The organism is Caulobacter sp. Root343 (assembly GCF_001425745.1).
Lineage (GTDB): Bacteria > Pseudomonadota > Alphaproteobacteria > Caulobacterales > Caulobacteraceae > Caulobacter.
On the sequence record NZ_LMDF01000002.1, the window covers coordinates 161,351 to 214,585 of the forward strand.

Annotated in this window: 63 protein-coding genes, 1 other RNA gene and 1 pseudogene (2 of these 65 only partly in view); 37 read left to right on the plus strand and 28 right to left on the minus strand. The window is 68.1% G+C overall.

Going from position 1 to position 53,235, the window contains the following annotated elements:
• On the minus strand, positions 1–134 hold the 5' portion of the coding sequence (locus ASC70_RS03350; RefSeq protein WP_047403605.1) for a YdcH family protein. Its footprint begins 40 nt before the window's first position; 134 of the gene's 174 nt are visible here — the first part of the coding sequence; its start codon is at positions 132–134; its stop codon lies off the left edge, out of view.
• A gap of 129 nt (positions 135–263) precedes the next feature.
• Between ASC70_RS03350 and ASC70_RS03355 the strand changes: the two genes are divergently transcribed.
• The 3 genes from ASC70_RS03355 (at position 264) to ASC70_RS03365 (ending at position 1,649) form a co-directional block, all read left to right on the plus strand.
• Positions 264–893, plus strand: a complete 630-nt coding sequence (locus ASC70_RS03355; RefSeq protein WP_056046466.1) for a UbiX family flavin prenyltransferase — start codon at positions 264–266, stop codon at positions 891–893.
• A 5-nt stretch (positions 894–898) separates the two neighbouring features.
• Complete coding sequence (locus tag ASC70_RS03360) at positions 899–1,360, plus strand: TIGR02444 family protein (RefSeq protein WP_056046471.1); 462 nt, start codon at positions 899–901, stop codon at positions 1,358–1,360.
• Positions 1,361–1,427: 67 nt separating this feature from the next.
• On the plus strand, positions 1,428–1,649 hold the full coding sequence (locus tag ASC70_RS03365) for a YdcH family protein (protein ID WP_056046473.1): 222 nt from the start codon (positions 1,428–1,430) through the stop codon (positions 1,647–1,649).
• Positions 1,650–1,661: 12 nt separating this feature from the next.
• Here ASC70_RS03365 and ASC70_RS03370 read toward each other — a convergent pair whose 3' ends face one another.
• Complete coding sequence (locus ASC70_RS03370; RefSeq protein ID WP_056046475.1) at positions 1,662–2,018, minus strand: response regulator; 357 nt, start codon at positions 2,016–2,018, stop codon at positions 1,662–1,664.
• A 99-nt stretch (positions 2,019–2,117) separates the two neighbouring features.
• Positions 2,118–2,834 carry a GGDEF domain-containing protein gene (locus ASC70_RS03375; protein WP_047403612.1) on the minus strand — a complete coding sequence of 239 codons (717 nt, stop codon included), beginning with the start codon at positions 2,832–2,834 and terminating at the stop codon, positions 2,118–2,120.
• 204 nt (positions 2,835–3,038) lie between these two features.
• Here ASC70_RS03375 and purE point away from each other — a divergent pair, with 204 nt between their 5' ends.
• Together purE and ASC70_RS03385 are read left to right on the plus strand one after the other, a co-directional pair.
• Positions 3,039–3,530 (plus strand): 5-(carboxyamino)imidazole ribonucleotide mutase, encoded by a 492-nt coding sequence (gene purE / locus ASC70_RS03380; protein ID WP_056046477.1) that lies wholly within the window; start codon positions 3,039–3,041, stop codon positions 3,528–3,530.
• Between the two features lie 3 nt (positions 3,531–3,533).
• Positions 3,534–4,619 (plus strand): 5-(carboxyamino)imidazole ribonucleotide synthase, encoded by a 1,086-nt coding sequence (locus ASC70_RS03385; protein ID WP_056046479.1) that lies wholly within the window; start codon positions 3,534–3,536, stop codon positions 4,617–4,619.
• On the opposite strand, the gene ASC70_RS03390 is transcribed toward ASC70_RS03385, so the two are convergent.
• Positions 4,616–4,855 (minus strand): helix-turn-helix transcriptional regulator, encoded by a 240-nt coding sequence (locus tag ASC70_RS03390; RefSeq protein WP_056046481.1) that lies wholly within the window; start codon positions 4,853–4,855, stop codon positions 4,616–4,618. The genes ASC70_RS03385 and ASC70_RS03390 overlap by 4 nt on opposite strands.
• Positions 4,855–5,358, minus strand: a complete 504-nt coding sequence (locus ASC70_RS03395; protein ID WP_369815060.1) for a DUF2975 domain-containing protein — start codon at positions 5,356–5,358, stop codon at positions 4,855–4,857. The genes ASC70_RS03390 and ASC70_RS03395 overlap by 1 nt, the downstream gene beginning before the upstream one ends.
• 92 nt (positions 5,359–5,450) lie before the next feature.
• On the opposite strand from ASC70_RS03395, the gene ASC70_RS03400 reads away from it, so the two are divergent.
• Both ASC70_RS03400 and ASC70_RS03405 read left to right on the plus strand, forming a co-directional pair.
• Positions 5,451–6,398: an ABC transporter ATP-binding protein gene (locus tag ASC70_RS03400; RefSeq protein ID WP_056046483.1), complete on the plus strand. Its 948-nt coding sequence runs from the start codon at positions 5,451–5,453 to the stop codon at positions 6,396–6,398.
• The gene (locus tag ASC70_RS03405) at positions 6,398–7,123 is read left to right on the plus strand and encodes an ABC transporter permease (RefSeq protein WP_056046485.1); all 726 of its coding nucleotides are present in this window, start codon (positions 6,398–6,400) and stop codon (positions 7,121–7,123) included. The genes ASC70_RS03400 and ASC70_RS03405 overlap by 1 nt, the downstream gene beginning before the upstream one ends.
• Here the strand turns inward: ASC70_RS03405 and ASC70_RS03410 are convergent.
• Positions 7,120–7,506 carry a RidA family protein gene (locus tag ASC70_RS03410; protein ID WP_056046487.1) on the minus strand — a complete coding sequence of 129 codons (387 nt, stop codon included), beginning with the start codon at positions 7,504–7,506 and terminating at the stop codon, positions 7,120–7,122. The two genes, ASC70_RS03405 and ASC70_RS03410, sit on opposite strands and share 4 nt — an antisense overlap.
• A gap of 57 nt (positions 7,507–7,563) precedes the next feature.
• Between ASC70_RS03410 and ASC70_RS03415 the strand changes: the two genes are divergently transcribed.
• Together ASC70_RS03415 and ASC70_RS03420 are read left to right on the plus strand one after the other, a co-directional pair.
• Entirely contained in the window at positions 7,564–8,274 is a 711-nt protein-coding gene (locus ASC70_RS03415) for an aspartate/glutamate racemase family protein (protein WP_056046489.1), read from the plus strand.
• A 162-nt stretch (positions 8,275–8,436) separates the two neighbouring features.
• The gene (locus tag ASC70_RS03420; protein ID WP_056046491.1) at positions 8,437–10,782 is read left to right on the plus strand and encodes a GH92 family glycosyl hydrolase; all 2,346 of its coding nucleotides are present in this window, start codon (positions 8,437–8,439) and stop codon (positions 10,780–10,782) included.
• A gap of 141 nt (positions 10,783–10,923) precedes the next feature.
• Here ASC70_RS03420 and ASC70_RS03425 read toward each other — a convergent pair whose 3' ends face one another.
• Positions 10,924–13,176, minus strand: coding sequence for a PBP1A family penicillin-binding protein (locus ASC70_RS03425; RefSeq protein ID WP_056046492.1), 2,253 nt, complete (start codon positions 13,174–13,176; stop codon positions 10,924–10,926).
• Positions 13,177–13,230: 54 nt separating this feature from the next.
• Here ASC70_RS03425 and ASC70_RS03430 point away from each other — a divergent pair, with 54 nt between their 5' ends.
• Complete coding sequence (locus tag ASC70_RS03430) at positions 13,231–13,725, plus strand: YcgN family cysteine cluster protein (protein ID WP_056046494.1); 495 nt, start codon at positions 13,231–13,233, stop codon at positions 13,723–13,725.
• A 67-nt stretch (positions 13,726–13,792) separates the two neighbouring features.
• On the plus strand, positions 13,793–14,206 hold the full coding sequence (locus ASC70_RS03435; RefSeq protein ID WP_056046495.1) for a hypothetical protein: 414 nt from the start codon (positions 13,793–13,795) through the stop codon (positions 14,204–14,206).
• A gap of 79 nt (positions 14,207–14,285) precedes the next feature.
• Here the strand turns inward: ASC70_RS03435 and rpmE are convergent, their stop codons facing one another.
• Complete coding sequence (rpmE, locus tag ASC70_RS03440; protein ID WP_047403625.1) at positions 14,286–14,510, minus strand: 50S ribosomal protein L31; 225 nt, start codon at positions 14,508–14,510, stop codon at positions 14,286–14,288.
• A 125-nt stretch (positions 14,511–14,635) separates the two neighbouring features.
• Between rpmE and ASC70_RS03445 the strand changes: the two genes are divergently transcribed.
• Positions 14,636–16,489 carry an ABC transporter transmembrane domain-containing protein gene (locus tag ASC70_RS03445; RefSeq protein ID WP_162247180.1) on the plus strand — a complete coding sequence of 618 codons (1,854 nt, stop codon included), beginning with the start codon at positions 14,636–14,638 and terminating at the stop codon, positions 16,487–16,489.
• A 42-nt stretch (positions 16,490–16,531) separates the two neighbouring features.
• Here ASC70_RS03445 and ASC70_RS03450 read toward each other — a convergent pair whose 3' ends face one another.
• Entirely contained in the window at positions 16,532–17,287 is a 756-nt protein-coding gene (locus ASC70_RS03450; protein WP_056046499.1) for a YebC/PmpR family DNA-binding transcriptional regulator, read from the minus strand.
• Between the two features lie 153 nt (positions 17,288–17,440).
• Between ASC70_RS03450 and ASC70_RS03455 the strand changes: the two genes are divergently transcribed.
• The gene (locus tag ASC70_RS03455; RefSeq protein ID WP_056046501.1) at positions 17,441–18,091 is read left to right on the plus strand and encodes a glutathione S-transferase family protein; all 651 of its coding nucleotides are present in this window, start codon (positions 17,441–17,443) and stop codon (positions 18,089–18,091) included.
• A 144-nt stretch (positions 18,092–18,235) separates the two neighbouring features.
• Here the strand turns inward: ASC70_RS03455 and ASC70_RS03460 are convergent, their stop codons facing one another.
• The 7 genes from ASC70_RS03460 to ASC70_RS03485 all read right to left on the minus strand — a co-directional run bounded on the left by ASC70_RS03460 (position 18,236) and on the right by ASC70_RS03485 (position 22,347).
• A complete protein-coding gene (locus tag ASC70_RS03460; RefSeq protein WP_047403629.1) occupies positions 18,236–18,649 on the minus strand; it encodes an organic hydroperoxide resistance protein in 414 nt (137 codons plus the stop codon).
• 66 nt (positions 18,650–18,715) lie between these two features.
• Positions 18,716–19,549 carry a TIGR00282 family metallophosphoesterase gene (locus ASC70_RS03465; protein WP_056046646.1) on the minus strand — a complete coding sequence of 278 codons (834 nt, stop codon included), beginning with the start codon at positions 19,547–19,549 and terminating at the stop codon, positions 18,716–18,718.
• Between the two features lie 22 nt (positions 19,550–19,571).
• Positions 19,572–20,180, minus strand: a complete 609-nt coding sequence (locus ASC70_RS03470) for a 5-formyltetrahydrofolate cyclo-ligase (RefSeq protein ID WP_056046503.1) — start codon at positions 20,178–20,180, stop codon at positions 19,572–19,574.
• Positions 20,181–20,202: 22 nt separating this feature from the next.
• A non-coding RNA gene (ssrS, locus tag ASC70_RS24310) (6S RNA) lies at positions 20,203–20,365 on the minus strand.
• A 92-nt stretch (positions 20,366–20,457) separates the two neighbouring features.
• Positions 20,458–21,633: a M23 family metallopeptidase gene (locus ASC70_RS03475; RefSeq protein WP_056046508.1), complete on the minus strand. Its 1,176-nt coding sequence runs from the start codon at positions 21,631–21,633 to the stop codon at positions 20,458–20,460.
• 1 nt (position 21,634) lies between these two features.
• The gene (locus tag ASC70_RS03480) at positions 21,635–21,964 is read right to left on the minus strand and encodes a cell division protein ZapA (RefSeq protein ID WP_056046510.1); all 330 of its coding nucleotides are present in this window, start codon (positions 21,962–21,964) and stop codon (positions 21,635–21,637) included.
• Positions 21,965–21,966: 2 nt separating this feature from the next.
• Positions 21,967–22,347, minus strand: coding sequence for a hypothetical protein (locus tag ASC70_RS03485; RefSeq protein WP_056046512.1), 381 nt, complete (start codon positions 22,345–22,347; stop codon positions 21,967–21,969).
• Between the two features lie 288 nt (positions 22,348–22,635).
• Here ASC70_RS03485 and gap point away from each other — a divergent pair, with 288 nt between their 5' ends.
• The 3 genes from gap (at position 22,636) to fba (ending at position 26,143) form a co-directional block, all read left to right on the plus strand.
• The gene (gene gap / locus ASC70_RS03490; RefSeq protein WP_047403634.1) at positions 22,636–23,643 is read left to right on the plus strand and encodes a type I glyceraldehyde-3-phosphate dehydrogenase; all 1,008 of its coding nucleotides are present in this window, start codon (positions 22,636–22,638) and stop codon (positions 23,641–23,643) included.
• An 80-nt stretch (positions 23,644–23,723) separates the two neighbouring features.
• Entirely contained in the window at positions 23,724–24,914 is a 1,191-nt protein-coding gene (pgk, locus tag ASC70_RS03495; RefSeq protein ID WP_056046514.1) for a phosphoglycerate kinase, read from the plus strand.
• A gap of 137 nt (positions 24,915–25,051) precedes the next feature.
• Positions 25,052–26,143, plus strand: a complete 1,092-nt coding sequence (fba, locus tag ASC70_RS03500; protein WP_047403636.1) for a class II fructose-bisphosphate aldolase — start codon at positions 25,052–25,054, stop codon at positions 26,141–26,143.
• A gap of 57 nt (positions 26,144–26,200) precedes the next feature.
• On the opposite strand, the gene ASC70_RS03505 is transcribed toward fba, so the two are convergent.
• The 3 genes from ASC70_RS03505 to ASC70_RS03515 form a co-directional block, all read right to left on the minus strand.
• Complete coding sequence (locus ASC70_RS03505; protein ID WP_056046516.1) at positions 26,201–26,866, minus strand: NrsF family protein; 666 nt, start codon at positions 26,864–26,866, stop codon at positions 26,201–26,203.
• A 155-nt stretch (positions 26,867–27,021) separates the two neighbouring features.
• Entirely contained in the window at positions 27,022–27,663 is a 642-nt protein-coding gene (nrsF, locus tag ASC70_RS03510; protein WP_056046518.1) for an anti-sigma-F factor NrsF, read from the minus strand.
• A complete protein-coding gene (locus ASC70_RS03515; protein ID WP_047403638.1) occupies positions 27,650–28,189 on the minus strand; it encodes a sigma-70 family RNA polymerase sigma factor in 540 nt (179 codons plus the stop codon). Before ASC70_RS03515 ends, nrsF begins: the two co-directional genes overlap by 14 nt.
• Positions 28,190–28,395: 206 nt before the next feature.
• Between ASC70_RS03515 and ASC70_RS03520 the strand changes: the two genes are divergently transcribed.
• From ASC70_RS03520 to ASC70_RS03540, 5 genes are all read left to right on the plus strand, one after another.
• Positions 28,396–28,674, plus strand: coding sequence for a DUF2282 domain-containing protein (locus ASC70_RS03520; protein WP_056046520.1), 279 nt, complete (start codon positions 28,396–28,398; stop codon positions 28,672–28,674).
• A 144-nt stretch (positions 28,675–28,818) separates the two neighbouring features.
• Positions 28,819–29,646 carry a DUF692 domain-containing protein gene (locus tag ASC70_RS03525; RefSeq protein ID WP_056046522.1) on the plus strand — a complete coding sequence of 276 codons (828 nt, stop codon included), beginning with the start codon at positions 28,819–28,821 and terminating at the stop codon, positions 29,644–29,646.
• Positions 29,639–30,400, plus strand: coding sequence for a DNA-binding domain-containing protein (locus tag ASC70_RS03530; protein WP_056046524.1), 762 nt, complete (start codon positions 29,639–29,641; stop codon positions 30,398–30,400). The genes ASC70_RS03525 and ASC70_RS03530 overlap by 8 nt, the downstream gene beginning before the upstream one ends.
• A complete protein-coding gene (locus ASC70_RS03535; protein WP_056046526.1) occupies positions 30,400–30,867 on the plus strand; it encodes a DoxX family protein in 468 nt (155 codons plus the stop codon). The genes ASC70_RS03530 and ASC70_RS03535 overlap by 1 nt, the downstream gene beginning before the upstream one ends.
• Before the next feature lie 55 nt (positions 30,868–30,922).
• Positions 30,923–31,243 carry a DUF2834 domain-containing protein gene (locus tag ASC70_RS03540; RefSeq protein ID WP_056046528.1) on the plus strand — a complete coding sequence of 107 codons (321 nt, stop codon included), beginning with the start codon at positions 30,923–30,925 and terminating at the stop codon, positions 31,241–31,243.
• Here the strand turns inward: ASC70_RS03540 and ASC70_RS03545 are convergent.
• The gene (locus ASC70_RS03545; RefSeq protein WP_047403643.1) at positions 31,237–31,812 is read right to left on the minus strand and encodes a tryptophan-rich sensory protein; all 576 of its coding nucleotides are present in this window, start codon (positions 31,810–31,812) and stop codon (positions 31,237–31,239) included. The two genes, ASC70_RS03540 and ASC70_RS03545, sit on opposite strands and share 7 nt — an antisense overlap.
• A 396-nt stretch (positions 31,813–32,208) precedes the next feature.
• Between ASC70_RS03545 and ASC70_RS03550 the strand changes: the two genes are divergently transcribed.
• From ASC70_RS03550 to ASC70_RS03560, 3 genes are all read left to right on the plus strand, one after another.
• On the plus strand, positions 32,209–33,621 hold the full coding sequence (locus ASC70_RS03550; protein ID WP_082539558.1) for a methyl-accepting chemotaxis protein: 1,413 nt from the start codon (positions 32,209–32,211) through the stop codon (positions 33,619–33,621).
• A 22-nt stretch (positions 33,622–33,643) separates the two neighbouring features.
• Positions 33,644–34,168, plus strand: a complete 525-nt coding sequence (locus ASC70_RS03555; protein ID WP_235519227.1) for a GNAT family N-acetyltransferase — start codon at positions 33,644–33,646, stop codon at positions 34,166–34,168.
• Positions 34,169–34,330: 162 nt separating this feature from the next.
• Complete coding sequence (locus ASC70_RS03560) at positions 34,331–36,139, plus strand: methyl-accepting chemotaxis protein (RefSeq protein ID WP_156396111.1); 1,809 nt, start codon at positions 34,331–34,333, stop codon at positions 36,137–36,139.
• A gap of 312 nt (positions 36,140–36,451) precedes the next feature.
• On the opposite strand, the gene ASC70_RS25420 is transcribed toward ASC70_RS03560, so the two are convergent.
• Positions 36,452–36,799, minus strand: a complete 348-nt coding sequence (locus tag ASC70_RS25420) for a hypothetical protein (protein WP_235519241.1) — start codon at positions 36,797–36,799, stop codon at positions 36,452–36,454.
• Positions 36,800–36,873: 74 nt separating this feature from the next.
• Here ASC70_RS25420 and ASC70_RS03565 point away from each other — a divergent pair.
• Together ASC70_RS03565 and ASC70_RS25425 are read left to right on the plus strand one after the other, a co-directional pair.
• On the plus strand, positions 36,874–39,129 hold a 2,256-nt coding region (locus tag ASC70_RS03565), incomplete at its 3' end, for a TonB-dependent receptor (protein ID WP_369815458.1).
• Between the two features lies 1 nt (position 39,130).
• Positions 39,131–39,607: pseudogene (locus ASC70_RS25425) on the plus strand (TonB-dependent receptor domain-containing protein); the annotation flags it as partial.
• Positions 39,608–39,928: 321 nt separating this feature from the next.
• On the opposite strand, the gene bfr reads toward ASC70_RS25425, so the two are convergent.
• Both bfr and ASC70_RS03575 read right to left on the minus strand, forming a co-directional pair.
• Positions 39,929–40,408: a bacterioferritin gene (gene bfr, locus ASC70_RS03570; RefSeq protein WP_047403647.1), complete on the minus strand. Its 480-nt coding sequence runs from the start codon at positions 40,406–40,408 to the stop codon at positions 39,929–39,931.
• A 156-nt stretch (positions 40,409–40,564) separates the two neighbouring features.
• Positions 40,565–40,750 carry a bacterioferritin-associated ferredoxin gene (locus ASC70_RS03575; RefSeq protein ID WP_047403649.1) on the minus strand — a complete coding sequence of 62 codons (186 nt, stop codon included), beginning with the start codon at positions 40,748–40,750 and terminating at the stop codon, positions 40,565–40,567.
• Between the two features lie 132 nt (positions 40,751–40,882).
• Between ASC70_RS03575 and thiE the strand changes: the two genes are divergently transcribed.
• On the plus strand, positions 40,883–41,536 hold the full coding sequence (gene thiE, locus ASC70_RS03580) for a thiamine phosphate synthase (protein ID WP_056046533.1): 654 nt from the start codon (positions 40,883–40,885) through the stop codon (positions 41,534–41,536).
• Positions 41,537–41,612: 76 nt separating this feature from the next.
• Complete coding sequence (locus tag ASC70_RS03585) at positions 41,613–42,035, plus strand: hypothetical protein (RefSeq protein WP_056046535.1); 423 nt, start codon at positions 41,613–41,615, stop codon at positions 42,033–42,035.
• A gap of 117 nt (positions 42,036–42,152) precedes the next feature.
• Here ASC70_RS03585 and ASC70_RS03590 read toward each other — a convergent pair whose 3' ends face one another.
• Genes ASC70_RS03590 through ASC70_RS03600 form a run of 3 tightly spaced genes read right to left on the minus strand, consistent with a single transcriptional unit; the run spans position 42,153 to position 43,952 of the window.
• On the minus strand, positions 42,153–43,022 hold the full coding sequence (locus ASC70_RS03590) for a sigma-70 family RNA polymerase sigma factor (RefSeq protein ID WP_056046536.1): 870 nt from the start codon (positions 43,020–43,022) through the stop codon (positions 42,153–42,155).
• On the minus strand, positions 43,019–43,558 hold the full coding sequence (locus ASC70_RS03595) for a hypothetical protein (RefSeq protein ID WP_056046538.1): 540 nt from the start codon (positions 43,556–43,558) through the stop codon (positions 43,019–43,021). Before ASC70_RS03595 ends, ASC70_RS03590 begins: the two co-directional genes overlap by 4 nt.
• Position 43,559: 1 nt before the next feature.
• Complete coding sequence (locus ASC70_RS03600; protein ID WP_056046540.1) at positions 43,560–43,952, minus strand: hypothetical protein; 393 nt, start codon at positions 43,950–43,952, stop codon at positions 43,560–43,562.
• 232 nt (positions 43,953–44,184) lie between these two features.
• Here ASC70_RS03600 and ASC70_RS03605 point away from each other — a divergent pair, with 232 nt between their 5' ends.
• The 6 genes from ASC70_RS03605 to ASC70_RS03630 all read left to right on the plus strand — a co-directional run bounded on the left by ASC70_RS03605 (position 44,185) and on the right by ASC70_RS03630 (position 49,763).
• Complete coding sequence (locus ASC70_RS03605) at positions 44,185–44,982, plus strand: inositol monophosphatase family protein (protein WP_056046542.1); 798 nt, start codon at positions 44,185–44,187, stop codon at positions 44,980–44,982.
• A gap of 158 nt (positions 44,983–45,140) precedes the next feature.
• Complete coding sequence (locus ASC70_RS03610) at positions 45,141–46,217, plus strand: glycerophosphodiester phosphodiesterase (RefSeq protein ID WP_056046544.1); 1,077 nt, start codon at positions 45,141–45,143, stop codon at positions 46,215–46,217.
• 123 nt (positions 46,218–46,340) lie between these two features.
• Complete coding sequence (locus ASC70_RS03615; RefSeq protein ID WP_056046548.1) at positions 46,341–47,642, plus strand: hypothetical protein; 1,302 nt, start codon at positions 46,341–46,343, stop codon at positions 47,640–47,642.
• A gap of 56 nt (positions 47,643–47,698) precedes the next feature.
• Positions 47,699–48,391: an MgtC/SapB family protein gene (locus tag ASC70_RS03620; RefSeq protein ID WP_056046550.1), complete on the plus strand. Its 693-nt coding sequence runs from the start codon at positions 47,699–47,701 to the stop codon at positions 48,389–48,391.
• A 50-nt stretch (positions 48,392–48,441) separates the two neighbouring features.
• Positions 48,442–49,374, plus strand: coding sequence for a nucleoside hydrolase (locus tag ASC70_RS03625; protein ID WP_056046552.1), 933 nt, complete (start codon positions 48,442–48,444; stop codon positions 49,372–49,374).
• An 11-nt stretch (positions 49,375–49,385) separates the two neighbouring features.
• Positions 49,386–49,763 carry a hypothetical protein gene (locus ASC70_RS03630; protein WP_056046554.1) on the plus strand — a complete coding sequence of 126 codons (378 nt, stop codon included), beginning with the start codon at positions 49,386–49,388 and terminating at the stop codon, positions 49,761–49,763.
• Positions 49,764–49,780: 17 nt separating this feature from the next.
• Here the strand turns inward: ASC70_RS03630 and ASC70_RS03635 are convergent, their stop codons facing one another.
• Both ASC70_RS03635 and ASC70_RS03640 read right to left on the minus strand, forming a co-directional pair.
• Positions 49,781–50,062 (minus strand): hypothetical protein, encoded by a 282-nt coding sequence (locus ASC70_RS03635; RefSeq protein ID WP_056046557.1) that lies wholly within the window; start codon positions 50,060–50,062, stop codon positions 49,781–49,783.
• 207 nt (positions 50,063–50,269) lie between these two features.
• Positions 50,270–51,706, minus strand: coding sequence for a M20/M25/M40 family metallo-hydrolase (locus ASC70_RS03640; RefSeq protein ID WP_056046559.1), 1,437 nt, complete (start codon positions 51,704–51,706; stop codon positions 50,270–50,272).
• A 121-nt stretch (positions 51,707–51,827) separates the two neighbouring features.
• Between ASC70_RS03640 and ruvC the strand changes: the two genes are divergently transcribed.
• From ruvC to ruvB, 3 genes are all read left to right on the plus strand, one after another.
• Positions 51,828–52,349, plus strand: a complete 522-nt coding sequence (gene ruvC, locus ASC70_RS03645) for a crossover junction endodeoxyribonuclease RuvC (protein WP_200939201.1) — start codon at positions 51,828–51,830, stop codon at positions 52,347–52,349.
• Entirely contained in the window at positions 52,346–52,963 is a 618-nt protein-coding gene (ruvA, locus tag ASC70_RS03650) for a Holliday junction branch migration protein RuvA (RefSeq protein ID WP_047403672.1), read from the plus strand. Before ruvC ends, ruvA begins: the two co-directional genes overlap by 4 nt.
• Before the next feature lie 109 nt (positions 52,964–53,072).
• Positions 53,073–53,235: the 5' end (the start) of a Holliday junction branch migration DNA helicase RuvB gene (gene ruvB / locus ASC70_RS03655; protein WP_056046564.1), read on the plus strand. Its footprint extends 875 nt past the window's final position; the window shows 163 of its 1,038 coding nt (coding positions 1–163); its start codon is at positions 53,073–53,075; its stop codon lies off the right edge, out of view.

Sequence of the window (53,235 nt, forward strand, 5' to 3'; positions counted from 1 at the left end):
AGCCGTAGCTTTTGCCGCTTGAGCTCCCTGAGCGCCGTTCCGTCACTACCGGGTCGACTGGTCTCCTCCTGGATCTTGCGGTCGAGGACCTCATGACGGGATCCCAGCTCGCGGATACGGGATTCGATGGCCATGGCTGTCGGCTCCTTGCTGTTGGAGAGGAAAGTGAACACCCGCTGCGCGGCGCTGTCAGATCACATATGATTGCAACCGGCGGCGCTTGACGTGGCCGAGTTTGCTCCCAAGACGGACGAAAATTCACCATGACCGAGGCTTCGAAGACCGCCGATCGTCCGCGCGAGCGCGCGCGCCTCGTGGTCGGGATCACCGGCGCCTCGGGCGTGGTCTACGGGCTGCGGACGCTGGACGCGCTGCGCGACCTGGGTGTCGAAAGCCATCTGGTGCTGTCGAAGTCGGCGGCGCTGACACTGACCCAGGAGACCGACCTGTCGGTCGCCGACGTCAACGCCAAGGCCGACGTGGTCCATCGCGCGGCCGATGTCGGGGCCGCGATCGCTTCGGGCTCGTTCCGCACCCTGGGCATGATCGTCGCGCCCTGTTCGGTGCGCACGATGAGCGAAATCGCCACCGGCGTGACCTCCACCCTGCTCAGCCGCGCGGCTGACGTGACCTTGAAGGAGCGCCGGCCGCTGGTGCTGATGGTGCGCGAGACGCCGCTGCATCTGGGCCATCTGCGCACCCTGACCAAGCTGGCCGAGATGGGCGCGGTGATCGCCCCGCCGCTGCCGGCCTTCTATGCCAGGCCCGCCTCGATCGCCGAGATGGTCGATCAGTCGGTGGGCCGGGCCCTGGACCTGTTCGACCTGTCCTGGCGGCCGGTGAAGCGCTGGGGCGAGGATCTCCAGACCCTCGCTGGAAAAGCCGAAGGTTAACGCCGATGCGTATCTGGGACTGGGCCCTGAAGGTCTATGCGCGGCAACCTGTCGCAGAGGCGTGCCTGCACCTGCAGGACGCCCACGGCCAGAACGTGCCCTTCCTGCTGTGGGCCGCTTGGATGGCGCAGGAGGGGCGCGAGGCCAACCTCAAGGACGCCGCCCGGATGATGCGCCAGTGGGACGCCGAGGTCGGCGCGCCGTTGCGCGGCGTGCGGCGGGCGCTGAAGCCGCCGCGTCCGCCGGTCGATGAAACGGCCAAGGAAGCTCTGCGCGACGCCGTCAAGGGCGTGGAACTGCAAGGCGAGCGCGTGCTGATGGAGAGCCTGGAGGCGCTTTCGACGCCGGGAGGAGCTACGATCCCCGTGCTGGACGGTCTGCTCGCCGCCGCCGAGGCCTCGGGTGATCCGCCGCGTCGCGCCGCGCTGGAGAAGCTGGCGACCGCCCTTGAAAAGGATCGCGAGTGAGCGCCTTTACCGGTCGTCAGCCTTTGCTATCTATCTCCCGTAGCCGGGCCCATCCGAGACTTACTCCATGAACGACGATGATCCGTCGGAAGACACCGACATCGCGATCGAACGTCGCCTCGCCGAGTTGCGCGAGGAGCACAAGGATCTCGACGACGCCATCCAGGCGCTGGAACAGCGCTACCAGCCCGACATGCTGCAGATCGCTCGCCTGAAGCGGAAGAAGCTGGCCATGAAGGACGAGATCGGCCGGCTGGAAGATCAGCTGACTCCGGACATCATCGCCTAGAACGTTGGGGGCTCAGACCGCGCGCGCTTCCAAGTCGCGGACGGTCAGCAGCAGGCGGCCGGGAGTGACCGGCTTTTCCAGCCGCGCGTCGGCGTGCTGGTCGTGCTTCAGCAGGCGAGGGTCGCAGGCCGAGGCCATCAGGGTGGCCGCGCCCGGACGCGCCTTGCGCACCGCGCTGACCAGCTCGCCGCCCGTCATGCGCGGCATCGCGTGGTCGGTGATCACCAGATCAGGAGCAAAGCTGTCGAGGGCTTCGAAGGCCTCTTGACCGTCCTGACACAGCAGGACGTCGAAACCCGCCTCGGTCAGAGTAATTTCGTAGATCATCGAGAGGACAGGATCGTCCTCGGCGACCAGAATACGTTGCATCTGCCCCACGTCCAGTCATGCTTAACAGACTATGAAGACGTGTTAACGCGTCGGACCGGTATGAGTCGCCGTGCGATAAGGTCGCATGACTTCGAGTTGTTAAACCGCGGTCTTCCGCTTCCGGAGGAACATGGCCGCGTCGGCCTCGGCCAGGGCGGCCTCGGGATCGGCGCCGGGCTCGATCTCGCGCACGCCGAACGAGATGTGCAGCGGGGCCGACCATTCGCCGAACTCGACCGGCGTCGAGCGCACGGCGTCGGCCAGGCTCTGGGCCTTGACCAGGGCGGTTTCCCGGTCGGCCTGGGCCAGCAGCACGGCGAACTCGTCGCCGCCCATGCGGCCGACCACGTCGCTCTCGCGGACATTGCCCAGCAGGCGCTTGGCCACGGCTTTCAGGGCTTCGTCGCCTGCGGCGTGGCCGAAGCGGTCGTTGACGTTCTTGAAGTTGTCCAGATCGAAGAACACCACGCTGGCCGGCGACCCGTAGCGCTGGGCGAAGGCGGCGACCCGCTTCATCTCGCGCAGGAAGGCCCGGCGGTTCAGCACCGGAGTCAGCACGTCCATGTCGGCCAGACCCTGGGCCTCGTTCAGGCGCAGCTTCAGGACCGAGACCTCGTTCCGCAGGTCCTCGATCTCGGTCATCAGGGTTTGCAGCGCCTCGACCACCTTAGGGGTCATGTCGGCTTCGCTCAGGCCCAGGAACGCGGCGCTGTCGGGGGCGGCCACTTCACGGGCCACGACCTGGGCGCCCGCGCGCACCAGGGCGCGCTTGCGGATGGCGGCGAATGGGTCGGTCCGGGCGCCGGTGATCTTCATAGGCCTACTGGAATCGATATGGCACAGCTCCACTATGGTTAACGGGAACGGTGTTCGACGCAATCCGGGGCGCCGATAAGTCGCAGGAACCGGTGGCCGCGCGCTCGCCTTATGGGCGATCTGTGTCGTTTTGGGCTTGCGCATGGAGCCCGGACGCGCATACGGGGCGGCTTTCATCCGCCGCCGCCGAAAGAGACGACGCCGATGCCTTCGACCACGCCGCCTGTCGCCATCATCATGGGCAGCCGTTCGGACTGGCCGACGATGAAGGGCGCGGCCGACGCGCTGGACGCCCTGGGCGTCGCCTACGAGGCCAAGGTGATCTCGGCCCACCGCACCCCCCAGCGCCTGTTCGACTTCGCCACGGGCGCGCAAGACGCCGGGTTCAAGGTGATCATCGCCGGAGCCGGCGGCGCGGCGCACCTGCCGGGCATGGCCGCCTCGATGACCAATCTGCCGGTGCTGGGCGTGCCGGTGCAGTCCAAGGCGCTGAGCGGCCTGGATAGCCTGCTGTCGATCGTGCAGATGCCGGGCGGGATCCCCGTGGCGACCTTGGCGATCGGCGAAGCGGGGGCCAAGAATGCGGGCCTGTTGGCCGCCCAGATCCTGGCCCTGTCGGACGCGGCGCTGGCCCAGCGCCTGGCGGCCTTCCGCGCGGCCCAGACCGACAGCGTCGCCGAGAGCGTCGAGGACTAAGACATGGCTTCGTTCCCCCTGGTTCCCGGCTCGACCATCGGCATCCTCGGCGGGGGGCAACTGGGCCGCATGCTGGCCCTGGCCGCCGCGCGACTGGGCTTCGACGCGGTGATCCTGGATCCCGAGGAGAACTCGCCCGCCGGCCGCGTCGCCGCCCGCCAGATCGTCGCGTCCTACGACGACCGCTGGGCCCTGAAGCGCTTGGCCGAGGCGTGCGACGTCGTCACCTACGAGTTCGAGAACGTCCCGGCCGACACGGTCTCTGAACTCGCTTCGCTGGGCGCGATCGTCTCGCCGGGCGCTAAGGCCCTGGCCGCCGCCCAGGACCGGGTGGTCGAAAAAAGCTTCCTGGCCGAGATCGGCGTGCCGACCGTGGCCTTCGCGGCTGTCCATGACGGCGACAGCCTGGCCGAAGCGCTGGCCAAGATCGGCGCTCCGTCGCTGCTGAAGACCCGTCGCGAGGGCTACGACGGCAAGGGCCAGGCCTGGATCCAGAAGGCCGCCGACGCGCAGGCCTCGTTCGACAAGATCGGCCGCCAGAGCGCCATTCTCGAAGCGCCCGCCGACTTCGGCCGGGAACTGTCGGTGATCGCCGCGCGCGGCCGCGACGGTGAGATCGCCTGCTATCCGCTGTCGGAGAACCACCACGAGGGCGGCGTGCTCAAGCGCACCTCCGCGCCCGCCAAGGTCACGCCGGCCACCCGTGATCAGGCCGAGACCATCGCCATCAAGATCCTGACCGCCCTGGACTATGTCGGCGTCATCGGGGTCGAGCTCTTCGAACTGGCCGGCGGCAAGCTGCTGGTCAACGAGTTCGCTCCGCGCGTCCACAACACCGGCCATTGGACCCAGGACGGCTGCGAGGTCGACCAGTTCGAGCAGCACATCCGCGCCGTGGCCGGCTGGCCGCTGGGCCCCACCCAGCCCCACGCCCATGTCGAGATGACCAACCTGCTGGGCGCCGACGTCGACGCCTGGAAGAAGCTGGCCGCCGAACCCGAGACCCGCGTCCACCTCTACGGCAAGGGCGAGGCCCGGCCCGGACGCAAGATGGGCCACGTGAACCGGCTGCGGTCGCTGCGGGACTAGTCTCCCTCGTCCGAAGCCGTCAGGTCCGAGGCGTCGAACGCATAGTCCAGTAGGTCGCCCGGCCGGCATCCCAGGGCCGCGCACAGGCGGGCCAGGGTGCGGAAGCGGATGCCCTTCACCTTGCCCGAGCGGAACAGCGACAGCTGGGTCTCGCTGAGGCCGACCTCCTGGGCCAGGTCCCGGGCCTTCAGGCCCTTGGCGACGATCAGGGCGTCCAGGGTGACGCGAACCGGCATCAGATCATCTCGTCAAGTTCGGCCTGCGCCGCCAGGGCCTGGTCCATCACGCGGCCCAGCAGGAACAGGGCGCCGCCGATCATGCCCAGCGTCATGCCGGCCACGTCGAAGTTCAGATAGCTGCGCTTGTCCGCACCGACCAGCCGCATCAGGTTGATGACCACGAAGACGCTGGCCACGCCGCCGACCCCCAGGGCCAGGCCGACGCGGCGCAAGGCCGAGGGCAGGGCGGCTTGGATCAGCCGGCCTTTGGCGACCTCGCCCAGCGCTTGGCCGATCGACCACACCCCGAACAGGTAGCAGGCGGCCGGCGCGTACTGGATCGTCACGGCCAGTATCTTGGCGGGGGAAGGCGCCGACGGCCGGTGCAGCGCCATCAGCAGCAGCGGCGCGATCCAGGCCATGAACGCCAGCAGCAGGCCGACGCTGATCACCATGAACACGGCCAGCCAGCGGAACTGGCTGCACATGCGGCGGAATTTATCGGCGTCCTTGGCGCTCACGGCGGCCTCCCAACCTGTCTCATCTTTAATCTTGACTTAAAGACGATCGCTTCGCAACTTTATATGAGACTTAAACGGACGAGCGCCCCTCCATGCCCGCCGCCATCGAGACCGAAGGCCTGACCCGACGCTTTGGAAACCGCCTGGCGGTGGACGATGTGTCGATGACCGTGCCGAAACAGGCCGTCTACGGCTTCCTGGGCCGCAACGGCGCAGGCAAGACCACGACGTTGAAGATGGTGCTGGGCCTGATCCGGCCGACCGTGGGCGTGGCCCGTGTCTGTGGACTGAATGTCGCCCGCGACCGGATCGCCGCGGCGCGGCAGGTCGGGGCCCTGCTGGAGGCCCACGGGTTCTACGTCAATCTGACCGGCGCCGAGAACCTGGCCCTGACCGCGACCCTGCTGGGGACGCCTGGGACCGAGATCGATCGGGTTCTGGAGGTCGTCGAGATGCGGGCCGACGCCGGCCGCAAGGTCGGCGGCTATTCGCTGGGCATGCGCCAGCGGCTGGGGCTGGCCAGGGCCATGCTGGGCGCGCCGCCGGTGCTGGTGCTGGACGAGCCGACCAACGGCCTCGACCCCGACGGCATCGCCGACATGCGCCGCTTCCTGAAGGCCCTGCCCGAGCGCACCGGCGCGACGGTGCTGCTGTCCAGCCACCTGCTGGGGGAGATCGAACAGACCGCCACCCACGTCGGCGTCGTCAATGACGGCAAGCTGGCGCTGGAGGGCGAGCTCGCCCGGCTGAAGGCCGACCTGGCGCCCGAGATCGTCTTGCGAACCGACGATGACGTCCGCGCCGCAGCCCTGCTGGCCGGCCACGACCTCGTGGCCTTCGCGACCGAAAACGGCCTTTCGGCGGCTCTACGCCCAGGGGAGAACATCGACCGGGCGGTCGCCGCGCTCAATCGCGCCCTGGTTCAGGCGGGCCTTTCCGTCTTCGCCATCGGCCCCCGCGCGCGCTCGCTGGAGGACATCTACCGCCGCGTGGCCGCGCCCGCCCAACGTCCCGCTCAGCACCAAGCCGAGGCCGCCTGATGCTCGCTGTCCTGTCTGTCGAAATCCGCAAGCTGAACCGCTCGCTGGCGAGCCTCCTGGCCCTGGCCGCGCCGTCGCTGATCGCCTTCCTCGCGTTCTTCATCGTGCTGCGCGGCCAGCGGGCCGCGCCGTGGGACATGTTCCTGCAAGGAGCGACCACCACCTGGGCCTTCTTCATGCTGCCGATGAGCGTGACGGCGCTGACCGCTCTGGTCGCGCACATGGAGCACGGCCCGCGCGCCTGGGATCACCTGCGGTCCCTGCCGGTCCCCCGGTGGCGGATCTACGCCGCCAAGGCCCTGTGCGTGATCGCGATCGTCATCGTCATGACTGGCTTGAATTTGGCGCTGACCTGGACCTCGGTTTCGGTCGCGAGCGTGCTCAAGCCCGCCGTGGCGCCGACGGGATCGCCGGACGTGGCGAAGCTGCTGCTGGTCAACGCCAAGATCGTGGCCGCCGCCATCCTGATGATCGCCATCCAGCTATGGACCGCCTTGCGCTTCGCCAGCTTCGTTCCGGCCCTGGCGCTGGGCATCGGTGGGACGTTCTTTTCGGTCGTCGCTACCTCGGCCAAGGAAGGGGTGTTCTTTCCCTGGCAGATGCCGGTCAACATGATGGCCAAGGAGGTTTGGCGCGTGGAAACGGCTCTGGCCCTGGGGGGCGGGCTGGGGCTGGTGATGCTGGCCCTGGCGGTCGCCCACCTGGCGCGGCGCGAGGTGCTCTAGGCCGCCGCGACGATCTCCAGCTCGACCAGCCAGTCCTCGGACAGGGTCTGGACGATGATGGCGGTGGTTGGGATGCGGCGGTCGCCCAGGGCCTTCACGCGGGCGGCGCCGTTGGCCTCGACATAGGCGACGTCGCGCAGATAGCTGGTCAGGCGCACGATGTTGTCCACCGTCATGTCGGCGCTCTTCAGGATGGCGCGCAGATTGTCCCACAGCAGCTCCAGCTGGCGCTCCAGGGTCGCGCCTGGCTCGCCATTGGCCTCCAACCCCATGGTGCCGGCGACATAGAGCAGGCGCTGGGGATTGCGCACCTCGATGGCGTGGACGTAGTCGTCGGTGGTCGTGTAGACGCCCTCGGTCGGATTGTGGGTCACGGTTTCCATGGCGTCTCGTCCTCGAGTTCGTTAGGCGAAGCTGACCATAGGGTAGGTGACACGGGCATGGCCGAACAGGCGCTCATCGGATTGATCGGCGGCATGAGCTGGGAAAGCTCGGCCCAATATTATCGGCTGATCAACGAGGCGGTGCGCGACCGCGTGGGCGGCGTAGCCTCGGCGCGGACCCTGATGTGGTCGTTCGACTTCGCCGAGATCGAGCATCTGCAGCACGCCGGCCGCTGGCCCGAGCTGTCGCGGCGTCTGGCCGACGCGGCCCGGGCGCTGGAAGCCGGCGGGGCCGAGTTCCTGGTGCTGTGCACCAACACCATGCACCGTGAGGCCGACGCCATCGAGGCGGCGGTCCACATCCCGCTGCTGCACATCGCCGACCCGACCGGCGAGGCGATCAAGGCGACGGGCCTCTCGACCGTGGGCCTGCTGGGCACGGCCTTCACCATGGAGCACGACTTCTATCGTGGCCGGCTGGAGACCAAGCACGGCCTGACGGTGCTGACCCCCGGCGCCGACGATCGCGCGGCCGTACACCGGATCATCTATGAGGAGCTGGTCGCCGGCCGGGTGCTGGACGCCTCACGCGAGATCTACAAGGCGGCGATCGGGAGATTGGTCGAACGGGGCGCGGAAGCGATCATTCTGGGCTGTACCGAGATCATGCTGCTGATCGGCCAGGCCGACAGCCCCGTGCCGGTGTTCGACACCACGACCTTGCACGCGATGGCGGCGGTGGAGCGGGCGCTCTCGCAAACGCGCTAGGCGGTATCCGTGTCATCCCGGAAGCCTCGCAGAGGCTGTCCGGGACCCAGGGGCCGGCGCAGTGTGGCCGCCCCTGGGTCCCGGCTCTGCGCTTCGCTACGGCCGGGATGACACGATGAAATGCGCTGCTAGGGTGCCCCGCTCAAGTTGCGGAGTTTCCGAATGCGCCTCTGTTCAGTGTCGGGTCTCGCCCTGCTCGCCAGCCTTCCTCTTCTGGCGGCGAGTCCCGTCCTGGCCCAGATCTCCAGCGCCTACGACGCCGTCGACCCCTTCATCGGCACGGGCGGCGACGGCCACACCTTTCCGGGGGCGGTGGTTCCGTTCGGGATGGTGCAGCTCAGCCCCGACACCGAGATCCTGCCGTTCAAGCAGAGCTATGCCCGCGCGGCCGGCTACCGGTTCGGGGACCCGACCATCCTAGGCTTCTCGCACACGCACTTCTCGGGCGCGGGCCATTCGGATCTCGGCGACATCCTGCTGACCCCTGTTGCGGGCGAGGCGAAACTGGAGCCGGGCGAGGCCGACAAGCCGGGCTCGGGCTATCGCTCGCGCTACAGCCACGACACCGAGGTCGCCCAGCCGGGCTACTACGCGGTCACGCTCAGCGACAGCCAGGTGCGGGCCGAGCTGACGGCGGGCTTGCGCACCGGCCTGCACCGCTACACCTTCCAGAAGGGCCAGCGGGCCCAGGTGCTGATCGACCTGCGCAGCTCGATCTACAACTATCCGGGCAAGGTGCTGTGGTCGCGGCTGCGCGTGGCGCAGGACGGGACGGTCACCGGCTATCGCGAGACGCGCGGCTGGGCGCCGGGCCGCAAGCTGTTCTTCGCCATCCGCTTCGACAAGCCGCTGGTGGGCCAGGCCTTCCACAACCGCGAGGCGGACATCCCCTACAAGGGCTTCGCCCAGCCGGGACGCACGCCGGAGGATCGGGCTCAAGTCCAGGGCCGGGCTCTGGTCGGGGTCTTCGACTTCGGCCAGATCGACGGGCCGCTGACGGTGAAGGTGGCGCTGTCGTCGGTCAGCGAGGACGGGGCGATCGCCAACCTGGCCAGCGACGAGCCCGGCTTCGACTTCGACGCCCAACGCGCCCGCGCCCGGAGCGCCTGGGAGAAGGCCCTGGGGGCGGTCGACATCGAGGCCCCGGCCCCGATGCGGAAAACCCTCTACACGGCCCTCTACCACACCCTGCTGGCCCCCAGCGTGTTCGCCGACGCCGACGGCCGCTATCGCGGGACCGACGATCAGGTGCACGAGGGCAAGCTGGATGGCCGGCCGTTCACCTTCCACTCGACCTTCTCGCTGTGGGACACCTTCCGGGCCGAGCATCCGCTGCTGACCTTGGTGCAGCCGGCCGACTACACCAACGACGTGGTCAATTCGCTGATCGCCTCGCAGCGCCAGAGCCCGTACGGCATCCTGCCGGTCTGGCAATTCCACGGCCAGGAGACCTGGACGATGATCGGCTACCACGCCGTGCCGGTCATCGCCGACGCCTGGATGAAGGGCATCCGCGGATACGACGGCAAGGCGGCGCTGGACGCCATGGTCAAGAGCGCCACCTACGCGCCCTATGGCGGTCTCGGCGACTATATGAAGCTGGGCTACGTCCCGATCGACAAGGAGCCGGAGGCGGCGTCCAAGACGGTCGAATACGCCTATGACGACTGGACGATCGCCCGCATGGCCAGGGACATGGGCCAGGATGAGGTGGCCAAGGCCTTCGAGAAGCGCGCCAGCTATTGGCGCAACAGCTTCGACGTGAAGACCGGCTTCCTGCGGGCCCGCAAGAGCGACGGGACCTATCGCGAGCCGTTCAACCCGACCGCCATCAACTACGGCTCGGACTATACCGAGGGCAACGCCTGGCAATATTCGTGGTTCGCGCCGCAGGACCTGGGCGGGATCGTGAAGGCGCTGGGCGGCGACGCGGCGACGGTCAAGAAGCTGGACGCCATGTTCGATTTCGACAACTCGAAGATCGACTACTCGCACGCCGAGGACATCGCCGGCCTGATCGGCCAGTACATCCACGGCAATGAGCCCAGCCACCACGTCGCCTACATGTACGACTATGCCGGCGCGCCGTGGCGCACCCAGGCCCGCCTGAGCCAGATCATCAAGACCCAGTACAAGCCGACGCCGGACGGTCTCTCCGGCAATGACGACCTGGGCCAGATGTCGGCCTGGCTGATGTTCACCAGCCTGGGCTTCTATCCGGTCACCCCGGCCTCCAACGAATATGCGATCGGTCGGCCGTTCGTGGACAAGGCGGCGCTGAACCTGCCGAACGGCAAGCGCTTCACGGTGCGGACCGAGGGGCTGGCGGACGCGCGGCCCTACGTCGGCAAGGTCACCCTGAACGGCAAGCCGCTGACCCGGGCCTTCCTGAAGCACGACGAGATCGTGGCGGGCGGGGAGCTGGTGTTCACGATGAGCGCCACGCCGAACAAGGCGTGGGCGACGAGGGTGCAAGATCGGCCGACGTCGTCGACGGGGTACCGGTAGGGTTCCCTCTCCCCTTGCGGGAGAGGGTGGCCCGCGGAGCGGGTCGGGTGAGGGGTTGCGCTCCGCTATTCGGAAACGCCTATCGACCCCTTATCCGTCGGCCTCGCCGACACCTTCTCCCGCAAGGGGAGAAGGAAAATCCTAGTAAGGCAAGTTCTCCTGCGCCGGCTGCCCCGGAACTGGGGCCGTAGCCGGCGGTTCCGCCTGTCCCGCACTCTCCAGTTCCGAGGCCGCCCGGGCGAACTCGGCCGACAGGGTCTCGTAATAGCCGTTGCGCGGGTCGGGCTCGATCTGCGGCGCGGGGTCGGGCAGCAGCCAGTCGAAGTCGCGCACCGCCAGGGTCTGGTGGGCGGTCAGCATGAAGCGGCGCCAGATGCTGGCCGGGATGTCGCCGCCGACCACCTTGTTCATCGGCTTCTCGTCGTCATTGCCGACCCAGACGCCGGTCACGTAGTCGGGGGTGAAGCCGACGAACCAGGCGTCGCGCCAGTTCTGGCTGGTGCCGGTCTTGCCCGCGGCCGGGCGACCGAAGGCGGCGCGCTTGGCGGTGCCCTGCGAGACCACCTTCTCCATCATCTTCACCATGATGCTGGCGTGGCCGATGTCGTAGACGCGGCGTTCGGCGGCCGGCGGCTGGTGGGCGAAGACGGGCTGGCCGCCCTGGGTCATGATCGACTCGATGACGTAGGGCTCCAGCCGCACGCCGCCCTGCTGGAACACTTGGAAGCCCGAGGTCAGCTGCAGCAGATTGACCTCGTACGAGCCCAGCGCCACCGACAGGTCGGGCGCGGGTGGCAGGCTGGTGATGCCGAAGCGGCGGACCAGGTCGCCGATGGCCGCGCCACCGGCTTCCCGGCCCAGCTTCACGGCCACGGTGTTGGTCGAGGTGATCAGGGCCTGTTCGACGGTCATCGGTCCGCGATAGCCGCCGCTGTAGTTCTCCGGCGCCCAGTCGCCGAACTTCACGGGTTCGTCGACGCGGATGTCGGTCGGCAGCACGCCCTTCTCGACGGCGGCGGCGTAGATGAACGGCTTGAAGGTCGAGCCCGGCTGGCGCTTGGCCTGGACGGCGCGGTTGAACGGGCTCTCGCTGTAGCTCGTGCCGCCGACCATGGCCCGGATAGCCCCGTCCGCCGACAGCGACAGCAGGGCCGCCTGGCTGGCGCCCGAGCGGGTGGTCTCGGTGGCCATGGTCTGGCGCACGACCTCGGCGCCCTCGTGCTGCAAGACCGGATCGATGGTCAGGCGCACGACCAGGTCCGGCGCGTTCTGGCCGGCGATTTTCACCGCCTCGGTGGTGGCGTAGTCCAGCACCCAGCCGTAGTCGCCCTCGTCCTGCAGGGCCAGCGGCGACAGGCGCGGGGTGTCGTCCAGCGCGCGACTCTCCTGCTCGGACGTGATCCAGCCTTCCTTGCGCATGTTGGCCAGGATCAGGCGCGAGCGGGCCAGGGCGCGCTCCATGTCGTTGGTCAAGGCCAGGCGCGAGGGCGCCTTGGGCAGGCTGGCCAGCAGCGCCGACTCCGACAGGGTCAGCTGGCTGGCGGGCTTGCCGAAATAGGTCTGGGACGCCCCGTCGACGCCATAGGTGCCGGCCCCGAAATAGATGCGGTTCAGATAGAGCTCGAGGATCTCGTCCTTGCTCAGCACCTGCTCCAGCTTCCAGGCCAGCAGCATCTCCTGCAGCTTGCGCTTGACCACCCGGTCGGGCGTCAGGAACAGGCCCTTGGCCAGCTGCTGGGTCAGGGTCGAGGCGCCTTGCTTGGTCCGTCCGCCGCGCCAGTTGACCCAGGCGGCCCGGACGATGCCCTGGGCGTCGATGGGGCCATGCTTGTAGAAGCGCCGGTCCTCGGCGGCCAGGAAGGCCAGGGGCACGTAGTTGGGCACGCCCCCAAGGGTGATGCGCTGGCCATAGCGCGGGCCGCGCGTGGCGATCACCTGGCCGTTGCGGTCCTCGAAGCGAATGCCGGGCGCGCGATTGACCGCGAACAGGGCGTCGCGCGTCGGCAGCGGCGGCGTGTCCTTCAGATACTTGAACCAGACATAGCCGGCCCCGCCGCCGACGGCGAGCACCCCGGCCAGCAGCGCGACCAGAACCACGCCCCAGATCCAGCCCCACTTGCGGGCCTTCTTCCTGGCGGCGTGGTGCTTGAGGTCGGCGCGGAAGGGCTCCTCGGGCGGGGGAGGGGGGGGAGGTGGCCGTGTGGTCGCGGCCGGAGGCGAAAGGCGGAACGGATCCTGCAGCGGCGGTTCCGGAGTCCATGGATCGTGAGAGGGGGGATCGTGAACGGCGGGGTCGTGCGGGGGCGGCGGCGACGCGCCAGCGCCCGGCGCCGGCGCGGGTTTGCGCGGCTCCTTGTCGTCGAACTTGTAGGGCGGCAGCGTCCAGTCGTTCACGGTTTGCGTCAGGCTCTGTTTGGTCGCCGGGTAAATCGGGTTTAGGACGGCGACATGACGCCACGCAAACCTTTCTGGGAGACGAAGACGCTCTCCGAGATGACCGTCCCCGAGTGGGAGAGCCTATGCGACGGCTGCGGTCTCTGCTGCCTAGTTCGCTTCGAAGACGAAGACACCGGCGAAATCATCCCCACGCGGGTGCATTGCCAGCTGTTCGACGAGCACCTGTGCCGGTGCAAGGACTACCCGAACCGCCGCAAGACGGTGCCGGACTGCATCAAGCTGACGCCGCACAATATCGAGGATCTGGAGTGGATGCCGCCCTCGTGCGCCTATCGCCGGATCCACGAGGGCAAGGACCTGCCGCGCTGGCATCCGCTGATCACCGGCGATCCGGACAGCACGCACAAGGCCGGCGTGTCGGTGCGCGACCAGACGGTGTCGGAACTCAGCTTCGTCGACGCCGAGGACGCCATGGACTTCGTCGCCACGGACCTGATGCGCGATCGCGGGGACGACCTGTACGAGCCGGAAGACGGCGAAGACTGACGACGCGCGCTTGCGGGCGGCCCGGGCTTCCCCATTTCCGGTGGAGCTTCCACCGGACACCGCCCGCATGTCGCTGCTGCTCGCCGCCCTGATCGGGCTCTTGGCCTTGGTCGTCGCCAGAAGCCCCGGCGGAGGGCTCTGGCGCATGCTGGTCGAGGCGCCAGCGCGCTGGCTCGACACGATGACCTGGCAAAGGGCGGCGGCCGTCGCGATCGTGCTGGGCTTCGCCATCTTCGCCGCCGAGCTGATGATCGCCGACCTGGTCTGGGTGTTGGCTTTCGACATCGTCGGCTGGGTCGAGCTGTTCGCGGCGACCCTGATCGTCACCCGGCTGGCGCCAGGCTGGCGGGGGCTCAAGGCCCATGCCGCCAGCATCGTCCAGCGCCGATTCGCGGCCCGGCCGCGCGCCGCGCGGAGCCGGCGCATCCGCCGTCCGATCAAAGCCTCCGACGACCCGGACCCGGCTTGGGCGTTTGCCTGACCTCCAGACACAGAAAAAGCCGGCCCGCGATCGCGGAGCCGGCTTTTCGTCGCCCTTACGGCGAGAAGCGCGAGGCTTCTTATTTCTTCGTGAAACCGGCGAACTTGGCGTTGAAGCGCGAGACGCGGCCGCCGCGGTCCATCAGGTGGGCGTTGCCGCCGGTCCACGCCGGGTGCGTGCGCGGATCGATGTCCAGCGCCAGCGTCGCGCCTTCCTTGCCGTAGGTCGAGCGCGTTTGATAGCTCGAGCCGTCGGTCATGGTGACGGTGATGAAGTGATAGTCGGGGTGAATGTCTTGTTTCATGGCGGCGATCCGGACCGACTACGGCGGCGACTGAAAATGGTGAGTGAGGGCCGCCCGCGTACGTGCGGGGTGGCCCTCGAAGACGCGCGGCTATAAAGAACCCGCGCGATTTTGGCAAGGGACTGTTGATGACCGACGTGAACGGCGGCGAGCAAAAGGCCGACGGCCGACCCGGCGCGGGGGCCGAATTGGTCCAAGGCATGGCCGAGGCCAAGGCCCGCCGGCCGCGTCGCAAGGACATCCGCCCGCTGGCGCATCTGCTGCCGTTCGTGGCCGCCCACAAGGGCGATGGGCTGGCGGCGGGCTTCTTCCTGCTGTTCTCGACCGGCGCGACCCTGGGGCTGACGGCGGCCTTCAAGGGCGTGATCGACCACGGATTCGCCTCGGGCCAGGGCGCGGAGATCAACAGTGCGTTCGTCGGCCTGGGCGCGGTGGCGCTGGTGCTGGCGATCGCCACGGCTTCGCGGTTCTTTTTCATCACCCGCCTGGGCGAGCGCGTCGTGGCCGATCTGCGCCGGGCGCTCTACGGCCACACCCTGGGCCTGGACCAGCAGTACTTCCTGAAGACCCGTACCGGTGAGGTGCTGTCGCGCCTGACCACCGACGTCAGCCTGGTCGAGCAACTGGTCGGGGTCTCGGCCTCGGTCGCCCTGCGCAACATCCTTAGCCTGGTCGGCGGGCTCGGCTACATGGTGCTGGTCTCGCCCAAGCTGGCGGGCTTCATCATGCTGATGGTGCCGGTGATCCTGGCGCCGATGTTCCTGGTCGGTCGCCGCGTGCGCAAGCTGACCGTCACCGCTCAGGATCGGTTCGCGGACGCGGTCGGCTATGCCGGCGAGAGCCTGGACGCCCTCGAGACGGTGCAGGCCTTCGGCCGTGAGTCGGCCTCGTCGGCGCGGTTCGGCCTGGCGGTGGAGGAAGCCTACAAGGCCTCGGTCCGCCGGATCACCACGCGGGCCAGCATGACGGCCATGGTCATCACCCTGGCGTTCGGCGGCGTCACCCTTTTGCTGTGGACCGGCGCGCGGCTCGTGCTGTCGGGCGAGATGACCGGCGGCACCCTGGCCCAGTTCGCCATGCTGGCGGTGATGGCCGCCGGCTCGATCGGGGCCCTGGGCGAGGTCTGGGGCGACGTCCAGAAGGCCTCGGGGGCCATGGACCGCATCGCCGACCTGCTGAACGCTAAGCCCGACATCGCCGCCCCGCCGGCGCCCACGGTCCTGCCGGTCCCGGCGCGCGGCGCGATCGCTTTCGAGAACGTGGTCTTCGCCTATCCCGGTCGCCCGGACCTGCCGGCCCTGAACGGCTTTGACCTGGCCGTGAAGCCCGGCGAGACGGTCGCCCTGGTCGGCCCCTCGGGCGCGGGCAAGAGCACCGTCCTGCGCCTTCTCCTGCGCTTCTATGACCCGCAGAGCGGCGCCATCCGCCTGGATGGCGTCGACCTGCGCGACGCCGCGCCTGAAGAGGTGAGGGCTCGCATGGCCCTGGTGGCCCAGGACTCGCCGCTGTTCTCCGGCTCGGCCCTGGACAACATCCGCTTCGGCCGCGAGGACGCCACCGACGCCGAGCTGCGCGCCGCCGCCGAGGCCGCCCAGGCGTCCGGCTTCCTGTCCGCCTTGCCGCAAGGCTTCGACACCCCGGTCGGCGAGCGCGCCAAGACCCTGTCGGGCGGTCAGCGCCAGCGCCTGGCCATCGCCCGCGCCTTGGTGCGCCAAGCGCCGATCCTGCTGCTGGACGAGGCCACCAGCGCGCTCGACGCCGAGAGCGAGCGCCTGGTGCAGCAGGCCCTGACCGCCGCCATGGAAGGCCGCACGACCCTGGTCATCGCCCACCGCCTGGCCACGGTGCTGAAGGCCGACCGGATTGTGGTGATGGAGAACGGCCGCGTCGTCGAGCAGGGCACCCACGCCGAGCTGTTCGCCAAGGGCGGGCTCTACGCGCGCCTGGCCAGGCTGCAATTCGGGGTCGAGGCGGCGTAAGGATGGCGACCCTTCTCCCGCGAGGGAGAAGGGGATAGTTCGCTAGCCCAGCTTGGCTAGGTCCTCGTCGCTGATGTCCTCGTTCGAGTACACCGCCTGGACGTCGTCGTCCTCGTCCAGCAGGTCGAGCAGCTTCATCAGGGTGGCGACGCTGTCGCCGGTGACCGGGACCTGCATCTTCGGACGCCAGGCGATCTTGGTGTTCGACGCCGGGCCGAACTTGGCTTCCAAGGCGGCCGCCACCTCGTTGAGGTCCTCGAAGGCGGTGTAGACCGTGTGGCCCTCGCCCTCCTCGTCCATGTCCGAGGTGACGTCGTCGGCGCCGGCCTCGATGGCGGCTTCCATCATGGCGTCTTCCGACGCGACCTTGGCCGGATAGCTGATCTGGCCGACGCGGTCGAAGTTGAAGGTCACCGAGCCGGTGGCCCCCATGTTGCCGCCCATCTTGGTGAAGTAGGAGCGGACATTGGCGGCGGCGCGGTTCTTGTTGTCGGTCAGCACCTCGACGATGATGCCGACGCCGCCGGCGGCGACGCCCTCGTAGCGGATTTCAGAATAGTCGGCCGCGTCGCCCATCTGCGATTTCTTGATCGCGCGGTCGATGACGTCCTTGGGCAGGCTCTCGGCCTTGGCGTTGTTCACGGCCAGGCGCAGGCGCGGGTTCATGGCCGGGTCGGGCAGGCCGGTCTTGGCCGCGACGGTGATTTCCCGCGACAGCTTGGAGAACAGCTTCGAGCGCGCGGCGTCGGCGCGGCCCTTGCGGTGCATGATGTTCTTGAATTTCGAGTGGCCGGCCATTCGGAGGCTCTGTCTCTGATCTGAAAATGGAGTGTGGGCGCTTCTAGCGTCCGGGGACGGGTTTTGTCACCCCCAGGGGTCTTTCGGGGAGGGTTGCAGGACGGCGCGCGCGATGATAGTTAGGCAATGACTTAAGTATCTGGAGGATCTGCCATGAACCTGGCCCTGCACGCCCACCCGCTGGCCTCGTTCTGCTGGAAGGTGCTGATCGGTCTCTATGAGAATGAGATCGCCTTCGAGAACGTCCTCGTCGACCTCGGCGACCCGGCCGGGCGCGCGGCGTTCCTGAAGCTGTCGCCGATGGGCAAGATGCCGGCCTTGCGTGACGAGGCTCGCGACGAGACGGTGATCGAGACCAGCGTCATCCTCGACTATCTGGACGCCCACTATCCGGGGCCGATCCGCTTCGTGCCCAAGGCTCCGGACTTCGCCTGGCGAATGCGGTTCTGGGATCGGTTCTTCGACAACTATGTCCAGACGCCGATGCAGAAGATCGTCGCCGACCGTATTCGACCGCCGGAGGCCAAGGACGGCTTCGGGGTCGACGAGGCCTACACCCAGCTGGCGGTCGCCTGCGACCACCTGGAAACGGAACTGGCCGACGGCCGGACCTGGATGCTGGGCGACTTCGGCCTGGCCGACTGCGCGGCCATGCCGGCCCTGTACTACGCCGACAAGGTCCAGGCATTCGAGGGCCGCTGGCCGCTGTGCCTGGCCTATCTGGAACGGCTGAAGGCCCGGCCCTCGGTCCAGCGCGTGCTGACCGAGGCCGAGCCGTTCTTCAAGTTCTTCCCGACGGAATGAACCCGACCTTCCCGGCGAAGGCCGGGACCCAGATCTCGAAGCGCTTGGGCTGATTGGAAAGGCGCTGAGCTTTTAGAACCCACCCCAGCGTTCTTCCATCTGGACCCCGGCCTTCGCCGGGGAGGTCGGGGGATGGGAGGTAGCTCAGGCGACTTCCAGCGCCACATCCACGTTGCCGCGCGTGGCCTTGGAATAGGGGCAGACCTCGTGAGCCGCGTGCAGCAGCTTCTCGGCGGTCTCGCGGTCCAGTTCCGGGGCGTTCAGCTTCAGGCGCACGCCGACGTGGAAGCTGGTCTCGTCCTTGATCAGGTCGACTTCGGCGTCGAGGCTGTGCTCGCCCAGCTTGACGCCCTGGTTGCGGGCGACCAGGCCCAGCGCGCCCAGGAAGCAGGCGCTGTAGCCGGCCGCGAACAGCTGCTCGGGATTAGTGCCGTTGCCGTCGCCGCCCATCGACTTGGGGAAGGCCAGCTTGACGTCCAGATGCCCGTCATCGGACTTGGCGGTCCCGTTGCGGCCGCCCACGGCATGGGCGTGAGCGGTGTAGATGGCGTCGGTCATGGGGAGGCTCCGTTTTGGGGGAGCCGGGATCATGCGACCTGAGATGTGACGGCTGCAAGCTTTGACCTAGATCTCCGGAACGCTCTGCTGCAGCCTTCCGCCCACCCGGATCGGCTCCACCCGTTTCGCCAGGCCCGTACGGTCGTCGGTCTCGACAAACACGCCGCACACCGTCGCCGGACCGGACGCCGGCTGATACCGCCCGCCGCTGATCTTGGTGGTGAAACGGCGCAGCGGCTCGTCCTTCTGGTTGCCGATCACGCTGTCGTAGTCGGCGCAGGCGCCGGCGTCGGTCTGGTAGGCGGTGCCGCCGGGCAGGACCTGGCAGTCGGCGGTCGGGACGTGGGTGTGGGTGCCGACCACCAGCGAGGCGCGGCCGTCGCAATAATGGCCCATGGCCATCTTCTCCGACGTCGCCTCGCAGTGCATGTCGACGATCACCGCGTCGGCCACCTGGCCCAGCGGGGCCTTGTCCAGCTCGCGGTCGGCGGCGGCGAACGGGTCGTCCATGGCGTCCATGTGCACCCGGCCAAGCAGGTTGACGACGAACACCGTCTTGCCGCTCTCGGTCTGGAACAGGTGGCTGCCGCGGCCAGGGGCGTCCGACAGGATCGGGTAGTTGGCCGGACGGATCAGGCGCGGCTCGCGGACGATATAGGTCAGGGCCTCGCGCTGGTCCCAGCTGTGGTTGCCCAGCGTCAGGCAGTCGGCCCCGGCCTCGAACAGCTCGCGGGCGGTGTTCTCGGTGATGCCGAACCCGGCCGCGGCGTTCTCGGCGTTGATGATCACGAACTCGAGGGAGAGCCGGCGGCGAAGGTCAGGCAGATGGTCGGCCAGGCCGTCGCGGCCCGACTTGCCGACGACATCGCCGAAGAAGGCGAAACGCATCAGAAGTCCCAGAAAAACGACATGCAACGAGCCGTCAGCGGCTCATGTCCTTGACGGTCCTATACTCTTTTTCGGTGAGGATGGCGTCCAGCCTTTGATCATGCGGTTCGTGCGGCAAATTCTCCGTCTGCTGACCGCTGTAGGCGAGGCCGATCACGAACACCGGCTTCTTGGCTCGCAGGGCTTCCAGCGCCCGATCGTAGTAGCCGCCGCCCTGTCCCAGGCGCACGCCGTCCCTCTGGAAGGCCAGTACGGGGGCGATCACCAGGTCCGGCTCCAGCGCTGGCTGCTCTGGCGGCGGCGACCGCAGGCCGATGGCGTCGTGGACGAGAGACTGGGCCGGATCCCAGGCGCGGAACACCATCCGGCCGGTCTCGGCGTCCTCGACCGCCGGCAGGGCCAGGGTCCAGCCGGCCTCGCGCAGCTGGTCGGCCAGGATGCGCGGCGACACCTCCGAGCCCAGGCCGTGATACAGCGCGGCCACCTTGCCGGACGGATCGGGAAAGAGCTCGGCCAGCGGCTCGCGCGCCACCTCGGCGATCATCCAGTCGGCCTCGGGATGCTCCAGGGCCAGCTGCTTGCGCTGGTTGCGCAGGAAGACGCGCAGCGCGGTCTTGGCCGCGACGGGGTCGTTGATCGTCATGCGCTGATTATAGAAGAAAGGTGGCGGCGCCGCGAAGAACCGTGAAGACGTTTCAATCCACTCGAACCTGTTAGTAACAGGTGGGCCCCGTGTTCCCGCAGCCACGGCCACGGGAGGGAACAGGTCCCGATAGAGAGATTAAGGTCCCTGGGAATAGAAATCTTCGACGAGAGCCACAGCAAGACCCGCCGTTGAACAAGATAGGGCTTCGGGGGGCGGAAAGCCAGGGGCGGTGTGTCGCGGCGCGCCGTTCCTTCGCCGACGGCGCCAAAGCGGCTCACCGATCCGGAAAGGCGACCACGGCATTGCGCACCGGCGTTTCGCCGCGTCGATCCTGGGCGGGCTCGGTCGGGCGCCAGCCGGTTCCGTCGACCAGCATCGACAGCGACGCGAGGTGGCCCTCCAGGGTGAACCGATCGAAGACGAACGGCAGGCCCTCCGACGCCAGCGGTTTGGGACCGTCCGTCACCTGCAGGTGCAGGTGGGGCGCGTCCGACTTTCCGGAATTGCCCAGGTTGGCGATCACCTGGCCGCGACGAACCCGCTGGCCGGTCCGCACCTTGAGCGATCCTGGCCGCAGGTGGGCATAGGTGACGAAACGGCCGTCGCCGATGTCGAGCACGACATGGTCGCCCGTGGCGTTGTCGACCGTGATCGGCACGGCCTTGTCGTCGGCGACGGGATTGTTCTCCGGGATTCCGTCGACCGCCTCGACCACCACCCCATCGGCCACGGCCAGCACGTCGGCGTTCCAGGGCGTCCAATGAGCATTGTCGGCCGGATCGCCTCGGAAGACCTGGCCGTCGGGACCGATCCGCGTCCAGTCGACGGCGAAGCGCTGGGAAATCCGGGCCGCGCCGTCCACGGCGATCAGGCTCCGGCGGTGAGAGGAGTCGTTCGACAGGGCATGCGAGGCCAGCCAATGGTCGCCGCGCACGGGCGGTCCCAGGACCACCGGCCGAGCGCGCGCCACCTCGACCCGACCGCCAGTCACGGTCGACTGCGGCCCGGGGGCGTTGGCCGGGATCAGCGGCGCGAAGGTCAGTCGATGGGCGAGGGCTCGCGGCGCGACGGTGGCGACCGGCGCCACAACGTCGAGGAACAGGACCGCGCCCATCCCGCCAGCGATGGCGCGCCGATCAGCCAGCTTGCCCGCGCCCGGCCGGGCGATGATCGCGTCCAGCGCCTTGTCGTCGTATCGGGCAAGGACCGCGCCGCTGGCCGCGTCGAGCGCCTCCACCGCCCGCAGGTCCAGGACCTGCGCGCCGAGATTGTCCACGCGAAGCTCATAGACGAGATGGCGCTGTCCTTCGGCCACGACCGGTGTCGGCGCGATCGTGGCGCGAAGGTCGACGGGGATGGCTTGAAGCGGGACAGGTGTAGGCGTCTGGGCGTTTCCCGGCGCGCTCAGGGTGAAGACGGCGACCAGTCCGAGGCCGACGACCGCCCGCATGTCAGCTGTCGACCGCCAGCTTCTCGATCTTCTCGGCCGCGGCGTCCAGCGCGCGGATGGCGGCGATCTCTGCCTTGGTGCCGTCCTGCTGCATGCGGAGGATCTCGGCGTTGGCGTGGGCCAGGCGCAGCTTCATGTCCGACAGCTCGTCGGCCAGCAGCAGGGCGCCCATCAGGAACAACCGCGTCTCGCCCAGCTGGCCGACGTCCTGGCTGACCTGGCGGACCTGGCGGTCGAACAGCCGGGCCAGCTCGGTCAGGTGCGGCTCCTGGCCGTCCTCGCAGCCGACCATGTAGGGACGGCCGTTCACGTGGATGGTCACCTGGGACATGGTCACGCCTCCTCGGGATCTTCGAACAGCTCGTCGTCGTCCAACGGCGCGTCGTCCTGATCGTGGTCGTCGTTGGCCACCGCCTCATCGCCCAAGGCGGCGCGGATCTCGGCGATGGCGCGGCCCAGCGCCACCGAAGCCTGCTCGCCGGCCTCCTCCAACGCCTTCTCGCGTTCGCGGGCCGCTTCCAGTTCGACCAGCAGGCGCGCGCGTTCGTCGTCGTCGAACAACCCCGGCGCGGCGCCCGCGACTAAGCCAACGGAGGTGACAGGCGCGCGGGCGGCCTCGGCGGCCTTGGCCGCCAGACGCTGTTCGAGCTGGCTCACCGCCCGTTCCAGGCGGCGCACGGCGAGGTCGAGGGCCGTACCGTCGGCCGGGATCATCGGCGAATTTCCATCATGCAACGCAACATATAGATCGAGCCCGTCTAAGCCATACGGCGGGGCGAGATTGGGGCGATACAGTGCCCATAGCAGCATTTGCCCTCGGCTGTCCGCGTCGCGGATAGCCTCTTCCCCATATTTGCGGCGCCGAAATCGGGCCGCTTTCAGCTATCGGTCTGGCGGTGTCAGTTTCTCGGGCTTGACTTCGCGCCTTTCCCCCGCAAAACGCGCACCCAAATAGGGAACGTCGGTCGACACCGGCCGGCGGCCATAACAGGAGAACGACCCATGGCTATTCGCGTCGCCATTAACGGCTTCGGCCGCATCGGACGTCTGGTCCTGCGCTCCATCGCCGAGCATGGCCGTCGCGACATCGAGGTCGTCTCCATCAACGACCTGGGCCCGGTCGAGACCAACGCCCACCTGCTGCGCTACGACAGCGTCCACGGCCGGTTCCCGGGCGTCGTCACCTCGGGCGAGGACTGGATCGACGTCGGCATGGGCAAGATCAAGGTCACGGCGATCCGTGATCCGAAGGACCTGCCGCACAAGGCGCTGAACGTCGACATCGCGTTCGAGTGCACCGGCATCTTCACCGCCCGCGACAAGGCCGCCCTGCACCTGGAAGCCGGCGCCAAGCGCGTATTGGTGTCCGCTCCCGCGGACGGGGCCGACAAGACCATCGTCTACAAGGTCAACCACGAGACCCTGACCGCCGACGACATCGTCGTCTCGAACGGCTCGTGCACCACCAACGCCCTGGCCCCGGTCGCCAAGGTCCTGCACGACCTGGTCGGCATCGAGCGTGGCTACATGACCACGATCCACAGCTACACGGGCGACCAGCCGACGCTGGACACCATGCACAAGGACCTCTACCGCGCCCGCGCCGCGGCCCTGAGCATGATCCCGACCTCGACCGGCGCCGCCAAGGCTCTGGGCCTGGTGCTGCCGGCCCTGAAGGGCAAGCTGGACGGCTCGTCGATCCGTGTCCCGACCCCGAACGTCTCGGTCATCGACCTGAAGGTCGTGCCCTCGCGCGACACCACGGTCGACGAGGTCAACACCGCCCTGAAGGCCGCCGCCGACGGCGCCATGAAGGGCGTGCTGTTCACGACGACCGACCCGCTGGTCTCGTCGGATCTGAACCACATCGCCGCCAGCTCGACGGCCGCCCTGCCGCAGACCCAGGTCATCGAGGGCAAGCTGGTCCGCGTGCTCAGCTGGTACGATAACGAATGGGGCTTCGCGACCCGCATGAGCGACACCGCTCTGGAAATGGCGAAGTTCCTCTAAGACAAGCAGACCCAACCCCCGCTCCTTCTCAGGAGCGGGGGTTTTCCTTGCCCGATATTCCCGTGACCGCAGGACGACCGATGACCTTCCGCACCCTCGACACCGCCGACCTCGCCGGCAAGCGCGCCCTGGTCCGGGTGGACTTCAACGTGCCGGTCGACGGGGGGAAGATCACCGACGACACCCGTCTGCGCGCGGCCCTGCCGACCATCGCCTATCTGTCCAAGCAGGGCGCCAAGGTGGTGCTGCTGGCCCACTTCGACCGTCCGAAGGGCCAGGTCGTTCCGGAAATGAGCCTGGCCTTCGTGGCCGAGCCGCTGAGCAAGCTCCTGGAGCAACCGGTCGCCTTCGCCAGCGACTGCGTCGGCCCGGCCGCCGCCGAAGTGATCAACAGCCTCGAGAACGGCGGCGTCGCCCTGCTGGAAAACGTCCGCTTCCACGCCGGCGAAGAAAAGAACGACGCCGCGTTCGCGGCCGCTCTGGCGGCCAACGGCGACCTCTATGTCAACGACGCCTTCAGCGCCGCCCACCGCGCCCACGCCTCGACCGAAGGCTTGGCCAAGCTGCTGCCGGCCTATCCGGGCCTGTCGATGCAGCGCGAGCTGGAAGCGCTGGACGCCGCGCTTGGCAATCCGAAGAAGCCGGTGATCGGCATCGTCGGCGGCTCCAAGGTCTCGACCAAGCTGGACCTGCTCAACAACCTGGTCGCCAAGCTGGATCGCCTGGCGATCGGCGGCGGCATGGCCAACACCTTCCTGTTCGCCCAGGGCCACGACGTCGGCGGTTCGCTCTGCGAAAAGGACCTGGCCGACACCGCCCGCGAGATCATCGAAAAGGCCAAGGCCGCCGGCTGCGAGCTGCTGCTGCCGGTCGACGTGGTGGTGGCCAAGAAGGTCGCGCCTGGCGTGGAAACCGCTGTCCGCGCGCTGAACGAAGTCCAAGCCGACGACCTGATCCTGGACGCCGGCCCCGAGAGCGCCAAGCGCCTGCTGGCGGCCATGGACCAGAGCTTGACCCTGATCTGGAACGGCCCGCTTGGCGTTTTCGAAGTCCCTCCGTTCGACGAAGCGACCGTTTCGGCGGCGAAACATGCCGCTTCCCTGGCGAAATCGGGTAAGATCGTGGCAGTCGCGGGTGGCGGTGATACTGTCTCCGCGTTGAACCACGCGGGCGTGTCGGCCGATTTCACCTTCGTCTCGACCGCCGGCGGCGCGTTCCTCGAATGGATGGAGGGCAAGACGCTTCCAGGCGTCGCCGCCTTGAATAACTGAACGACTTCGTTGGCGCGGATCGTGCAGATCCGCGTTCAACCTCGATGGAACTGACCCGGGCAGAGAACGCACAAGCGTCACGGCCCCAAAAACAAGAAACGACCGAACCTCACTTCACGCTTGCAGGAGAGAAATACGTGGCTCGCATTACGTTGCGACAGTTGCTGGACCATGCCGCCGAGCATGAGTACGGACTTCCGGCCTTCAACATCAACAACATGGAACAGGGCCTGGCGATCATGGAGGCGGCCGACGCCGTCAACTCGCCGGTCATCATCCAGGCGTCGCGCGGCGCGCGGAACTACGCCAACGACATCATGTTGGCCAAGATGATCGACGCCCTGGTCGACATCTATCCCCACATCCCGGTGTGCATGCACCAGGACCACGGCAACGGCCCGGCGACCTGCGCCACGGCGATCCAGTACGGCTTCACCTCGGTGATGATGGACGGCTCGCTGATGGAGGACGCCAAGACCCCCGCCACCTACGAGTACAATGTCGAGGTCACCCGCAAGGTGGTCCAGATGGCCCACAGCTGCGGCGTCTCGGTCGAGGGCGAGCTGGGCGTGCTGGGCTCGCTGGAGACCGGCATGGGCGAGGCCGAGGACGGCCACGGCTTCGAAGGCAAGCTTAGCCACGACGAGCTACTGACCGATCCCGACCAGGCGGTCGACTTCGTCCAGGCCACCGGCGTCGACGCCCTGGCCATCGCCATGGGCACCAGCCACGGCGCCTACAAGTTCACGCGCAAGCCGGACGGAGACGTCCTGGCCATGAACGTGATCGAGGAAATCCACCGCCGCCTGCCCAACACCCACCTGGTGATGCACGGCTCGTCCAGCGTTCCGCAGGACCTGCAGGACATCATCAACCAGTACGGCGGCGAGATGCCCCAGACCTGGGGCGTGCCGGTGGAAGAGATCCAGCGCGGCATCAAGCACGGCGTGCGCAAGGTCAATGTCGACACCGACAACCGGATGGCCATCACCGGCGCGATCCGCAAGATCCTGGTCGAGAAGCCGCACGAGTTCGACCCGCGCGCCTATCTCAAGCCGGCCAAGGAAGCCATGCGCAAGGTCTGCCAGGCGCGCTTCACCGAGTTCGGCTCGGCCGGCTGGGCCGACAAGATCAAGCCGCTGTCGACCGCCGTCATGGCCAAGCGCTACGTCAAGGGCGAGCTGGACGCGAAGTTCGGCGCCGGCGCGGCCAAGGCCGCCGCCGAGTAGAGCCGCTGATCGATCGAAAAACGAAGGGGCCTTCCGGAGCGATCCGGGAGGCCTTTTCTATTCGGCGGCCACCAAGCGACGGCGGGCCAGCAGCGTGATCGCCGCCGCCCCCAGTCCGCCGCTGACCAGCATGGCCAGGGTGAACCAGACGCCGACGAAGGCGTAGCTCCCTTCCCAGCAGTGCAGACCGTCGATGGTCCCGGCGACACCGCCGCAGAAGAGGCCGCAGGCGAAGCCGGTGGCGGCTGGGCGCTCGAGATCGACGCGGCGCAGGCCGGCCACGGCCAGCGCCAGCATCGGCGCGGCGATGACCAGGATGTCGCCCAGGCAGAGCGCGCCGTTCGGCCAGTAGAGCGCCGCCAGCGCGGTTGGGGTCATGCTTGAGGCCTGGACGGCGGCGGCGATCAGCATGGCGCAGGCGGCCGCCCCGGCGAACGCCAGGGCCATGACGCCGCCCGGCTTGGCGCGCGCCAGCCAGGTGGCGGCGACCATGGCGCAGCCGGCGACGCCGGCCGGATAGGCGGCCTTGATCCAGAAGAAGGCGTGCGCCGCCGCGACCGGCAGGTCTGGCCGCAGGTCCAGCCACAACAGGATCATCAGGACGCCCGCCAGGGCGCCGGCGGCGGCGATCTCGGCCAATCGCCAGGGCAGGGTCGCGGCTGACCAGATGGGCGCGCCGCCCCCCACGCCACTCGCGGGAACGAGGGTTTCGTCGATCGTCACGCGCCTCTCCCCACAGAGAGCGATTGCAGCAACGCTTATCGCGTCTCATTCGCGAAAAGCGTCGGCACTTCAGTGGCGGAACGATGGTTTGTCAACCGACCGGAAGGCGACGGAACAAAGTTTGATCGACGGCGAGGCTGTCGCGGAAGAGGGGCTTACCAGCGCAGCGCCCAACGCCCGATCAGCGCGCCCAGGGCCGCCGCCAGCAGGACGCCCAGGCTGTACCACAGGGCCACGAAGGTGAAGGTGTGCTCAGGGCAGTGCAGGCCGTAGACCGTGGCCGCCACGCCGCCGGAGAACAGTCCCGTGGCGAAGCCGGCCAGGGTCGGACGGGTCGGGGCCATGCCGCGCACGACCCATAGGCCCAGGGCCAGCATGGGCAGCGACAGGGCCAGGATGTTGGGGCTGCACCGGGTCCAGGAATGGCCTCGCAGCATCCGCAGCGCCATCTGGATGTCGGGGCTCATCATCGCCTGGATCACGCCTACCAGCGCGAAGAGCCCCAGCACCACGCCGCCCAGGATCCAGCCGCGCCGGCCCGAACCGCCCGGCCGCGCCAGGCGCTCGATCGCCAGATAGCCGGCGACGCCCAACGCGCCCGTATAGGCGGCCTTCATCCAGAACATGCCGCCGCGCATCGCCGGCATCAGGTCGGGACGGGTGTGCAGCCAGGTCAGCACCAGGACCAGCGCGGCCAGGGCGCCCAGGCCCGCGACCAAGGCGAGGCGGCGTGGCGGCGGAGGCCGGACCTCGACGGCGTCCGAGGCCAGGGCGTCGATCAGATCATCCGTCCGCACGGCGCATCCTTTCGGCCAGGGCCTTCAGCGCTCGGTGCAGGGCGACCTTGGCCGCGCCTTCGGAAATGCCCGCGCGGGCGCCCGCCTCGGCCAGGGAAAGGCCCGTCAGCTTGACGTCGGACACCAGGATCCGCTGCTTTTCGGGCAGGCTGGCCAGGGCGCGGTCCAGCTCGATGCCGACGCCCGGATCGGGCTCGTCGGCGGCCAGGAACTCGATATGGTCCTCGATCGGCAGGGTCTGGCGGATCTTCCGCCGCCGCCAATGGTCGATCAGCTTGTAGCGCGCCACCGCGTGGGCCCAGGCGGTGAACGACTGGGCGCTGTCCCAGGTCGACCGCTTGAGATGCACAGCCAGCAGCGTCTCCTGCACAAGATCCTCCACATCGCCGGGCGCGCCGGACATCCGTCGCGCGAAATAGGCGCGAAGCCGGACACCGAGGACGGCCAGACACTCGCGATAGGCGGCGGCGTCGCCATCCATCCCGCGCAGCATCAGCGCCTTCAAACGGGTTTCGGTATCCGTCACGCCAGCCCCTATTCGCGTGCGAGGGTCGGATGGTTACACGCTGTCGCGCCGCGCCGGAACCGCCTGGCGCGGCGTGGCCGAAATTTTGTTCGCCGGCCAATTTTGTTCGAGGCGGGTGTAACCTTCGCCTCGGCCCCTTCGTATCCCCCATCGACCGGGTGGCGAGATCGCTGTTCGGCGAAAGAAACGCTTCAAAGGAGATCCCCATGAACCGCACCGCCTCCGCCGCCGCCCTGGCCGCCATCTTCGCTCTGTCGACCGGCGTGTCGATGGCCGCCGCCGACGACATGAAGAAGGCCGAGACCGAAAAGTGCTACGGCGTGGCCAAGGCCGGCCAGAACGACTGCAAGGCGGGCGCGGGCACCTCGTGCGCCGGCACCTCGAAGGCCGACTACCAGGGCAATGCCTGGAAGATGGTCGCCAAGGGCACGTGCGCCACGATCAAGACCCCGAACGGCATGGGTTCGCTGACGCCGAAGGCCTAAACGGCCGCCGCGTTCACTCGCCCCCTCCGCGCTTCGCGCTCCTCCCCCAGAGGGGGAAGAAGACGCGGCGATCCTTCTTCCCCCTCTGGGGGAGGAGGGCCGCAGGCCCGGAGGGGGCAAGTAGGCCACCGCAAGGACTCCTCCATGATCACCGCCGGTCTTGGCCTCAAGCCGCAGCACTATGACGACGCGCTCGCCAGCGACGCGGTCGGCCTGTGGTTCGAGGTCCATCCCGAGAACTACATGTCGGCCGGCGGGCCGCGTCTGACGGCGCTGGAGAAGGTGCGCGAACGCCGCCCGCTATCCTTGCACGGCGTGGGCCTGTCCCTGGCCGCCGACGCCGATCCGGACCGCGAGCACCTGGCGGCTCTGAGGCGCCTGGTCGACCGGTTCGAGCCGTTCGTGGTCTCCGAACACCTGGCCTGGTCCACCCATCGCGGCGCGCACCAGCCCGACCTGCTGCCATTCCCCCGCACGAAGGCCGCCCTGGCCCGCATCGCCGCCAACATTGGCCGGATGCAGGACGCCTTGGGCCGCCAGATGCTGGTCGAGAACCCGTCGCTGTATCTGCCGCTGACCGGCCACGACCTCGATGAAGTCGAGTTCCTGAAAGCCCTGGTCGCCAAGACCGGCTGCGGCTTGCTGGTCGACGTCAACAACGTCTTCGTCAGCGCCAGCAATCTTGGCTACGCGCCGGAGGCCTATCTGGACGCCATCCCGGCCGGGGCGATCGGTGAGATCCACCTGGCCGGCCACGGCGCCGATGAAGGTGGCTCGGATCTTTTGATCGACACCCACGGCGCGCCGATCGCCGAACCGGTCTGGGCCCTGTACCGCCGCCTGATCCGGCGCGTCGGCCCGCGCCCTACGCTGATCGAGCGCGACGACGACATCCCGGCCTTCGACATCCTGATCGCCGAGCGCGACCGCGCCGCCGCCGAGCTCGCCGCGCTGGAGGTCCAGCATGCCTGAGCTGCTGGACTTTCAGGACGCCTTCGTCGCCGCCCTGGCCGGTGCGCCCTCGGCCCTGTCGCCCTGGCTCGCGCCGGGGGAGGGCGAGGCGGGCCTCGCCGTCTATCGCAACACCATCGCCAAGGGCTGCGTCGACGCCCTGGCCGCCAATTTCCCGACCGTGCTGTCGATGGTCGGCGAGGACTGGTTCCGCGCCGCCGCCGCCCTGTTCGCCCGCGAGGCTCCGCCCGCCAACGCCGCCCTGCTGGACTATGGCGAGCACTTCCCCGCTTGGCTGGACCGGTTCCCGCCGGCCTTGGACCTGCCTTACCTGGCCGGGATCGCCCATCTGGACCGGCTATGGACCGAGGCCTTGTTCGCGGCCGAGGCCCCGGCCCTGATCGCCGAGGCGCTGTCGGCCCTGGCGCCTGAAGCCCTGGCAAGGGCCCGCTTGGCCCTACATCCCAGCGTCCGCTTCGCCGCCTTCGAGGCGGGCCTGCCCAGTCTGTGGGTCGCCGCGCGCGATGGCGCCGAGGACCTCGACCTGTCCGAGACGTCCGAGACCCTGCTGCTGGTCCGTCGCGACGGGTCGGTCCGGAGCCGGGTGATCGGCGCCGCCGAAACCGAATTCCTGCGCGCCTGCCGCGCGGGCCAGACCAGCGCCGAGGCCGCCGAGCGCGCGGCCCTGGCCGACCCCGATGTACCGCTTGCCCCTCTGTTCGCCGCCCTGCTCGCCGACGGCGTGTTCGGCGGCCTCATCCTGGAAACCGACTGATGACCGCCGACACCCTGTCGCCCAAGACCCTGTCCTTGCGGGCGCCGTTCGAGCTGTTCGCCGAGACCGCCCGCAAGGTGCTGACCGACGATGTGCTGACCCTCGTCACCCGCTTCGGCGTGGCGGCGATCTTCTTCCAGTCCGGCCGCACCAAGGTCGACGGCATCCTGCACATCACCGACGGGACCTATTCGCTGTTCGAGAGCGAGTATCACGTGCCCCTGCTGCCGCCGGACGTGGCGGCGCACGCGGCGACCTATTCGGAGCACCTGTTCTCGATCCTTCTGGTGCTGGGCCTGTTCACGCGCCTGTCGGCCCTGGCCTTCCTGGGCATGACGGCGGTGATCGAGATCTTCGTCTATCCCGACGCCTGGCCGACCCACCTGTCGTGGGCGGGGCTGCTGCTGTTCCTGATCGCCCGCGGCGGCGGCAAGTTCAGCCTGGATCACCTGTTGCGACTGCCCTGAGGTCGACAACGGCCACCCGCGCGCGGTCAATCAGACATCGCGGAGGGAGAGGCCGATGGCTCGGTTCTACTGGTTCCTGTGCCTGCCGGGCTTGATCCTGCCCTATGGCGCCTTCTTGCCGTGGGTGATGGAGCACGGGCTCGCACCGCGCCTGTTCGTGACTGAACTGTTCTCGAGCCGGATCGGCGCCTTCTTTGGCTGGGACGTCATCGTCTCGGCCGTCGTGCTGCTGGGTTTCGCCGCCGTCGAGTCGCGCCGGCTAGGCCGCCATGTGCTGTGGCTGACCGCCGCCGCGACCCTGGTCGTCGGTGTCTCTCTGGGTTTGCCGCTGCTGCTGGCGTTGCGCGAGCGAACACGCCTCGCATCAGCTCAATGAATCGTCGGCATGCGCGGGATCGGCCGACGCCACAGCTGGGCCGTCAGGGCGTTGGCCAGCCCCAGCCAGCCGAGGTCCGGGGCCGTGCCGCCGCCGACCTTGCGGGCCTCGAGCGCGTAGGCCGCCGAGGCCGCCAACGAGGCCGTCGCCGCGCCCAGTTGGCCGCCGACCCGACGGGCGCCCAGACCCAGCCACAGGGCGTTGAAGCCCTGCACCAGGCTCCAGATCGTCAGAGCCCGGGTGCGGGCGGGGCTGGAGGGCGCGTTCCAGGTGCGCAGGCCCGACAGCGTCATGGCGATGAACAGCGGCGGCAGCAGCAGGCTGGTCAGCGGCTTGGGTTGATGGGCCACCGGCTCGTGCATCTCGGCGAATTCGACGGCGTACATCTCGTCGTCCAGCACGCGCTCGTGCCGGCGGCCCATCATCATGGCCGCCACGATCGCGCCGCCGGCCAGGGCCGCGCCGACGGCGATCTGGGCCACGGGATGATGCCCCTCCCGCCGATCGAGCTCGAACGCTTCGCGGCCGGCTAGGGCGCGCTCGCGCGACTTTCCGTTGGCGATGTGCATGGCGGGACTCCCTCGTGAACTCGCAAGGTCAAACAGCCCAGCTGAACCTTGGTTCCAGCTTCAGCGGGGCCTGTGACACATGATGGCGCAGACTTCCGGCGACGCCACGCGAAATCGCCCTGAGCGCCACGCTCGGAAGCCGCCCCTCCACCCCAGATGCACGCGCCCTCGTGTGGCGTAATGCCGCGCGGCGACAATGAATACCCAGGGATGGCGTTGCCCCTTGCTGTTTTCATTGCCTTTTACCAGGCGAGCTTCGTGTTTCTCGCACGGTCAAGGTTTCCGGCCGTTAAGAATCCTTTTGAAATTTGCTTGCAACCTTTCGCCGAAGCACGGGGAGCGAGTACCGCCAGGGTGGTGGATTTCGGGGGCCCTCGCGCGAGGGAAAGAACACCGATGTCCTTCTTCCGGGCTCGCCAGGATGACACCAAGACCAGCGCCGCCGTCGCCGAGATGGAGGCCATCATCGCCGCCATCCACCGCAGCCAGGCGGTCATCGAGTTCAACCTCGACGGCACGATCATCACCGCCAACGACAATTTCCTGAAGACGCTTGGCTACGGTCTCTCCGAGATCCAAGGCCGCCATCACAGCCTGTTCGTCGAAAGCGACTACGGCGCGAGCGGCGACTACCGCGAATTCTGGCGTCGCCTGAACGCCGGCGAGTTCTTCGCCGACAAGTTCAAGCGCCTGGGCAAGGGCGGCAAGGAAGTCTGGATTCAGGCCTCGTACAACCCCGTCCTCGATAAGACCGGCAAGCCGATCAAGGTCATCAAGTTCGCCTCCGATATCACCCAGGTCGAGCTGGAACGCGCGGCCGCCGAGACCGCTCGCAAGAAGGCCGACCAGGACAATAACGTCGTGGCCGTGCTGGCCAACGGTCTGGGCCACCTGTCGCGTGGCGATCTGACGGCGCGAATCGAGGCGGCGATGGACCCGCGCTATCAGCAGCTGAAGGACGACTTCAACGGCGCCATCGACAGCCTGCGCGAGACCGTCCAGTCGATCGTGCAGCGCGCCCGCGGCATGCAGGCCGGCACGGACGAGATCTCCTCGGCCGCCGACGACCTGTCGCGCCGTACCGAGCAGCAGGCCGCCAGCCTGGAAGAGACCGCCGCCGCCCTCGACGAGATCACCGCCACCGTGGTGCGCAGCGCCGAGGGCGCGCGCCGCGCCTCGCAGGCCGCGTCCCAGGCCCGCGTCGACGCCGACCGCTCGGGCGAGGTGGTCCAGCAGGCCATCACCGCCATGGGCGAGATCGAGAAGTCCTCGTCCCAGATCGGCAACATCATCGGGGTGATCGATGAGATCGCGTTCCAGACCAACCTGCTAGCCCTGAACGCCGGCGTCGAGGCCGCTCGCGCGGGCGAGGCCGGCCGCGGCTTCGCGGTCGTCGCCCAGGAAGTCCGGGCCCTGGCCCAACGCTCGGCCGACGCCGCCAAGGAGATCAAGACCCTGATCGCCAACTCGACCGCCCAGGTCGATCGCGGCGTGAAGCTGGTCGGCGAGACCGGAAATTCCCTGACCGGCATCGTCGGCAAGGTCGGCGAGATCGACGGCCTGATCTCCGAGATCGCCCGCTCTTCGCAGGAGCAGGCCACCGGGCTCAACCAGGTCAACGCCGCCGTCAACCAGATGGACCAGGTCACCCAGCAGAACGCGGCCATGGTCGAGGAGACCACCGCCGCCGCCTCCAACCTGCGGACCGAAGCCCACGACCTGTCGGACCTGATGGCGCGGTTCAACACCGGCGCGGCGCAGGCTCCGGTCACGCGCGGCTATTCCCGTCCCGGCGCGCGCGCCGCCTAGCACTCTTGGCCCCAAGCCGGGCGTGGGCCAGCATGGCGGCGTGACCGTCGCCATCCGCTCCGCCCTGTCCGCCGAAATCGAGGCTGTTCGAGAGATCGAACGCGCCTCGGCCCAGCGTTTCGTCGGACTGATGGACGCCATCGCGGCCGACGAGCCTTCGCCCACGACCGTGCTCGCCCAACGCTTGGCCGACGGCGGCCTGCTGGTCGCGACCGTCGACGAGGCCCTGGCCGCCTTCGTGATGTTTCGTCCGCTGGACGACCACCTCTATGTCGAGCAGATCGACGTCCTGCCGGCCTTCGCGGGCCGGCGGCTGGGCGCGGCCTTGCTGGACGCTGTCTCGGAGCGCGCGAGGATCCTGGACTTGGCCGGGCTGGTTTTGTCGACGTTCCGCGACGTTCCGTGGAATGCGCCCTACTACCGGCGGCTGGGCTTCGTCGCGCTCGAGACGCTGACGCCAGGCCTGCTGGCCGTTCGCGCCGAGCACCTGGCCCGAGGCCTCGACGAAAGCCAGCGGCTGTTCATGGCGCGCCCCTCCCGCGATTAGGGGTGTGGCAAGTTGGCGCAGCATCCAGCGCGAGTCGCGGTTTTTCCTTCCCTGGTAACGCCTGACATTCGCAAGAGGCGTTCGGCCACGAGCCTTCACCTTAAAGTTTTCTTCAGTCGGAAGGCGGACTCTTCGTCGCAAGGGAATCGGGGGGATCGCCCAATGCGCTTGCGACTCGCGGGTGCGATGAATGTGTTCGGGGGCGCGCTGGCGATCGGCTTGATCGTGCTGATCGCCGCCTCCTGGAACGCCATCGCCACCGTCCGCATCGGCGGACCGCTCTACACCAAGATCGTAGCCGGCAAGGACCTGACGGCCGACATCCTGCCGCCGCCGCTGTACGTGATCGAGGCCTATCTCGACGCCCAGACCGCTTACCGCCTGCGCACGCCGGCCGAGACCGACAGCGCCGACAAGGAACTGCGCCGCCTGAAGTCGGAATACGAGGCCCGCGCCACCTATTGGCGCGCCTACGACTTCGATCCGCGCGTCAAGACCGTGCTGCTGGGTGAATCGGACGCCGGCGCCCAGAAGGCCTGGGCCGCTTCGGACCGGCTGATCCAGGCGCTGCGCGCCAATGACGGATCGGGCGCCGACGCCGCCTTCGCCGAGATGACCGACGGCTATCGCGCCCACCGCAAGGCGATCGACGAGATCGTGCCGATGATCGCCGCCGACAACGCGGCTGTCGAGGCCGACGCCCGCCACCGCCAGATCGTGCTGGTCAGCATCATGGCTGGCCTCTGCGCGCTGCTGGGCGCGATCATCGCCGGCGGCGTCTGGAAGATGCGCCGGTCGGTGGTCAATCCGATCCAGTCGATCACCGGCTACATGCGCGACCTGGCGGCGGGGGACTACGAGAAGCCCGTGCCGTTCGCCGGCCGCACCGACGAGCTGGGCGACATGGCCAAGGCCATCGAGGTGTTCCGCCAGAACGTGCTCGAGCGTCGGGCCATGCGCGAGGGACAAGAAGCCGCCCAGGCCCGCGACGAGGCCGAGCGGGGCGCGTCCGAGGCCGAGCGCCGCCAGGGCGAACAGGCCCGCCGCGTGGCCATGGAGGCGCTGGCCCAAGGGCTGGACCGCTTGGCGTCCGGCGACGCCGCCTTCCGTCTCCCCACCGCCTTCGCCGCCGAATACGAGGCGCTGCGGACCGATTTCAACGCCACGGCCGAGAAGCTCAGCCGCACCCTGTACGACATCCAGGACGCCTCGAACGGGGTAGGGGCCGGCGCGACCGAAATCGCCCAGGCCACCGACGACCTGTCGCGCCGCACCGAGCAACAGGCTGCCAGCCTGGAAGAAACCGCCGCCGCCCTCGATGAGATCGTCGCCACGGTCCGCCAGGCCGCCGAGGGCGCCCAGCGCGCCAACGGCATGGTCGGCGAGGCCCGCCGCGAGGCCCAGTCGACCGAGCGCGCCGTCGAGGACGCCGTCCGCGCCGTGGGCGAGATCGAGACGGCCTCGGCCCAGATCGGCAAGATCATCGGGGTGATCGACGAAATCGCCTTCCAGACCAACTTGCTGGCCCTGAACGCCGGGGTCGAGGCCGCCCGCGCGGGCGATGCGGGCAAAGGCTTCGCGGTCGTGGCTCAAGAAGTGCGGGCCCTGGCCCAGCGCTCGGCCGACGCGGCCAAGGAGATCAAGGGCCTGGTCGGCGCGGCTTCGGCCAAGGTCAGCGAAGGCGTCGGCCTGGTCGGTCAGACGGGCGTGGCCTTGGGCAGCATCATCACCCGCGTCGGCGAGATCTCGACCCTGGTCGGCGAGATCGCCACGGCGGCGCAGGAACAGGCTACCGGTCTTGGCCAGATCAACGTCGCCGTCAATCAGATGGACCAGATGACCCAGCAGAACGCGGCCATGGTCGAGCAGACCACCGCCGCGGCCCACGCGCTGAAGAGCGAGGCCGGGCGGCTGTCGGACTTGGTGGGCCAGTTCGACCTCGGCGTCGCCACGGGTCGCCGGGCGGCTTGAACGCGGCTGGGGCGGTATCCCCAGTTTCGAAGCCAAAGCTTCGGATGAGCAGGTTCCATAGCTTCGACGCTTAGGGCTCCACGCGTAGGGCTGGCCGGTTTTGTCCGCCGGTGAAACCGCGTGCCGGCGAAGCCTTGCCGATGATGCGCCGACCAGGAATGCGAGACCCGCCCCCGCGCGCAAGGCCACCATTTGCGCGACCGGTTCTCGCTCGCGGAGGGCGTCGGCGCGCCGCGCATCTCACCCCAGAGTTTTGGCCTGGCCACTTCAGGTAACTGGAAACTGAATTCCAACTTTCGATCGGCCGTGAATTTACATGCCATCGATAGTTGCGAAAAAACCCATTAAATTACAAAAAGATACGCGTTCTATTTCAGGAGCAAAAAGTATTTCATTTTCAAAAAGGTATTTATATGAGAAATAGAAAGCGGCTGACCGGCGGGGAAAACGCGAAGAGGTCAGGCCAATAAGGGCCACCACCAAGACGGCCCAGCGCATGAGGAGGGTTATCGTGAGCTTCAAGAATCGCCGGGGCGGCGCCTTCAGGGCCGTGCTTTTATCCGCCACTGTCATGGCAGGGTTGCCGAGCCTTGCCGCCGCGCAGACGGCCGCCGCCAATCCGAGCGAGACGCTCGACGCGGTCGTGGTCACCGGCTTCAAGCAGAGCTACGCCAACGCGGTTCGAGATCAACCGCGAGGCCGAAGGCCGCGACGCCACCATCAACCTGCGCGGCATGCCGGGCGAATACGCCCGCACCACGCTGAACGGCCAGTCGTTCGCCGGCCCGGCGCTGCTGCGCGACAACCAGGGCTCGCCGCTGGGCGCGTTCAACTCCGACATCTTCTCGGCCTTCGTGATCGCCAAGTCGCCGATGGCTAACACCACCTCCGGCGGCCTATCGGGCAATGTCGACCTGCAGATCGCCCCGGCGCTGTCGCGCAAGGACGGCGGCTTCGCCAAGCTCTCGTACGAGCACAACACCCTGGGCGACCTGAACGCCCCGGCCGCCACGCTCGGCTACAACAAGCATCTGTCGGATGACTTGGCCGTGTTCGGGACCATCGCCTACAAGAAGGAAAACTTCCGTCGCGATACGGTCCGCCTCAACAACTACGACTATCTGACGTCGGCGATGACGGGGCTGACGCCGACCCAGTTCAACGCGGCCTACGGTCAGTATTTCTCGCCGACCGCCTGCCCGACCAGCGCGACCTCGTACTGCCGCTCGCTGGGCCAGGCCCTGGGCCTCTCGCCGACCGCGGCGGCGGCCTATGTGACCAGCAACACCGGCGCGACCGGCAAGAACGGCGTCTGGGCCAACAGCGCCATCCGCCAGTACACCCGCATGAACGTCGGCAAGGTGTGGTCGGGTTCGGGCGGCCTCGAGTGGAAGCCGAACGACAACACCAAGGTCGGCCTGATCGGCTTCTTCACCGACCGCAACCTGCCCGACACGACCCAGTACTTCCTGATCAACTACGTCGCCCCGGCCTCGACCCCGGGCGCGGGCACGGTGATCACGCCGACAGGCTCGCCGATCCAGGTCAATGACGGCCGCTATCTCTACGAGAGCTACACGTTCGACAACATGAACGCGCTGTCCTCGACGCGGCTATATTCACAGCGTCAAAAGTCGAACGGCGTCATCGGCAATGTCGACTGGAGCAACGACGACTGGCGCCTGGCCGCCGTCTTGAGCCTGTCGTCGGGCTCCAACGCCTCGGTCGAGACCTCGGTCGACGTCGTCACCCCGACCCGAGCGGGCGGCAACGGCATTACCGGCTCGATCTCCACCGGCCTGGACGATATCGGCGGCTATTCCTACGTCACGCGTCCCAACCCGCAGAACTCGCTCGGTGCGGCGGGCACGACCTGGACCTGGGGCGGACCCAATGACCCCGTCTCGTACTACAACAACGGCACGTCGGCCAACAGCACGGCCCGCATCGGGATCGAAGGCTCGCAAAGCTACGCCAAGAATGAACTGAACAGCGCCGCCTTCGACGCCGAGCGTTTCGTCAAGTTCGGCCCGATCAAGAGCCTGCAGGCCGGCGTGCGCCTGGAGCGCGAGAAGTACGTCTCCACCGGTTATCGTGTCTTCGGCTACGGCGCCCAAGTGTCCAAGATCACACCGGACATGTTGACGACCGCGCCGTTCGCGAAGGACTTCATGGGCGGTATCGCCGGCGACTACAGCCACAACTGGCAAACGCTGAAGATTCGAGATTTCCTGAACGCCGTTCAACCCGTCGCGGTGTATCCGGGCGGCGGTCTGTCGCCGACGGGGCTGAACATCCAGTACACGGATGGATCCTATTACGACAAGAACTTCACCAACGAGAACGAGATCAATCAGTTCTACGTCCAGGCGAAGTACGACACCGAGATCTTCGGTCACGGCGTGCGCGGCAACTTCGGTGGCCGCTACGAGGACACCAAGAACACCATCACGACCCTGGACCGCAAGACGCCGCCCGTCGACTCGATCGGCTCGCCGAAAGACTTCGTCACCGACCAGTACGAGAACAAGTACCACTACTTCCTGCCGTCGGCGATCTTCGTGGCCGACGTCACCGACGACCTGATCCTGCGCGGCGCCTACTACAAGACCTATGTCCGCCCGCACCCGCGTCAATACTCGCCCGCCACCAAGATCAATCCCGCCCAGAACTTGAACACTGGACTGAGTTCGGGATCGGTCAGCGTCTATGACGTCTCGGTGCAGATCGGCAACAATCAGCTGAAGCCATACCTGGCCGAATCCTTCGACCTGTCGCTGGAGTGGTACAACCGTCCCAACGGCCTGATCTCGCTGGCCTATTTCCACAAGAACATCACCGGTCGCGTCGCCACGACCACCGACCCGTCGATCATCTGCCCGTCCGACGGCTCGACCTGGGGCTTCGGCGCCCTGGCCTGGGACGGCACCTACTGCAACGCCACCAGCCTGAGCAACGCCACCAAGCAGGTCCACGTCAACGCCAGCGGCNGCTCTTCCGATCTACCTCGACAAGCCGACCACCGTCGAGGGCGTCGAGTTCAACATCCAGCAGAACTTGGACTTCCTGCCGGGCTTCTGGAAGAACTTCGGCGGCAGCTTCAACTACGCCTATACGACGTCCAAGAGCCCGTCGATCGCCCCGTTCCCGGGCATCTCCAAGCACAATGTCAACCTGATCGGCTACTACGAGACGCCGAAGTACGGGGTGCGCGCGGTCTACAACTACCGCTCGGACTATCCGCTGAACGCCAACGGCACCTACACCGGCGGCGCTCGCTCGGTCAGGGCGCGCGGCCAGCTGGACCTGTCGGCCTCCTACAACGTCACCGACAATTTCACCCTGTCGCTGGACGCCTACAACCTCACGGACTCCTCGCGCTTCGAATTCGAAAACGATCGCCGGGTCTCGCGTTGGGTCGACTACGATGGCCGCACCTTCACAGCGACGGCGCGCGCCACCTTCTAACCTTCACTCCCCGTGAAGCCACTGGGCTGGTCCCCGCCATTGGGGGCCAGCCTCTTTCTTCCAATCACAATAGTGCGGACGAGACAGCGCATTGGGCGGGCGACCGGATCTCCGCGAGCCGCCACCCGGATCAGCGCCATCACCGAGATGGGCTGACAACAGAGCGCCGCATCCTTAGCTCGCGGCGCCACTCCTCCTCCTTGCCCGTCGCGCAGGCCTGACATCCGTGCGGCGGGCGATCTTTTCGTCGTCGGCCGGGGAGGGGAGCTGACCCGGATCCGTCGGCGGAGGCTGATCAGCGCTCCGCCCTGGATCTCGATGCTACGCCGGCAGTTCGCCGACCGCCGACTGCAGGTAGTTCTGCTCGCCCAGCGACTTCACCAGGCCCAGCTGCATCTCCAGGAAATCGATGTGCTCCTCGGTGTCGCTGAGGATCTCGCGCAACAGTTCGCGGCTGACATAGTCGCGGGCCTGTTCGCACTGGATGATGCCGGGGATCAAGGTCTCGCGGCCGCCCAGCTCGACCTGCAGGTCGCTGGCCAGGCATTCGGGCACGGTCTCGCCGATCTTCAGCTTGTGCAGGTCCTGCAGGTTCGGCAGTCCCTCCAGGAACAGGATGCGGTTGATCAGCTTGTCGGCGTGTTTCATCTCGCCGATCGACTCGTCGTAGGTGATCTTGCCGAGGCGCTTGAAGCCCCAGTTGTCGTACATCCGCGCGTGCAGGAAGTACTGGTTGACCGCCGTCAGCTCGTTGGTGAGCACCGCGTTGAGCAGTCGGATGATGCTGGGATCGCCCTGCATGGCGGCCTCCTGGGTTCGACCTTGGGGATTCGTTGTCGGGGCGAACCTGGGGCAAGCCTGGACGGGCTTCAACCTCAATGTGTGCGAGTGTTTCGCGGTCTCACGGAAATGCGTGAGAGTGCTTCGCGATCTCTGAAAACGCTGGGTTTTTGGCCGCTACTCGGCCGCGAACTTGAGCGCTTCGCGGTTTTCCTGGATCATCTGGCGCATCTCGCAGACGCACTTGGCGCACTGCGCCTGGCAGCCCTTGTGACGGAAGATATCGGCCGGCCGAGCGGCGCCAGCGTCGATGGCGGCGCGTACTTCGCGCTCGCGGATGCCGTTACAGTTGCAGACGTACAAGGAAGGAACGCCCTACCCGATTGAGTGTCATTCTCATCTAGCTGTTCGCGCGGCTCTTTGCAACTGACTCTCACTCTGGTTCGCAGCGGCATGGAGTCGCGCCCCTTTCGATTTTGGCTTAAAGCCGCCCCCATGACGCTCCCCTGCCGCCTCTATCTGATCACCCCGCCCGCCCTGGACGACCTCGCCGGCTTCGGACGCCAGCTGGCCCAGGCGCTGGACGGCGGTGACGTGGCCGCCCTGCAGATTCGCTTGAAGGGCGCGCCCGACGACGTGGTGGCCGCCGCCGTCGCCGCCCTGGCGCCGATCGCCCAGGCCCGCGACGTGGCGCTGATCCTCAACGACCGCCCCGACCTGGCCGCCCGCCTGCCGGTCGACGGCGTCCATGTCGGCCAGTCGGACATGGCGCTTCGCGACGCCCGCAAGCTGATGGGCGAGCGGATGGTGGGGGTCACCTGCCACGACAGCCGCCACCTGGCGATGGAAGCGGCCGAGGGCGGAGCCGACTACGTCGCCTTCGGAGCCTTCTTCCCGACCACCACCAAGGACGCCCCGACCACCGCCGAGCCCGAGATCCTGACCATTTGGCAGGAGACGATGGAGATCCCCTGCGTGGCCATCGGCGGCGTCACCGCCGACAACGCCGCCGGCCTGGCTACGGCCGGCGCGGACTTCCTGGCCGTTTCGGCGGGGGTGTGGGCGCATACAGAAGGCCCCGCTGCCGCCGTCGCGGCCCTGAATGCGGCGATCGCCGAGGGTTTGGCCGCACGAAATAAGGCCGAATAACGGCGTTCGCTTGTGACGCGGCGCACACAGGCATAGCCTCCCCCCAGCTAACAAAATAACGGGGGAGACGCTGAACATGACGCGGCTCGTAGTGTGTTTGCTTAGCCTACCGGTCCTGGCTTTTTCAGCCTTGGCCTTTTCGACAACCGCCACCGCCGAGACCTGGAAATTGGCGCCGGGCGAGACCAAGACCTACTACGATGTGGACTTCACCCGTGTGGACCAGTCCAGCGGACTGATCGTCACCCGCATCGCCGAGGGCAAGGCCAATGGGCCCTACCGCAGCTGGCCCGCCAGCAAGGGTCCCATCCTCGTCTTCGCCCTCGACTGCGGGGCGGACAAGTGGATGGACCTGGGCATGGACTTCGACGGGACCAAGGGCTTGCCCAAGGGCTGGCGCAAGGAAGCCAAGATCGAGGACATCTCCGGCGCGCTGGGCAAGGCCGGCAAGCTGGTGTGCGAGACCAAGGATACGCTGCCGAAGGTGGAACTGCCTTAGGGGGCCGCTAACGCCTGTCATCCCGGACAAAGCGCAGCGAAGATCCGGGACCGCCATAAGCGCCGCGCTTGCGGCGATCCCGGCTCGGCGCGCTACGCGCTTGGCCGGGATGACAGACTATTGAACCACCCCTCGCAACTTCTCCGGATTGCGCATGGTGTAGACCGCCGCGATGCGCCCGGCTTCGATCTCCAGGCCCACGGTCTGGAACACGACGCCGTCGGCCGACAGCACCAGGCCCGGCTGGCCGTTGATCCGCGCCAGGCGGACCACGGTTCCCTCGGGCGGCGGCCACTTGCGCCGCACCCCGGTAATCAGGGCGACGGCCTTGGCGAGACCCTTCACGGGGTTGAGGTTGGCGCTGACCACCCCGCCGCCGTCGGCGTGCATCACCACGTCCTCCGCCAGCAGGTCTCGCAAGGCGACCTCGTCGCCGGTCATCACCGCCTGCAGGAACGCCGTGGTCAGCCGTCGCTCCTCGTCGACGCTGGGCGCATAGCGCGGCCGATCGCGGCGCACGTGCTCGCGGGCCCGCGAGGCCAGCTGACGGCAGGCGGTTTCGCTGCGGCCCAGGGCGGCGGCGACCTCGGCGAAGGGCGTGTCGAACACGTCGTGCAGCAGGAACGCCGCCCGCTCCAGCGGGGTCAGGCGCTCCAGGGCCAGCAGGAAGGCCACCGACAGGTCGGCGTCCCCGCCGGCCTCGAAGTCGGGCTCGACCACCGGCTCGGGCAGCCACTCGCCGACATAGATCTCGCGCCGGGCGCGGGCCGACTTCAGCCGGTCCATCGCCAAGCGGGCGACCACACGATTCAAATAGGCGCCGGGCTCCTCGACCTCGGCGAGGTCGACCTTGCGCCAGCGTAGCCAGGCGTCCTGGACCACGTCCTCGGCCTCGGCCCGCGAGCCCAGCATCCGATAGGCTAGGCCGGTCATGGCCGGGCGCCGTTGCTCGAAGATCGCGTCCGCCCCGATGGATCTTGGCGTCATGCCCGCACCGCCACCGCCTCTCCGCCCACATTGACCCGCGAGCAGGCCTTGCCGTGGCCCATCGCGTATTTGATCGTGGGATAGACCCGCGACGAGGCGATGGCGAGGGCGATCGCCGCCAGGCCCTTGGTACCCCAGCGCTCCAGCACCGCGTCGCGAAGCGGATCGGCGGTCTCCAGATCCCGGTCCAGCGAGGCCCTGGCGAAGCGCCAGGCCAGGCTTGCGTCGGGCCCCATCAGAGCGTGGTCGCCGGTCAGGATCCCGCGCAGTACGTCGGCGGGCACATGGTTTTCCTCCGCGATCTTGACGCCGATCTGGACGCAGGGGCCACAGTCCTCGGTCAAGGTCGCCACCAGCCCTGCCGCCGCGATGGCCGCCGCCGGCGCGCCCTCGCGGAAGCTCGCCAGGGTCTGCACGCCCTGAAACGCCTTCAGCGCCTTGGGGCTGGCGTCCAGCAGGTCGCGGACATAGCTGGCGTCGTAGTCGTAGCGCTTCTCCAACTGGCCGATCGCGGCGGCCATCATCGCCTTCATCATTTCAGAGCTCCTTGGGGCGCCGGAACGCGACGACCGCCAGGCCGATCGTCAGCAGGGTGGGCAGGAAGACGCCCGGAAAGTCGCGAGCCAGCAGCGGCCACGGCGGCCCGCTCCCGCAGAAGGGCGTGATCAGGTGGATCAAGGCGTGCGCACCCTGGAACGTCGCCGCCACGGCCACGGCGCCGGCGTGGCGGCGCAGGTCCAGCGCGCCCAGCAAGGTCCCGACGCCGCAGGCCAGATAGGTCGCCCCGATGTCGCGGACGAAGTGGTCGTTGAACGGCCCGGTCTGGATCACGCCGGGGATCGTCAGGTACCAGGGATACGGCGCGGCCAGCATCACCAGGCCGTTGCCCAGGAAGATGATCGTCAAGGCTATTGCGATCCAACGTGTCATGTCCGCCCTCCTTCATGTCGACGAAGGCAGGACGAGACAGGCCACGCGGACGTGACATGGCCTGGCGAGAAAATCGCTCCGAAGGCCGTTAAGCCTGTCGAATCAACGGCGCCTTGCCATCCCGCCTGTGGACGATTAGGTTCCGCGCCCGTTCTTTCACACCGTCGACCTACCGCTCCGCCGCCGGATTTTTCGGCCGGCGTCGACGGCTTTCATTGAGGATAGTCCGCCCGTGGCCACGCCTTCCGCCCTCCTGAACGTCATGATCGACGCGGCTCGGAAAGCCGCTCGCGGCCTCGCGCGCGACTTCGGCGAAGTCACCGAGCTGCAGGTCTCCAAGAAGGGCGCGGCCGACTTCGTCACCAACGCGGACCTCAAGGCCGAGCAGACGCTGTTCGAGATTCTGGAAAAGGCGCGTCCCGGCTACAGCTTCCTGGGCGAGGAGCGCGGCATGATCGAGGGCACCGACAAGACCCACACCTGGATCGTCGACCCGCTGGACGGCACCACCAATTTCATGCACGCCATCCCGCACTTCGCGGTCAACATCGCCTTGCAGCGCGAAGGCGAGGTCGTCGCCGGCGTCACCTTCAACCCGATCACCAACGACCTGTTCTGGGTCGAAAAGGGCAAGGGCGCGTTCCTGGGCGCCGAGAAGCGCCTGCGCGTCGCCGCCCGCCGTCACCTGGACGAAAGCGTCCTGGCCACCGGCATTCCGTTCGCCGGCAAGCCCGGCCACGGCCAGTTCCTGAAGGAGCTGCACCAGGTCAGCCAGAAGGTCGCCGGCGTGCGCCGCTTCGGCTCGGCCGCCCTGGACCTGGCCTGGGTCGCCGCCGGTCGCTTCGACGCCTACTGGGAGCGCAACGTCCAGCCGTGGGACGTCGCGGCCGGCGTGCTGATGGTCCAGGAGTCGGGCGGCAAGGTCACCACGATCGACGAGGACGACGGCGACGTCGTGCAAGGCAAGTCGATCCTGGCCAGCAACCAGGACCTCTATCCGCTGATCCTGGAGAAGCTGCGGGCGGCTTGATCCTCCAAAACTGTCATCCCGGACAAGCGCGCAGCGCGCCGATCCGGGACCGCCGGAAGCTCTGAGCATGGTGCGGTCCCGGATCTTCGCTGCGCTACGTCCGGGATGACAAGGCAAGGGTAGCCAAACCGTCACATCCGGGCGCTAAATCGCCGCCCATGACCTTGCTGACCCGTCGCGCCATGACCACCGCCGCCCTCGCCGGCACGCTGCTGCCCGGCTTCGCCAGCGCCCGCCAGCGCATGCCGATCGTCATCGGCCACCGAGGCTGCAGCGGCGAGCGGCCCGAGCACACGGCGCTGTCGTACGAACGGGCCATCGACCAGGGCGCCGACTTCATCGAGCCCGACCTCGTCCCCACCAAGGACGGCCATCTGGTGGCCCGCCACGAGAACGAGATCGGCGGCACGACCGATGTCGCCAGCCGCCCCGAGTTCGCCGCCCGCAAGGCGACCAAATCCATCGACGGCCAGTCCATCACCGGCTGGTTCGTCGAGGACTTCACCCTGGCCGAGATCAAGACCCTGCGAGCCCGCGAGCGGCTGCCGCAGCTGCGTCCGGCCAGCGCCGCCTTCGACGGTCAGGCCCAGATCCTGACCTTCGACGAAGTGGTCGCCATCGCCAAGGCCGGAACCCGCCGCACGGGCCGGACGATCGGCGTCTATCCGGAGCTGAAGCATCCCAGCTATTTCGCCAGCATCGGCCTGCCGACCGAGGATCGCCTGGTCGCCCTCCTGAAGGCCCACGACCTGAATTCGGCGACCGCTCCGGTGTTCGTGCAGTGCTTCGAGGTCGGCCCGCTGAAGCGCCTGAAGGCCAAGACCGCCGCGCGCCTCGTTCTGCTGGTCGACGGCGCCGGCGGCCCCGCCGACCTGCCGGGTGTCAAGTATGCCGACCTGATCACCGCCCAGGGCCTGAAGGATGTGGCGGTCTATGCCGACGGCCTGGGTCCGAACTGGAGCCTGGTCGTTCCCAATGACGGCCAGACGCTGCTGTCGCCCACCAGCCTGGTCAAGGACGCCCATGCCGCCGGCCTGCAGGTCCATCCCTGGACCGTGCGGGCCGAGAACTACTTCTTGCCCGCCAGCCTGCGGAAGGGCGACGCTCAGAGCCCGGCGTTCCTGGCCCAGCACGGCGACGTGGCGGCGGTGTTCAAGGCGCTGTACGCCGCCGGAGTCGACGGCCTGTTCAGCGACTTCCCCGGCCTGGCCGTGGCGGCGCGCGCCGAGGCTTGACGGCGATCGGGCGAAACTGAATCTCGCCAGTTGGCGGTCCGAGGGAAAATCGTTCCTCGATCTTGCGGAACCAGGGTGCGGCGGTGCAGCGTGCGGCCGAACGACATCGTCCCGGGGAAGCCCATGAAAATCCGCCACGCCCTTTCCGGCGCCGCCTTGGCCGCCGCTCTGCTGCTGGGCGCGCCAGCCTTCGCCTCGCCGGGCTCGGACCTTCTGGACAGGATCGCCGTCGATTTCGTCCGACTGACCCTGGAGGCCGGCGAGCGCGAGCCGGGCTATGTCGACGCCTACTACGGCCCCTCGGAGATGCAGGACGCCGCCAAGCTGGCGCCGCGGCCCGTTTCGGTGCTGCGCAAGGAAGCCGACCGGCTGCAGCTGCTGCTGGCCAAGGTTCCCGACAAGGACCTCTCCGCCGACCAGCGCCGCCGCAAGCTGTTCCTGAAGGGCCAGGTCAAGGCGGCCCAGACGCGCCTGGCCATAATCGCCGGCGACAAGTTCAGCTTCCAGGACGAAGCCCAGGGCCTGTTCGGCATTCGTCCCGTGCTGAAGCCGCTGAAGAGCTACGACCCGATCCTGGCGCGGATCGACAAGCTGGTCCCCGGCAAAGGCGACTTGGCCGCCCGGGTCGACGCCTTCCAGAATCGGTACGTGATACCGACCGACAAGCTCGAGCCGGTGATGAAGGCCGGCATCGCCGCCTGCAAGGCCAAGACCGAAGCGCACATCAGCCTGCCCAAGAACGAGCGCTTCGACCTGTCGTTCGTCACCAAGAAACCGTGGAGCGGCTACAACTGGTACAAGGGCGACGCCCACAGCCTGATCGAGATCAACACCGACCTGCCGATCTATATCAGCCGCGCCTTGGACCTGGGCTGCCACGAGGGCTATCCGGGCCACCACGTGCTGAACACCCTGCTGGAAGAGAAGCTGACCAAGGGCAAGGGCTGGATCGAGTTCTCGGTCTATCCGCTGTTCTCGCCGCAGTCGTTCATCGCCGAGGGTTCGGCCAATTTCGGCATCGTCCTGGCCTTCCCCGGCCAGGCCAAGACCGAGTTCGAGCGCGACAAGCTGTATCCGTTGGCCGGCTTGGATCCCGCGACGGCCAAGGCCTATGGCGAGCTGCAGGACGCCAAGGCGGCGTTGTCCAGCAGCGGCAACACGATCGCGGCCGAGTACCTGGGCGGCCGCATGACCAAGGAACAGGCCGTCCTGGCCTTGATGAAATACGGCCTCTATTCGCGCGGCGCGGCCGAGAAGCGGGTGGCGTTCATCGAGACCTACCGCTCGTACGTGATCAACTACAACATTGGCCAGGACATGGTCCGTGACTACGTCTACCGCGCCGGCAAGTCCGAAGACGCGCGCTGGAAGGCCATGGAGCGCATCGTCAGCGAGCCGACCACGCCGGCGGACCTGCGGAAGTAGTCGCCTCTATCGCGAGGGGAGGGGATCACCGGACGGCTCTGTTCGTTACAGCCGGCATGGACCAGCTGGCTTCCTCCGATTTCCTGCCCATTCTGGGAGCCTTGGTCGCCGGCGGTGTGATCGGGTTCGAACGCGAGTACCGCGCGCGGCCCGCCGGCCTGCGCACCCACGTCCTGGTCAGCCTGGCCTCGGCCCTGCTGATGCTGGCCGCCGTCCACCAGGTGCGGTGGATGAACGACACGCCCGCCGAGGTGCTGCGCATCGACCCCGTCCGCATGGCCCATGGCGTGCTGACCGGCGTCGGGTTCCTGTGCGGCGGGGTGATCTTCCAGCAGGGGGTGTCGGTGCACGGCCTGACGACCGCCGCCTCCCTGTGGATAACTTCGGCGATCGGGACGCTGTTCGGCGTCGGGCTGTACGGCCTGGCCACCGTCGGCACGGTGCTGGCGGTGCTAACCCTCAGCGCCGCCCGCTGGCTGGACGCCACCATGCCGCAGAAAAACTTCACCGAGGTCGCTGTCCGCTCCCGCCGCGAGACGCCGCTGGACGAGGCCGAGTTGCGCGCCCTCCTGGCCGAGTACGACCTGAAGGGCGAACGGCTGAACCACTGCCTGCACGGCGGCGGGGCGGTGTTCGAACTGGCGGGGTCGTTCTCGGGCAAGGGCTCGCTGCGGCTGCGCGAGGTGGCGCAGCGACTGCGCGGGGACTCCCGAGTGATCGAGTTCGACATCCTGCCAAGGAAAGACTGACGGCAAGGACCGACCTTCTCCCCGTCACGCCGCGCGGCTAGACTGGCCTCATGGTCCTACGGGTTCACATCGACACCGATTGCGGCGTGGACGACGCCCTGGCGCTGACCCTGCTGGCTCGCGCGCGGCAGGCGGTCGAGGTGGTCTCGGTCTCGGCGGTATTCGGCAACACCTATGTCGACCAGGCCGCCGCCAATGCACGAGGGGTGCTGCGCCTGGCCGGCTGCGGGGCCGAGGTCTATATCGGCGCCGGCGCGGGCCTGGCCAAGCGACGGGTCGAGCGGATGCGGCCGGCCCACGGCGTCGACGGCCTGAACGGCGTCGGCTTTTCCCAGCGCTGGAAACTGCCCGAGCTGGAGCGCGGCCACTCGGCCAACTTCCTGGCCTTCGCCGCCCGCCGCAAGGTCACCGGCCTGTTCCTGGGGCCCCTGACCAACCTGGCCAAGAGCCTGCTGGAGGATCCGGCCGCCTTCCGCGATTGGCGGCCGACGGTCATGGCCGGCGCCTTCACCGTCGAGGGCAAGGCCGCCGGCGGCGCCGACTTCAACAGCTGGAGCGACCCCGAAGCCCTGCAGCGGGTCCTGGAAGCCGGGATCATGCCGCGCCTGGTCCCTCTCGACGTCTCACACCAGGTCGCGGTGACCGCCGACGACCTTTCGAATGGCGCGGTCTGCTGCGGCTCGCCGCTATCCCAGCGCCTGACCAAGGCGGCGGGGCCCTATATCGCCTTCCACCAGCAGGTCTGGGGCGGCGACGGCTGCCGGCCGCACGATGCGGTGGCCGCCGCCAGCCTGGTCGCGCCCGAGCTGTTCACGTTCGAGCCCGCGCGCCTGCGGGTGGCGGTCGACGGCGAGCACCTGGGCCGGGTCGAGCGCGTCGATGGCGCTCCGAACGCCGAGGTCTGCACGGGCCTGGACGTCGCCGCCGTCAAGCGGCTGATCCTGGGCGGCCTGTTCGGCTGGCGCGCGGTGGAAGCCGCTTAGAGGAGATGGAAATGCCCGTTCTCGCGTTGTCGCTGATGCTGCTGGCCTCGCCGGCCGGCGACTCGATCCCAGGTCTGAAGCCTCCGGTCATGCCCTCCTACACCCAGCACCCAGCCGACAACCGCCTGGGCGTCAATTTCAGCGAGCTGCGGCTGAAGACGTTCGGAGGCTACGCTGGTGAAAGGCTCGCGGCCGTGAAGTTGCGGCTCTATCGCCGTCTCGGGCCCAGCACGCTCTACGCCGATCGGCATGGTCATCTCTATGCTGACAGGGACGGCGACGGCGTGATCGACGCCGGCGCGCTCTACAATCCCGCGAGCAATCTCGTCTTGGCCGACTGGAACTGCGATGGCCGAGCCGACCAGGTCCTGGCGCACGTCAAGCTCTGAGGCCGACCGGGGAAGGCCTAGTGCGGCTGGCCCCACTGGGCCGCGCGTTCACGGACGAGGTCGCGCATGAACTGGTCCAGCTGCGCTAGGCGGCGGTCCATCTCGGACACTGGCACGCCGTTCCAGACCGCGTGATCGTAGGCCGAACGCGCCTCCCGAAGGTTTTCGCCGGCCTGGTAGCGTTCGGTTATGTAGAGAGTCTCGAGGAGCTTGGTCGGGCGGTCGATCTTCTCGTGCTTCATCGACCAGTAGCTGACCATGTACTCGGCCAGGATCCCATCGTCCGACGTACTCACCATCGTCCGTCTCCCTTGTCGTTGACGGGGAGATAGGGAGCCGGGGAGGACTTTCCAGAGGGCCATGTGATCCTTCTCCCCTTGCGGGAGAAGGTGGCGCGAAGCGTCGGATGAGGGGTTGAAAGGCCTGTCCGACACGCCGGTGCGACCCCTCACCCGACCCACTTCGCGGGCCACCCTCTCCCACAAGGGGAGAGGGAAACAGGTGACTTACTTGCCGCCCGCGTAGTCCTTGACCAGCGCGTATAGGAAATCCCGCCCGTCATAGAGCGACTTGACCCGCACGCGCTCGTTCAGCCCGTGGATGCCGTCGCCGTCCGAGCTGCCGAAGATGCCGGTGACGCCGTAGGTCGGGATGCCGGCGGCGTTGGTGTGGACACCGTCGGTGGCGCCGGTCAGCAGGATCGGCACGACCGGCACGCCGGGCCACAGCTTGGCGGCTTCCTTCTCGATCGGACCCATAATCGCGGGCGTCAGGGGCGGGGGCGGCGAGACGCTGTTGGGCTCGTGGGCCAGGGTCACGGCGACGGCGGGATCGGCGGCCAGCTCGGCCAGCTTGGCGCGGACCTCCTCGACCGGCGTGCCCGGCAGGATGCGGCAGTTGACGTTGGCCGTGGCGCGCTGGGGCAGGGCGTTGGGCGCGTGGCCGGCGCTGACCATGGTGGCCACGCACGTGGTGCGCAGCATCGAGTTCCACATCGGATCGGCCGTGACCGTCTTCAGCGCCGTCGGGTCGTCGATATTGGCCACCAGGGCTTTCATCGCGCTGGCCTGCTGGGCCGGGACACGGCCTTGCATCCGGGTGAAGTAGCCGCGCGTGGCGTCGTTGAAGCGCGGCGGAAAGCCGTAGGCGCCAATGCGATCCAGCGCCGCCGACAGCTGGTAGATGGCGTTGGCCGCCACGGGACGGCTGGAATGGCCGCCGGGGTTGGTCACGGTCAGGGTGAAATCCTGATAGACCTTCTCCCCGCCCTGGACCTCGAGCACCACCGGCTTGTCGTGCTCGTCCAGCAGGCCGTCGGCGCCCTCGTTCAAAGCGAATTCGGCGTCGACCAGCGGGCGGTGGTTCTTCACCAGGTCCTCGATGCCGTTATAGGCCTCGCTCTCCTCGCCGCAGGTCAAGGCCAGCTTGATGTCGCGCTTGGACTTGAAGCCGGCCTGTTTCAGACGGATCAGGCTGTCGACCCAGATGGCCGCCTGGGCCTTGTCGTCCGACGTGCCGCGGCCGAAGAAATAGCCGTTCTCCTCGACCAGCTTGAACGGGTCGCGCGTCCAGTCGGCGCGGTTGGCCTCGACCACGTCGATGTGAGCGAGGAGCAGCATGGGTTTGGACTTGGCGTCCGTTCCGCGCAGGACGGCGACCAGGCTGCCCTCCTTGGGATGGCCGTCAGCGACCACGACCTTGACGTCGGCTTCCGGGAAGCCGGCCGCCTTCAGCCGTGCGCCCATCGCCTCGGCGGCGGCGGTGCAGCTGCCGACCGACAGGGTGGTGTTGATCTCGACCAGCTCTTTGTAGAGGTCGCGGAAGGCCAACTGGTCGGGGCGGACATTGGCCGGCGGCGCGGCCGTCTGGGCGCTCGCCATCGCCGGACCCATCAGGGGCAGGGCCGCCAGGGCCGCCGTCGTCATCCATCCCGCCAGTTTCATCAACGCTCTCCCCAAAGGAACTTGGCTGGAAGAGAGCGCGGCCGGAGCGCCCGCGCAAGGGCCGCCGTTTACCGGTCGTTAGCAATACAGGGGCTTTTCCTCGGGCGCGGGACAGACGATGTTGCGAGAACACATGATGAACGCGAATCGCCTTCCGATCCGAATCCTGGGGCTCGATCCCGGTCTGCGCCGCACTGGCTGGGGCGTGCTGACGGTCGAGGGCTCGCGCATGAGCCACGTCGCCCACGGGGTCATCGTGCCCGACGAGAAGGCCGACTTCGCCCAGCGGCTGCTGCACCTGTTCGACGGCATCTGCGCGGTGATCGAGCAGCACGCGCCCGACGAGGCGGCTGTCGAGGAGGTGTTCCTCAACACCAACGCCCAATCGACCTTGAAGCTGGGCCACGCGCGCGCCGCGGCGCTGATCGCGCCGGCTCGCGCGGGGTTGCCGGTGGCTGAATATTCCACGCGCCTGGTCAAGAAGGCGGTGGTCGGCACCGGCGCGGCCGACAAGGCCCAGATCGGCTTCATGATCGCCCGCCTGCTGCCCACGGCGGGCAAGACCACGGCCGACTGCGCCGACGCCCTGGCCGTGGCCATCACCCACGCCAACCTGCGCGTCGCCAACCGGAGGGTGGCATGATTGGTCGTCTTCGCGGCGCGGTCGCCGAGGTCGGCGAGGAAGAAGCCCTGATCGACGTCATGGGCGTCGGCTATGTCGTCCGCTGCGGCCACCGCACCCTCCAGCGCCTGCCGGCCTTGGGCGAGGAGACCTTGCTGCACATCGAGAGCCAGTGGAGCGAGAGCGCGGGTCTGCGGCTCTACGGCTTCGCCACGCGCGAGGATCGCAAGGCCTTCGTGCTGCTGCAGGCCATTCAGGGCGTCGGGCCCAAGGCGGCCATGGCGGTGCTGGACGTGCTGTCGCCGGCCGAGCTGGCCAGCGCCGTCGCCCGCGAGGACAAGGCCGCCGTCGGCCGCGCCAATGGCGTGGGACCCAAGCTGGCTTTGCGCATCGTCACCGAGCTGAAGGACAAGCCGATCACCGACGGGCCGGTGCTGATGACGGCGCCGACGTCTTCGACCCCCTCGACGCCCGCCAAGCCCGCCCCCACCGGCGACGCCGTCGCGGCCCTGATGGGCCTGGGCGTGGCCGAGGTGAACGCCCGCCGCGTCGTCGAGGCCGCCGCCGCCAAGCTCGGCGACGAGGCCACGGTCCAGGCGCTGATCAAGGCGGGCTTGCAGGAGCTGGGCCGATGAGGCTCCCCCCACCTGACCGCTTCGCGGTCGTCCGCCCCCGAAGGCGGGCGGAAGGTTCCTTCTTCCCCCTCCGGGGGAGGAGCGCCGAAGGCGCGGAGGGGGCAAGTCGATGACCCGCGTCATCTCCGGCGAGCCGCAGCACGGCGACCAGGTCCCCGCCACCGACCGCGCCCTGCGGCCCCAAACCCTGGCCGAGTTCGTCGGCCAGGAACAGGCCAAGGGCAACCTGCGAATCTTCATCGAGGCCGCCAAAGGCCGGGGCGAGTCGCTGG

What these genes read in the sequence shown, in the direction of transcription:
- ASC70_RS03355 (WP_056046466.1), top strand. Translation starts at nt 264, where the DNA reads ATGACCGAGGCTTCGAAGACCGCCGATCGTCCGCGCGAGCGCGCGCGC.
- ASC70_RS03360 (WP_056046471.1), top strand. Translation starts at nt 899, where the DNA reads ATGCGTATCTGGGACTGGGCCCTGAAGGTCTATGCGCGGCAACCTGTC.
- ASC70_RS03365 (WP_056046473.1), top strand. Translation starts at nt 1,428, where the DNA reads ATGAACGACGATGATCCGTCGGAAGACACCGACATCGCGATCGAACGT.
- ASC70_RS03370 (WP_056046475.1), bottom strand. Translation starts at nt 2,018, where the DNA reads ATGCAACGTATTCTGGTCGCCGAGGACGATCCTGTCCTCTCGATGATC.
- ASC70_RS03375 (WP_047403612.1), bottom strand. Translation starts at nt 2,834, where the DNA reads ATGAAGATCACCGGCGCCCGGACCGACCCATTCGCCGCCATCCGCAAG.
- purE (WP_056046477.1), top strand. Translation starts at nt 3,039, where the DNA reads ATGCCTTCGACCACGCCGCCTGTCGCCATCATCATGGGCAGCCGTTCG.
- ASC70_RS03385 (WP_056046479.1), top strand. Translation starts at nt 3,534, where the DNA reads ATGGCTTCGTTCCCCCTGGTTCCCGGCTCGACCATCGGCATCCTCGGC.
- ASC70_RS03390 (WP_056046481.1), bottom strand. Translation starts at nt 4,855, where the DNA reads ATGCCGGTTCGCGTCACCCTGGACGCCCTGATCGTCGCCAAGGGCCTG.
- ASC70_RS03400 (WP_056046483.1), top strand. Translation starts at nt 5,451, where the DNA reads ATGCCCGCCGCCATCGAGACCGAAGGCCTGACCCGACGCTTTGGAAAC.
- ASC70_RS03405 (WP_056046485.1), top strand. Translation starts at nt 6,398, where the DNA reads ATGCTCGCTGTCCTGTCTGTCGAAATCCGCAAGCTGAACCGCTCGCTG.
- ASC70_RS03410 (WP_056046487.1), bottom strand. Translation starts at nt 7,506, where the DNA reads ATGGAAACCGTGACCCACAATCCGACCGAGGGCGTCTACACGACCACC.
- ASC70_RS03415 (WP_056046489.1), top strand. Translation starts at nt 7,564, where the DNA reads ATGGCCGAACAGGCGCTCATCGGATTGATCGGCGGCATGAGCTGGGAA.
- ASC70_RS03420 (WP_056046491.1), top strand. Translation starts at nt 8,437, where the DNA reads ATGCGCCTCTGTTCAGTGTCGGGTCTCGCCCTGCTCGCCAGCCTTCCT.
- ASC70_RS03430 (WP_056046494.1), top strand. Translation starts at nt 13,231, where the DNA reads ATGACGCCACGCAAACCTTTCTGGGAGACGAAGACGCTCTCCGAGATG.
- ASC70_RS03435 (WP_056046495.1), top strand. Translation starts at nt 13,793, where the DNA reads ATGTCGCTGCTGCTCGCCGCCCTGATCGGGCTCTTGGCCTTGGTCGTC.
- rpmE (WP_047403625.1), bottom strand. Translation starts at nt 14,510, where the DNA reads ATGAAACAAGACATTCACCCCGACTATCACTTCATCACCGTCACCATG.
- ASC70_RS03450 (WP_056046499.1), bottom strand. Translation starts at nt 17,287, where the DNA reads ATGGCCGGCCACTCGAAATTCAAGAACATCATGCACCGCAAGGGCCGC.
- ASC70_RS03455 (WP_056046501.1), top strand. Translation starts at nt 17,441, where the DNA reads ATGAACCTGGCCCTGCACGCCCACCCGCTGGCCTCGTTCTGCTGGAAG.
- ASC70_RS03460 (WP_047403629.1), bottom strand. Translation starts at nt 18,649, where the DNA reads ATGACCGACGCCATCTACACCGCTCACGCCCATGCCGTGGGCGGCCGC.
- ASC70_RS03470 (WP_056046503.1), bottom strand. Translation starts at nt 20,180, where the DNA reads ATGACGATCAACGACCCCGTCGCGGCCAAGACCGCGCTGCGCGTCTTC.
- ASC70_RS03475 (WP_056046508.1), bottom strand. Translation starts at nt 21,633, where the DNA reads ATGCGGGCGGTCGTCGGCCTCGGACTGGTCGCCGTCTTCACCCTGAGC.
- ASC70_RS03480 (WP_056046510.1), bottom strand. Translation starts at nt 21,964, where the DNA reads ATGTCCCAGGTGACCATCCACGTGAACGGCCGTCCCTACATGGTCGGC.
- ASC70_RS03485 (WP_056046512.1), bottom strand. Translation starts at nt 22,347, where the DNA reads ATGATCCCGGCCGACGGTACGGCCCTCGACCTCGCCGTGCGCCGCCTG.
- gap (WP_047403634.1), top strand. Translation starts at nt 22,636, where the DNA reads ATGGCTATTCGCGTCGCCATTAACGGCTTCGGCCGCATCGGACGTCTG.
- pgk (WP_056046514.1), top strand. Translation starts at nt 23,724, where the DNA reads ATGACCTTCCGCACCCTCGACACCGCCGACCTCGCCGGCAAGCGCGCC.
- ASC70_RS03520 (WP_056046520.1), top strand. Translation starts at nt 28,396, where the DNA reads ATGAACCGCACCGCCTCCGCCGCCGCCCTGGCCGCCATCTTCGCTCTG.
- ASC70_RS03525 (WP_056046522.1), top strand. Translation starts at nt 28,819, where the DNA reads ATGATCACCGCCGGTCTTGGCCTCAAGCCGCAGCACTATGACGACGCG.
- ASC70_RS03530 (WP_056046524.1), top strand. Translation starts at nt 29,639, where the DNA reads ATGCCTGAGCTGCTGGACTTTCAGGACGCCTTCGTCGCCGCCCTGGCC.
- ASC70_RS03535 (WP_056046526.1), top strand. Translation starts at nt 30,400, where the DNA reads ATGACCGCCGACACCCTGTCGCCCAAGACCCTGTCCTTGCGGGCGCCG.
- ASC70_RS03540 (WP_056046528.1), top strand. Translation starts at nt 30,923, where the DNA reads ATGGCTCGGTTCTACTGGTTCCTGTGCCTGCCGGGCTTGATCCTGCCC.
- ASC70_RS03545 (WP_047403643.1), bottom strand. Translation starts at nt 31,812, where the DNA reads ATGCACATCGCCAACGGAAAGTCGCGCGAGCGCGCCCTAGCCGGCCGC.
- ASC70_RS03550 (WP_082539558.1), top strand. Translation starts at nt 32,209, where the DNA reads ATGTCCTTCTTCCGGGCTCGCCAGGATGACACCAAGACCAGCGCCGCC.
- ASC70_RS03560 (WP_156396111.1), top strand. Translation starts at nt 34,331, where the DNA reads ATGCGCTTGCGACTCGCGGGTGCGATGAATGTGTTCGGGGGCGCGCTG.
- bfr (WP_047403647.1), bottom strand. Translation starts at nt 40,408, where the DNA reads ATGCAGGGCGATCCCAGCATCATCCGACTGCTCAACGCGGTGCTCACC.
- thiE (WP_056046533.1), top strand. Translation starts at nt 40,883, where the DNA reads ATGACGCTCCCCTGCCGCCTCTATCTGATCACCCCGCCCGCCCTGGAC.
- ASC70_RS03585 (WP_056046535.1), top strand. Translation starts at nt 41,613, where the DNA reads ATGACGCGGCTCGTAGTGTGTTTGCTTAGCCTACCGGTCCTGGCTTTT.
- ASC70_RS03590 (WP_056046536.1), bottom strand. Translation starts at nt 43,022, where the DNA reads ATGACGCCAAGATCCATCGGGGCGGACGCGATCTTCGAGCAACGGCGC.
- ASC70_RS03595 (WP_056046538.1), bottom strand. Translation starts at nt 43,558, where the DNA reads ATGATGAAGGCGATGATGGCCGCCGCGATCGGCCAGTTGGAGAAGCGC.
- ASC70_RS03600 (WP_056046540.1), bottom strand. Translation starts at nt 43,952, where the DNA reads ATGACACGTTGGATCGCAATAGCCTTGACGATCATCTTCCTGGGCAAC.
- ASC70_RS03610 (WP_056046544.1), top strand. Translation starts at nt 45,141, where the DNA reads ATGACCTTGCTGACCCGTCGCGCCATGACCACCGCCGCCCTCGCCGGC.
- ASC70_RS03615 (WP_056046548.1), top strand. Translation starts at nt 46,341, where the DNA reads ATGAAAATCCGCCACGCCCTTTCCGGCGCCGCCTTGGCCGCCGCTCTG.
- ASC70_RS03620 (WP_056046550.1), top strand. Translation starts at nt 47,699, where the DNA reads ATGGACCAGCTGGCTTCCTCCGATTTCCTGCCCATTCTGGGAGCCTTG.
- ASC70_RS03625 (WP_056046552.1), top strand. Translation starts at nt 48,442, where the DNA reads ATGGTCCTACGGGTTCACATCGACACCGATTGCGGCGTGGACGACGCC.
- ASC70_RS03630 (WP_056046554.1), top strand. Translation starts at nt 49,386, where the DNA reads ATGCCCGTTCTCGCGTTGTCGCTGATGCTGCTGGCCTCGCCGGCCGGC.
- ASC70_RS03635 (WP_056046557.1), bottom strand. Translation starts at nt 50,062, where the DNA reads ATGGTGAGTACGTCGGACGATGGGATCCTGGCCGAGTACATGGTCAGC.
- ASC70_RS03640 (WP_056046559.1), bottom strand. Translation starts at nt 51,706, where the DNA reads ATGAAACTGGCGGGATGGATGACGACGGCGGCCCTGGCGGCCCTGCCC.
- ruvA (WP_047403672.1), top strand. Translation starts at nt 52,346, where the DNA reads ATGATTGGTCGTCTTCGCGGCGCGGTCGCCGAGGTCGGCGAGGAAGAA.